Origin of the sequence: Okeania sp. SIO2F5, from assembly GCF_010692685.1 — a bacterium.
GTDB lineage: Bacteria > Cyanobacteriota > Cyanobacteriia > Cyanobacteriales > Microcoleaceae > Okeania > Okeania hirsuta.
This window is the reverse complement of the sequence record NZ_JAAHGU010000043.1, coordinates 1-49,798: the sequence shown is the minus strand read 5'-3', so window position 1 is coordinate 49,798 and position 49,798 is coordinate 1. Positions and strand designations below refer to the sequence as shown.

General features: G+C 35.0%; 36 protein-coding genes and 3 pseudogenes. 16 read left to right on the top strand and 23 right to left on the bottom strand.

What is annotated here, in order from left to right:
- Positions 1–524 (bottom strand): YhjD/YihY/BrkB family envelope integrity protein (locus F6K27_RS15730; RefSeq protein WP_287300889.1); only part of this gene is annotated, 524 nt, incomplete at its 3' end.
- A gap of 1,361 nt (positions 525–1,885) precedes the next feature.
- Between F6K27_RS15730 and F6K27_RS15725 the strand changes: the two genes are divergently transcribed.
- Positions 1,886–2,509 carry a hypothetical protein gene (locus F6K27_RS15725; RefSeq protein WP_287275596.1) on the top strand — a complete coding sequence of 208 codons (624 nt, stop codon included), beginning with the start codon at positions 1,886–1,888 and terminating at the stop codon, positions 2,507–2,509.
- 49 nt (positions 2,510–2,558) lie between these two features.
- Here the strand turns inward: F6K27_RS15725 and thrC are convergent, their stop codons facing one another.
- Complete coding sequence (gene thrC, locus F6K27_RS15720) at positions 2,559–3,650, bottom strand: threonine synthase (protein ID WP_124154770.1); 1,092 nt, start codon at positions 3,648–3,650, stop codon at positions 2,559–2,561.
- A 752-nt stretch (positions 3,651–4,402) separates the two neighbouring features.
- Here thrC and F6K27_RS15715 point away from each other — a divergent pair.
- The 4 genes and pseudogenes from F6K27_RS15715 (at position 4,403) to F6K27_RS15700 (ending at position 7,715) form a co-directional block, all read left to right on the top strand.
- Positions 4,403–4,624 carry a hypothetical protein gene (locus F6K27_RS15715; RefSeq protein ID WP_124145658.1) on the top strand — a complete coding sequence of 74 codons (222 nt, stop codon included), beginning with the start codon at positions 4,403–4,405 and terminating at the stop codon, positions 4,622–4,624.
- A 334-nt stretch (positions 4,625–4,958) separates the two neighbouring features.
- A complete protein-coding gene (locus F6K27_RS15710) occupies positions 4,959–6,014 on the top strand; it encodes a fatty acid desaturase (protein WP_124145657.1) in 1,056 nt (351 codons plus the stop codon).
- Between the two features lie 492 nt (positions 6,015–6,506).
- Positions 6,507–6,701: a hypothetical protein gene (locus F6K27_RS15705; protein ID WP_240039004.1), complete on the top strand. Its 195-nt coding sequence runs from the start codon at positions 6,507–6,509 to the stop codon at positions 6,699–6,701.
- 291 nt (positions 6,702–6,992) lie between these two features.
- Positions 6,993–7,715: pseudogene (locus F6K27_RS15700) on the top strand (ParA family protein).
- A gap of 447 nt (positions 7,716–8,162) precedes the next feature.
- Here the strand turns inward: F6K27_RS15700 and F6K27_RS15695 are convergent.
- From F6K27_RS15695 to F6K27_RS15685, 3 genes are all read right to left on the bottom strand, one after another.
- On the bottom strand, positions 8,163–9,068 hold the full coding sequence (locus F6K27_RS15695) for a PD-(D/E)XK nuclease family protein (protein ID WP_124145656.1): 906 nt from the start codon (positions 9,066–9,068) through the stop codon (positions 8,163–8,165).
- Positions 9,069–9,198: 130 nt separating this feature from the next.
- Positions 9,199–11,202, bottom strand: coding sequence for an ATP-binding protein (locus F6K27_RS15690; RefSeq protein ID WP_287275593.1), 2,004 nt, complete (start codon positions 11,200–11,202; stop codon positions 9,199–9,201).
- A 237-nt stretch (positions 11,203–11,439) separates the two neighbouring features.
- Positions 11,440–12,171, bottom strand: coding sequence for a hypothetical protein (locus tag F6K27_RS15685; protein WP_240039003.1), 732 nt, complete (start codon positions 12,169–12,171; stop codon positions 11,440–11,442).
- Between the two features lie 964 nt (positions 12,172–13,135).
- Between F6K27_RS15685 and F6K27_RS15680 the strand changes: the two genes are divergently transcribed.
- Positions 13,136–14,257 (top strand): ParB N-terminal domain-containing protein, encoded by a 1,122-nt coding sequence (locus F6K27_RS15680; RefSeq protein WP_287275590.1) that lies wholly within the window; start codon positions 13,136–13,138, stop codon positions 14,255–14,257.
- Positions 14,258–15,077: 820 nt separating this feature from the next.
- Here the strand turns inward: F6K27_RS15680 and F6K27_RS15675 are convergent.
- From F6K27_RS15675 to F6K27_RS15665, 3 genes and pseudogenes are all read right to left on the bottom strand, one after another.
- A pseudogene (locus F6K27_RS15675) lies at positions 15,078–15,738 on the bottom strand (IS1 family transposase).
- Between the two features lie 125 nt (positions 15,739–15,863).
- Positions 15,864–16,853 carry a glycosyltransferase family 2 protein gene (locus F6K27_RS15670; RefSeq protein WP_287275588.1) on the bottom strand — a complete coding sequence of 330 codons (990 nt, stop codon included), beginning with the start codon at positions 16,851–16,853 and terminating at the stop codon, positions 15,864–15,866.
- Positions 16,854–16,944: 91 nt separating this feature from the next.
- Positions 16,945–17,877, bottom strand: a complete 933-nt coding sequence (locus F6K27_RS15665; RefSeq protein WP_287275586.1) for a hypothetical protein — start codon at positions 17,875–17,877, stop codon at positions 16,945–16,947.
- A gap of 256 nt (positions 17,878–18,133) precedes the next feature.
- Between F6K27_RS15665 and F6K27_RS15660 the strand changes: the two genes are divergently transcribed.
- Entirely contained in the window at positions 18,134–19,342 is a 1,209-nt protein-coding gene (locus F6K27_RS15660) for a glycosyltransferase family 4 protein (RefSeq protein WP_287275584.1), read from the top strand.
- Complete coding sequence (locus F6K27_RS15655) at positions 19,339–20,955, top strand: hypothetical protein (RefSeq protein WP_287275583.1); 1,617 nt, start codon at positions 19,339–19,341, stop codon at positions 20,953–20,955. The genes F6K27_RS15660 and F6K27_RS15655 overlap by 4 nt, the downstream gene beginning before the upstream one ends.
- A gap of 880 nt (positions 20,956–21,835) precedes the next feature.
- Here the strand turns inward: F6K27_RS15655 and F6K27_RS15650 are convergent.
- Complete coding sequence (locus F6K27_RS15650) at positions 21,836–23,263, bottom strand: pentapeptide repeat-containing protein (protein ID WP_287275582.1); 1,428 nt, start codon at positions 23,261–23,263, stop codon at positions 21,836–21,838.
- A complete protein-coding gene (locus tag F6K27_RS15645; protein WP_287275581.1) occupies positions 23,264–23,419 on the bottom strand; it encodes a hypothetical protein in 156 nt (51 codons plus the stop codon).
- A gap of 614 nt (positions 23,420–24,033) precedes the next feature.
- Between F6K27_RS15645 and F6K27_RS15640 the strand changes: the two genes are divergently transcribed.
- Entirely contained in the window at positions 24,034–24,849 is an 816-nt protein-coding gene (locus F6K27_RS15640) for an ion transporter (RefSeq protein WP_287275579.1), read from the top strand.
- 251 nt (positions 24,850–25,100) lie between these two features.
- On the opposite strand, the gene F6K27_RS15635 is transcribed toward F6K27_RS15640, so the two are convergent.
- The 3 genes from F6K27_RS15635 to hetZ all read right to left on the bottom strand — a co-directional run bounded on the left by F6K27_RS15635 (position 25,101) and on the right by hetZ (position 29,996).
- On the bottom strand, positions 25,101–27,491 hold the full coding sequence (locus F6K27_RS15635; protein ID WP_287275577.1) for a DUF3488 and DUF4129 domain-containing transglutaminase family protein: 2,391 nt from the start codon (positions 27,489–27,491) through the stop codon (positions 25,101–25,103).
- A gap of 287 nt (positions 27,492–27,778) precedes the next feature.
- Entirely contained in the window at positions 27,779–28,837 is a 1,059-nt protein-coding gene (locus F6K27_RS15630; RefSeq protein WP_287275576.1) for a hypothetical protein, read from the bottom strand.
- Entirely contained in the window at positions 28,830–29,996 is a 1,167-nt protein-coding gene (hetZ, locus tag F6K27_RS15625) for a heterocyst differentiation protein HetZ (RefSeq protein WP_287275657.1), read from the bottom strand. The genes F6K27_RS15630 and hetZ overlap by 8 nt, the downstream gene beginning before the upstream one ends.
- Before the next feature lie 96 nt (positions 29,997–30,092).
- Here hetZ and F6K27_RS15620 point away from each other — a divergent pair, with 96 nt between their 5' ends.
- Positions 30,093–30,572, top strand: a complete 480-nt coding sequence (locus tag F6K27_RS15620; protein ID WP_287275574.1) for a hypothetical protein — start codon at positions 30,093–30,095, stop codon at positions 30,570–30,572.
- A gap of 317 nt (positions 30,573–30,889) precedes the next feature.
- Here F6K27_RS15620 and sds read toward each other — a convergent pair whose 3' ends face one another.
- Positions 30,890–31,861, bottom strand: a complete 972-nt coding sequence (sds, locus tag F6K27_RS15615) for a solanesyl diphosphate synthase (protein WP_124147028.1) — start codon at positions 31,859–31,861, stop codon at positions 30,890–30,892.
- 1,133 nt (positions 31,862–32,994) lie between these two features.
- Between sds and F6K27_RS15610 the strand changes: the two genes are divergently transcribed.
- Entirely contained in the window at positions 32,995–33,156 is a 162-nt protein-coding gene (locus F6K27_RS15610) for a hypothetical protein (protein ID WP_287275572.1), read from the top strand.
- A gap of 865 nt (positions 33,157–34,021) precedes the next feature.
- Here the strand turns inward: F6K27_RS15610 and murI are convergent.
- The 5 genes from murI to F6K27_RS15585 form a co-directional block, all read right to left on the bottom strand.
- Complete coding sequence (gene murI, locus F6K27_RS15605) at positions 34,022–34,852, bottom strand: glutamate racemase (protein ID WP_287275570.1); 831 nt, start codon at positions 34,850–34,852, stop codon at positions 34,022–34,024.
- A 339-nt stretch (positions 34,853–35,191) separates the two neighbouring features.
- Positions 35,192–35,761, bottom strand: coding sequence for a peroxiredoxin (locus F6K27_RS15600; protein WP_287275568.1), 570 nt, complete (start codon positions 35,759–35,761; stop codon positions 35,192–35,194).
- Positions 35,762–36,253: 492 nt separating this feature from the next.
- Positions 36,254–36,868, bottom strand: a complete 615-nt coding sequence (locus F6K27_RS15595) for a nucleoside triphosphate pyrophosphatase (protein WP_287275566.1) — start codon at positions 36,866–36,868, stop codon at positions 36,254–36,256.
- Between the two features lie 133 nt (positions 36,869–37,001).
- On the bottom strand, positions 37,002–37,544 hold the full coding sequence (gene psbP / locus F6K27_RS15590; protein WP_287275564.1) for a photosystem II reaction center PsbP: 543 nt from the start codon (positions 37,542–37,544) through the stop codon (positions 37,002–37,004).
- Between the two features lie 1,600 nt (positions 37,545–39,144).
- A complete protein-coding gene (locus F6K27_RS15585) occupies positions 39,145–40,425 on the bottom strand; it encodes an MFS transporter (protein ID WP_287275562.1) in 1,281 nt (426 codons plus the stop codon).
- Positions 40,426–41,073: 648 nt separating this feature from the next.
- Here F6K27_RS15585 and ruvA point away from each other — a divergent pair.
- From ruvA to aroF, 4 genes are all read left to right on the top strand, one after another.
- A complete protein-coding gene (ruvA, locus tag F6K27_RS15580) occupies positions 41,074–41,709 on the top strand; it encodes a Holliday junction branch migration protein RuvA (RefSeq protein WP_287275560.1) in 636 nt (211 codons plus the stop codon).
- 612 nt (positions 41,710–42,321) lie between these two features.
- The gene (gene rpsO, locus F6K27_RS15575) at positions 42,322–42,591 is read left to right on the top strand and encodes a 30S ribosomal protein S15 (protein WP_124144298.1); all 270 of its coding nucleotides are present in this window, start codon (positions 42,322–42,324) and stop codon (positions 42,589–42,591) included.
- Positions 42,592–42,601: 10 nt separating this feature from the next.
- On the top strand, positions 42,602–43,090 hold the full coding sequence (locus F6K27_RS15570; protein WP_124144297.1) for a PAM68 family protein: 489 nt from the start codon (positions 42,602–42,604) through the stop codon (positions 43,088–43,090).
- A 459-nt stretch (positions 43,091–43,549) separates the two neighbouring features.
- A complete protein-coding gene (gene aroF / locus F6K27_RS15565) occupies positions 43,550–44,611 on the top strand; it encodes a 3-deoxy-7-phosphoheptulonate synthase (protein WP_287275558.1) in 1,062 nt (353 codons plus the stop codon).
- 219 nt (positions 44,612–44,830) lie between these two features.
- On the opposite strand, the gene F6K27_RS15560 is transcribed toward aroF, so the two are convergent.
- The 4 genes and pseudogenes from F6K27_RS15560 to F6K27_RS15545 form a co-directional block, all read right to left on the bottom strand.
- Entirely contained in the window at positions 44,831–45,946 is a 1,116-nt protein-coding gene (locus tag F6K27_RS15560) for a hypothetical protein (RefSeq protein ID WP_287275556.1), read from the bottom strand.
- A 338-nt stretch (positions 45,947–46,284) separates the two neighbouring features.
- Complete coding sequence (locus F6K27_RS15555; RefSeq protein ID WP_124144294.1) at positions 46,285–47,415, bottom strand: HetZ-related protein 2; 1,131 nt, start codon at positions 47,413–47,415, stop codon at positions 46,285–46,287.
- A gap of 160 nt (positions 47,416–47,575) precedes the next feature.
- Positions 47,576–47,746, bottom strand: a pseudogene (locus tag F6K27_RS15550) (hypothetical protein); the annotation flags it as partial.
- 253 nt (positions 47,747–47,999) lie between these two features.
- Positions 48,000–48,173: a hypothetical protein gene (locus F6K27_RS15545; protein WP_287284203.1), complete on the bottom strand. Its 174-nt coding sequence runs from the start codon at positions 48,171–48,173 to the stop codon at positions 48,000–48,002.
- 1,161 nt (positions 48,174–49,334) lie between these two features.
- On the opposite strand from F6K27_RS15545, the gene F6K27_RS15540 reads away from it, so the two are divergent.
- Positions 49,335–49,798: leucine-rich repeat domain-containing protein (locus F6K27_RS15540; RefSeq protein ID WP_287300888.1), on the top strand; the 464-nt coding region annotated here is incomplete at its 3' end.

The window sequence follows — 49,798 nt, the reverse complement described above, 5'->3', positions numbered from 1 at the left end:
GCCATAGCAGAAGTCAGTACGCTAGAAAATATCCATATTGAGCCAATAAAACTGAAAGAAAATATTTCTTTGTTGCGGGTTTTCAGAATTTCATCAACAGCACTGCTAATTAAAAATCGCACTTGATTAGGTACTATATCTGTTAGTAAACTACCCATTTGTAATAGAGGCAATCGCAAAGATTCAAATAATCCAATTGCTGCAATTATTGTTAATAATCCGGGAAATAAAGCGAGCATAGCATTATAGGCCATCTCGGCTGATAAACCTGATAATCTGCTTTTGCCAGCACAAATACATACTTGTTTAATGGTATTAAAATTTAGATGAAGAAGGAACTGAAAAAAGCGAATAATTCGCTTCAGTATATGTTTGACGATCCTTTTTAATATCGTCAATATCATGCCATAGCCACGTTTAGCAATTGGAGTTAATAAGTTGAAAAATCGCTGCCTATTGGAGTGGTTTAAAACTTCTCGCAATGTGGCAGAATTAAAGTGACGTAAAAAATGGAGAAAGCTCATAGGGCTTTGAGGCAAAAAAGATTATCTGAGTTACTTTTAGTAGAGAATAATTTGTCAACTAACAAAAACTTAAAAACAACAATTATCAATTTATAAATTTCGGAATATGTACCAAAAAAAATTACTTTATTGAGGGCAAAAATTAAAACTAAATAGCAATATATTATAGAAAAAATTTGCTACAAGAAATAAAAAGGAAAGTTGTACAGAGGCAAAATTTTTCTAATCCAGGTATCAAAAATCTATAATTATATAAGGTATCATAGCAATTTGAACAAGTGATTTTACAAAAATATTTTTAGCAACTATTGATTTCAATGGTATCAGCTACTCCTTTAATGTAATGTAAAAGTAAAAAGTATGTTCCTATATTTATCTCTAGGAGCTTAAAATTAAGATATTTTGCTTAAGAATGATAGTTTGAGTAGAGTAAAGTAAAGTCAATTTATTTGCTTCTAAGGTCGAATATAAATTTGACCTTCGGTTTTTGTTAATTTCAATCACTATTTTGTTTTCCAATACCAATCATCTATGCTTTGAAACAACACACTAATATAGCTATAAGAATTTTCTAGGTCATGCTCCGCAAACAACTAGGATAAAAGCGATTACCTGTAAGATTTTGAAGTTTTAGAGCTGTCCTAAATTATGCTTCAACTGCTATAAATTTTATTTTCATCAGTACTTAGACAGTACAGCTATATATAGCGTATAAGTTGGTTATAATACCAGATATATCCAGTATAATTAGTGCTGTTGTGTAAGTCGTGTTCATATTAGTGGGACTTACACAAAATAGAAGTAGAAAATAGCCTCAAATATAGACAGGAAGAGGCTGTTACGTCAAAAGCCATAAATCCTTAATTACCAAGGGTTCTAGGCATTTTTAGAGCATTGACGTAATTTCCTTATCTAGACTGACACGAGCGCCATTTTTCGACCTAAAAATGTTTCAGTCCCATTAGTTGAACTAAAAGTTATATCATATCCGTTTAATTAGTGATAAAAAACTTTCTTCTTCTTCCCTCCTGACTCCTAACTCCTAACTCCTCCGTTATTATTTATAAGTATTCAACCGGACATGATATTAGTACTTCCCTGTTCCCTTTCAGTATCTACCGTCCTAAACTATACTTCTGTTGCTATAAGTTTAAAATTGGGTGCTAATGTATTTTAATGGTCGTGCATTATCCGGCAATGTTTGTTACGAGGCACGGCAGTGGGAGCCTGATCAATCCCTTGCCTGGTATTCCTTTTTGCTGTATACTTTCATGCTCCCCAGGACTACCTAAAATTGCAAAGGCAACTTTGCTAGGAAACATCACCCGATGAGATGAACATTCTATAATCTAAAATATGATATGACTCAGGACATAACCCCGTGGTTAAATGAAATTAAAGCTCTTCAAGAGAAAATAGTAAAACTTCAAACAGAATTAAATGCAGCTCAGGATAGTGCTTCTAAGTGGTGCCAACTCTATAATACTGAAGCTCAACAACGACGAACTGAAACTCAACTGGCTCAAGAAACTATTCAGACTTTAAAAGCCCAGGCTCAGAAATTACAAGGCTTTCCATCTGTTGAAGGAAGTATAGATGAAAGTGTAACGACTATTGAACAGCAAATCGAAAATTTACAAACTTTGGCTGAACTTAAGGCCAAAATTATTGAAGTTGTCCAAGAACGAGACCGTGCTTTTGCACAAGTCCAAAAATTAAGTGAAGCACTCCAACAAGAGCAAGTCAATCATACAAATACTCGTACAAGTTTAACAAATGCTTTGGCAGATGCAGTAGATATTCTGGCCAAAGCAAAAGCAAACAAACAACAAAAATCGGAAATTACTCCTGATATTCAGCCAACAACAGAAGCCAATATTCAAGCTCAAAATCAAATCCAACTAAAGGAAAGCTTCTCTCCCAATGCTGCTCAGTTGCCGCCCAATGAAAGGCCATTGCCCCGCTTACCCAGTCGTAAAGATTAGAGAGAAAAGCTCAAAAGTAGAACCAAAAATATTTTCCTTTTTCCTTCCTTTAAAACCCCATAACTTCCGCTACTGCCTCTATATTTGGCTCTATTCCCTGCCGAAACTGATTATTGCTATGTTTAATCGCCACATCTGGGTCTTTGAGACCATGACCAGTAAGTACACAAACTACTTTTGCTCCTCTGGGAACTTGGTCTTTGACTTTCAATAAACCCGCAACAGAAGCAGCACTAGCAGGCTCGCAAAAAATTCCTTCATTGGACGCCAATAAACGATAAGCCTCTAATATTTCTTCATCGGTAACCGCTGTAAAACTTCCTTGACTAGCTTGTTGAGCTGCTACAGCTTTTTCCCAACTAGCAGGATTGCCAATTCTAATGGCGCTGGCCACTGTTTCCGGTTGGACTACAGGATGACCTTGAACAATGGGTGCCGCCCCTGCTGCCTGAAAACCCATCATTTGCGGAAGGCGATCGCATTTTCCGATTTGATGGTATTGACAAAATCCCATCCAATATGCTGTGATATTTCCGGCATTTCCCACAGGAATACATAACCAATCTGGGGCATCCCCCAAAGTGTCCACTACCTCAAAAGCTCCTGTTTTTTGGCCTTCTAGGCGATAGGGATTAACTGAGTTAACTAAAGTGACAGGATATTTAGCGGCCACATCTCGGACAATTTCTAAGGCTTGGTCAAAATTTCCCTTGATGGCTAAGACTTCTGCACCATACAATAAGGCTTGGGCTAATTTTCCTAATGCAACATAACCATCTGGGATTATGACAAATGCTCGCATCCCACCTCGTCTAGCATAAGCAGCAGCGGCAGCTGAGGTATTGCCTGTGCTAGCACAGATTACTGCTTTTGCCCCTTCTTCTTTGGCTTTGGATATAGCTAAAGTCATGCCCCTATCTTTGAAACTACCTGTGGGGTTAAGGCCATCATATTTGATAAAGACTTCTACTTGGCCGCCTATTTGATGGGCGATCGTCGGCACAGGTATGAGAGGAGTATTACCTTCTTGCAATGTGATTACAGGAGTTTCTTCTGTCACTGGTAGATAGGATCTATATGCCTCTATCAAACCAGGCCAGCCTTGTAATTTTGACTGAGAAAAGGGCCGTGTTAAGGTCATTTTTAAGTTTTGAATTTTTTACTGTAAAGTTTAGTTTTTTTACCTTAGGCCAAAGCTATAAATAACTTTTTGGTCAATTTTTAGTAAGGTTGACACTCCACTGGATAAATCCGCGTGGATTCGTGATTAGGAGTTTTCTATCGGGATAAATCCGCGATTTTCACATTGCTCGTAACGGCCACATTGCCATTACCGTACCATAGTACGCATACAGCAGCAGCTCACAAGGCGGTGCCAATCGCCACTACCCTCTCCGGTCATTCGACCATTGAGACTACTTTTAAAGTTGTTGGTTGATTCACTCGCTTTGAGGTACAAGGTGCTGACTAACGGCTGGAAACAGAGTGCTGGCTAGCACTGGGCTACCTTTTCGGTTAACCACCCTTTAACTGAAGCGTCCATTAGCTAACGATGCTCTCACCATGGTTCAAAGGTCATTGTGTCTTTATACCTTGATTATCGCATATTTTGACTACGCTTTATTACCCGTCGCGTTGTTTCCATCGAGCCGTTAAACTGGCACTTTTCCCACTTACCGAATTTTTACAATGAAAACTTTATCAAATCTATGGTTAAGAAAGATACTAAACCTTACTAATCTTATTGTATTATCCAAATGTTTAGTGTTGGATATGGTACTCCAACTTTTTAATGCCGGAAGTTAAATAGTTTAATTTGTTGTAACTTATCTTAATATTCCGGTTACAATAGAAAAATAAGTGAAGTAAGTATAAATGGCTAGTAAATTACTGATGTCTAACAGTATATCCAATTTGTCCAGTGCATCTGTTTCTGTAGATACTTCTAAAAGGGTAAATGTTTCAGGGGTATCAAGCAATCAAAACTACACTCAAGAAAAGATGAAATCTTTGTATCAAACAGATCAACAAGTTAAGTTGCTCCATCTTGAGGCAGAAGTAGAAACTTTATTGTTGGAATTGCGGACTATAAAAGAACGAAACTTAGAAAATTAGTCTCAGAGGTTGAAAAATAATTCAATCAATAAAAATCGTGAATAAATAAATGATTGCTCAACTTGATGAATAAAAAATCAGATAGTAGTAGTAACCAAATCAATTAATTGACTTTGATAATGACAAGATTATGATGTAACAAGAAAGGTTTTACTACAGTGTTATTGTGTACAAAATTGACTAAGATTCACTAAGTTCTAGTATGTCTTAAAAATTTCTGTTAACTACTTTCTGTGGTCAAAACTGCCAGCAAAGTATTTGCGCTGGCGTTTTTTTTCGGAATCATAAATCTACTACATAACCACAAAAAAAATACGGAGAACTCAAATAATTTATGACAGTATCAATTGCAGAATCTACTCATGGAAATTCTGAGATTAGAAACGAGCAACTACAACTTAAAGATATTGTAAAAACTCTACCTCGTGAAGTTTTTCTCAAAGATAAATGGAAAACATGGACAATGGTAGCAGTCAATATTTTTATGGTTGTATTAGGTTACTGGGGACTAACAATTACACCTTGGTTTTTATTGCCCCTACTTTGGGTTTTCACTGGCACAGCATTGACTGGTTTTTTTGTTATTGGCCATGACTGCGGTCATCGTTCTTTTGCTAACCGTCGCTGGGTCAACGACCTGGTTGGTCACTTAGTGTTTTTGCCTTTAATTTATCCCTTTCATGGCTGGCGAATAGGCCATAATTATCACCACAAACATACGAATAAAATGGGGGAAGATAATGCTTGGCAACCTTGGTATCCAGAAGATTATGGGAATGCAGGTAGCTTGATGCAGTCAGTGTATCAGTTTATGCGTGGAAGATTTTGGTGGTTAGGATCTGTTGCTCACTGGGCGGTTGTCCATTTTGATTGGAGAAAATTTGAAGCTAAAGATAGGGAAGATGTCAAGTTTTCTGCGTTGGTAGTTTTCGGGTTTAGCGCGATCGCCTTTCCTCTGCTTATCGCTACAGTTGGCCTGTGGGGTCTGGTCAAGTTTTGGTTAATGCCTTGGTTGGTTTACCATTTCTGGATGAGTACATTTACTATTGTTCACCATACAGTACCAGAAATTCCTTTTACTCCTGTAGAAGAGTGGAATGAAGCGGAGGCTCAATTATTTGGTACAGTACATTGTGATTATCCCCGGTGGGTAGAGTTTCTTTGCCATGATATTAATGTGCATATTCCCCATCATGTCTCTACAGGAATTCCTTCATATAATCTCAGGAAAGCACATCAATTTTTGAAGGATCAATGGGGAGATAAACTTTATGAAACTAAGTTTTCTTGGTCTTTAATGAAGGAGATAACAGAGAAATGTCATCTGTATGATAAAACTAAGTTTTACCTAACTTTTAAAGAGTATGATGCTCAGAAAGTTTCCCAGTAATTTTAGTCAGGAAAGCGGTCAGCTATCAGCTATTAGCTATCAGCTTCTCAAGGTTTTTAATAGGGATTCAAACCCCATTAACACATACCACTAATTTTTCATTTATCAATTTTTATATAATCCGGCATTTTGACCGGATTTTTTTTATAGGGTATCTTGATACTCAACGGGAGCAAGATGCTCTTAGAAAAATAACCCCAAGCAGAATAAAATTAATTGATAATACCACTTTTATAAATTGGTATAAAACTGTAAAAATACTGAAAAAAAAGTAATACAACTGAATCAAATTGTCAAGATTGACATCAATTAATCCGTTGGATAGGATCGGATAAATTAATCAAGGAAAAAATTCAAAATTAAGGAATAATCACCTTGAGTTTTAATCCAGACTTATGTCGCAATGAAAGCGAAGTAGAAAGTAAACTAATTGTTAGTTATCTACTGCCAAAATTAGGATACGGTATCGAACATTGACATCAAGAACTAACTTTGGGTAGTATCCGTTTAGACTTTTTATCATTTGCTGTCCAGAAGTTACCTTTTCGTTTAGATGGAGATTCTCCATTGAGTTTAGTTATGGAGGCAAAACATCCGAGAGAAAATTTAGACCGCCATCAACGAAAACTGAGGCATTATTTAACAAGTATAAATGTAAAATATGGGTTGTTAACTAATGCTAAATAAATTAGGATTTATCAAAGAGACAGAAATAAGATTGAGTTAATTTTTAGTTGTTTGGGAATTGAAATTGATGACAAAATAGAAGAAATTAAAAAAATAGTAGGTCGAGACTATTTGCGTCAAAAAGAGAGTTGTAATATACCAGAAACTCCGGTAGAAAAAGCAGGTGTAAGTGAGGCGATCGCTACTCAATCTGAGACAAAAGAAATTGTTAGCAATATTCCCGAAAATCAGGAAAACTTAGTAAACATTGAAACAGAGTCTAATCCAATTAATCAAGGTAGGAGAAATTCTATGAAAGTAATTGCTGTCTATCACAATAAAGGTGGAGTTGGAAAAACGACAACAGTGGTTAATTTAGCTGCCGCTTTGAGTAAAAAAGGTTATCAAGTTATTGTTATTGATTTAGATAGTCAGGCGAATACAACTTTTGCGACAGGTCTAATTAAATTTGATGATGAACAATTTGATGATATCAAAGACTCTTATATTTATCATGTGTTGAGATACGATGAATATTCTAGTATTCCAGAAGTAGCTAGAGCTTCTAGGTTTAATAATCCAGAAGTAGATGTAATTCCTTCTCATATAAATTTAATGGATCTTGAAGGTGAGTTAAACGGTCTGAGAAGTACTCAAACTGCGCTAATAAAAAAACTAAAATTTGTCTAATAAAAATATGATATTGCCCTGATAGATACACCACCTTCTTTGAATTTGTATGCCTTTGTTCCCCTAGTTAGTGCTAACTATTTAATCATTCCTTCAGACTTAAAACCATTTGCTAATCAAGGTTTATCTAATGTTAAAAATTATCTTCAGCGAGATGTTAACCGTTTTAGACAAATGATGAATAAACCAGACATAGAAATATTAGGTGTACTGCCTTGTAAAATTAACCCTAACAATAGATTTGTACAATATACATTACCAAAACAGATTCAAGCAGTTTCTCAACGTTACGAGCTTAATGTTATGGAAACAGTCTGGAGAAAACTTAACTTGGGAAAATCTTAAACAACAAACTAAAAAGGGAATTGGTTTCGGGAAAACAACCTACGAAAAACTCAGAAAAATAGCATATATACCAGAATAGAAAGTAGCGATCGCATTCCCTCACACCAAAAATACCAAGTATCCGTAGGTTGGGTTGAGTGCGACTCGTTGGGTCAAAGAAGCCATGACTGCAACATGACCCTTTAACCAAAAGGTTAAAAACTCATACCCTATGCAGGTTCAATTCCTCCCCTCTCAGCTAGGGAGTGACTTCGCAGCTCAGGTTTAATGGGTTAACAACCATTACTCGAGGGTGCATGGGCTAAAAGCGGATAAGCCTGAAGGACTAAGGACGATACTGCCAGAGAAGTAAGTCTTGGTGAAGAACATGAATCCTGTCAAACGTTTCCTACAGAATGCTGCGCAAACGCTAACACTTCGTTCTACCCAACCTACTTTTGATAACTCCTACCAATCCCTATCAAAAAAACTCTGACACTTTTCCCTCTGAGGACAAATATCGCATAAATACTCATGCTCCGTTGCTGGAGGTGGGTCTGGTTGAGACTCCTCCCACCTTAACCACACCCGCATCTCCTGTAACTTAGCAGGAATTAAACTCTCCACCATATTCTCAAGTTTTTCCCATGAATAATGATACTCTCCAAACTCAGGCAAAACCCAATAAACAACCGCATTAACAGGCACTTTTTTCTTTTGCTTCAGTAGAAAACTATACAAAGCAACCGCCATTAACTGAGACGATACTTCTACAGTTTCATAAGTCTGATAATTAACCACACATAAACGACGATACTCAAAATCAAAAATTAAATTATTAACTTTTCCTGTTAACTTTTGATTCTCACCATCTGGTATTTTAAAAGTATAATCTAGTAGTATTTCCCTTGTAATTAATGTGCGACGAACTACAATACTTTCATGGCAGTAACGCCGATTTTTAACAATAATTTTAGATATATTTAAAATTAGTTTAATTAAGACCTGCCAACTTTGATAGAGTGCTGTTGCTAGACTAGAATCCTTTGTAATTATTGTGTCTAAATAAGGAAAGAAAATCAACTCATAAAATAATTGTTGTATTTGATTAGCGATCACTTCTACCATCAATTCCTCAAACTTCCCCTTAAACAAAGCTTGAATCCTAGATTCTTCTCTAATCATATTAATCAACTGATTAGCTAAGTCGAGAAAAGCACTATCAATTTCCTGGATATAATCTTTTGGCAAAAATATATGGTCGCCCCCAAAACGTTGTTTGAGATAAAATAAACGCGGGCACTCAAAAGCAACTTTAACATTGGTAACACTGAATGGGGGAGACTGTAGTTGAGGTTTATTAGTTATTGGCATTGACAAACTATCCTGATTTTCCAGGTTTTTAAGCAGTTAAGATCACTAAAAAAATTTCAAAAACTATCAGTTTGATCTACTAAATATTGATTTTAATTTATCGTTCCTAACTTTAATTAAATGTTCGTTATTAAATAGGAATAAAACAAACTAGTTTTCGATCTAATTTTGATGTAGGAGTAATATTTTTGATTTTCTGTTCTCCTTCAAGTTCCTCAATAATTGTATAAATTTTTGACTGCTCTATGTTAATAAATTTATTTAGTGTATTTTCAATTATGTTTTTGCGCTCCATAAAACATTCTGTTTTAATTAAATTTACCACAAAATCCTTCACCTCATCTAAATCTGATAAATCTGAATCGCTTTGTTGTTCTTGATTATCTGTTGAGTCAACTACAGATAAATCTCGTAATAGACTACAACTGTTTAAAATCTGTGATTCACAAATTATTTCTTCTAACTCTTTGAGACTAATAATCTTACCTTCAATCATTAATTCATTAGCTAGAGCAGCATTCACCAAACTATGATATGTAGCCAAAAAATATACAGATTTCAGGTTGGGCTGAATATGACAATTTTTCAACCTACCCTTAAAAATTTTTCTATATATTCTATTGCTCATATTTTTGGCATTTCCAACCTCAGCAGCTCTCACTAGATATAAAGTTTGGCATAAACTTTTATCTGCCACTTTCTGGCAAGCATTCATAGTATTATAAAAACTATTCATATTTTTATCTTCTGTCCAAACAACACCGATAATTCCCTCTTTATTTTGTTGTTGATAGCTCAAAGAATGACTAGCATATTTACCGCTTAATAATTTAGTTTTTACCTCTTTACATTCTACAGCAATTAATACTTCTTGTAGCATTCTAATCAATTCTTGTGCTGCAAAATCGGTAATTTTATTAATTTTTTTCTGAGTTTTTTGATATTTATCTTGCCAAATTAATTTAAAAGTTTCTAATTTTGTTTCTGGTGTTAATTTTTGGACATTTCCTGACTCATATAATAATTTGTTTTTGTATCGATCGTATTCCTTACGTCCCAATTCCAATATATTACGAGGCAGAGTTTTACCTCTAGAAAACTTCTGTTCTAATATTTCTGTTGACAAAGGAAATATAGGTGATTTAGGCTTTGGTTTTGCTAGAGAATGCAAAGGGCTCAAACGAGCTGCCAATATTGCTTTTCCCTGTTCTAAAGTAATTGGTTTAAGATGAAAATATCCAGCATTTACTCTAGTTTTATCTGCAGGTTGAATCCATTCATAATTTTGTTTCCATGTACTCGTAATAATACTAATAATTATCAGAAAATTTTGTGGACAATGAGTATGAATACTAGAATTGACATTAAATAATGCTTGTAAATCTAACGAGCCATCCAATAACCGAGGAATATTATCAAGATTATCAAAACATAAAATAATCGGTTGAGATGCAGCCGAAATAATTCCCAAATTCGTCATAATTTTCTGAGCAGAATCTTCAGAATCTATACTACTTTTAATTCCCAAAGATTTTAAATCATCTTCGTCCAAATTGTCCCCCCGTAACCACTCACAAGCAATCGATATGTAATTTGAATTTAACAGATGATAAAAGGCGCTGAAAAAATCATTAGGATTATAAATTCCAGAAGAATAAATACCTTTGAGATTTCTAATAAATACTTTTCTTTCACCAATAATTTTTTGGAATAAACTACTATTTTGTGAATCTAGTAGACCTTTTAACCATAGTAACAACTGAGAATCTGTTTGACCCTCTGGAGTTTTCATCAGAGAGTCTACTGTTTGACGCAAAATATGACGCCAAATGTAATCACTATCAGGCCAAGGATCAATATAAACGAAAAAAGCTTTTGTGTTGAATAATTTTTTGATTCTTCCTAAAAGATAACTTTTACCAGAACCAGAGTCACCAGTCAGTATCAAAGTTCGGGGACGATTTTCCTGGGCAACCTGCTCTAGCACTGTTTCTATATCAGAGATAATATTTTGATGGATAGAATCGACATTCCAGTTAGGATTTTGTTGCTCTTGCCAAAAATTAATAGTATAAAGAGTTACTTGATCGAAAGGATTGGTTTCTCTTTGAATAATCTGATCTATAGATGTCATACTATAAACTGGTAATATTTTTTGGACTGGTTAGAGAATTACGATAGCAGATATAGGAAAATTGGTGTTGCTGAAGCGCGTGTATGATATTAATCTTAATGATTTAGGAGTCAGGAGTCAGGAGGGAAGAAAGAGTAGTAGAAGGAGAAGGTTTTTTGTTCACGCTCTTATCCATTAGCGTAGCTCCCCCGGAGGGGACACAGGATATTATACCTCAAATCACCAACACCGGAAAATTTAGTAGGGAATTATAAAAAACAAACTTCCACCAATATCTTGAGGTATACCTGCTTCAAATTGTTCTGGAGTGTAGGAGCTTACTTCTTGTAAGGAGCTTAATTCTATCTGGTCACTTTTTTCTAGACGGTAAAGTGCTAGATCTAGTTCTTCTCTAGATAAAGGAGGTTGTAATTTGTGTCGCAGATGAAAAATGGGTAGATAGTTATTTGTGCCTAGATTTTGGTCTAAATCTCGAATCACAGCTAAAATCTCAGAGTCAGTGGGTTGATCAGGCATCTTGGAAAACTGCTGTTTTTCTTGTTTAGGGAAGTAAAGCGAACAGTTAGTACGCATTAAATCAAGATAGTCGCTTAACATTTTTAAGGATATCTCTTTTGCAGTGCTGCGAGAAGAATATTCTTGGCACAAAAATTGCTTTCCTTTTTCTGTCAACCAAACATCTTTGATTTTTTGATCTATAACTTTAATCAAACCTTGCTGTAGTAAGTCTGTGATAACAGCTTTCCTATAGCTAGTATCAAGACCAGTCTCCGCTGGAGAAATAGCAGCTTTAGCAGTTGCTTTGAGCACTTTCAATTCTTCGGTGGTAAGTAAGTTAACAGCTTTTTTATTATTTAGGAGTGATTTTCCTTGAGGTGCTATATTAATTTTTGTAACTTCTCCAGTAAATTTTACCAACCCTCGATCGCAAAGTCTGGAGCAAATTTCATTTTTCTCAGAGACCTTCATTTCAGACTCTAGTTGAATTTTAGTAAAAGATACTTGATAATTTTTATAGCTCAGTAATTTTAATAGAAATTTTAAATCCTTAACATCCATGCGATCGTCTGTTCCTCACTTGCAAAAATCAACCAATTAATATTATTATTAATCAGATAGGTACACCTTGACTATTTTTTGCAAAAAAGTTAAAAAATAACTACAGATATTTGGATGGAGTAATGCGATCGCTCCCTGATATGGCCATAAAATCTACTGCCATAAGCTAATTTAATTCAGAGTAATTGAAGCAGAGCGCCATTCCTACAATCCTAACTGGGTAATACCTAGTCAAAATTGTAGTCTTAAAGTGATAACTGCAACAAAAGGTAGTATAGCAAGGAACGAGTTGGTCAGGACTTATGTTAATGATGAACCGTAAGACAGAGAAATACTTTTCCCATGCGTCTGTCGCACCCCGCGGGGTCACACCGCTTTTCCCTGCTATAAGTGTTAACTGAGTTCATAGCAAAAAATCAATTGCTACTAAGATGATAAATTATTTGTCTTCCATAGTCAATGAAAGTATGCTAAAGTAACTTTGTGAAAGTAAAATCTGGGTAAGAAAAAAAATAAACTAAGGCATAGCAAAAACCAACAAGTTCAAAAAGTAATGTTGGAGATCGTACTTACTTATAGCTGTATGAATTTCTAGCCTGAGAATTAATTATAATTTCCCAGATTATGCAATAATCATAAGTCCTGTTTGGCAGCACTAAGCAGTTTGCTCACCTCCCGACACTTAATCCTATTTTATCAAACTGTGATGAAATTATGGTTTTTCCAATAGCTGTAATAGCTGGAAATCTTGAATTTATCATCAAAAGTGATAAATGAGGAGCCACAAAAAAAATGTAACCGGGAGAATGCTATCTAGGCAGTATTAGCCCAAAACCTTTATTTGATTTTAGGAACCAAGGAAAGTTGAAAGCAAATGGTTTCATCAACGAAGCGAAAAAATCGACAAGAAGATTTACCAGTACAACCAGTAAGTTTGGAATTGACTCCCATATCCCAAATCACTGTACCAGACTCTCAGGTAAGAGATATTCCTGCTGAAAGACATGAAGCTCTAGTTAAGAGTCTTTCTGAACAAGGCAGTAACTTAATCCCATTAATTGTGAGATTGACAGATCATGACGATTCCGAGCAGCAATACGAAATAGTTCGTGGTGCTGATTGGTATCAAGTTGCAAAAGAAGCTGAAATCAAGGAACTATGGGCCTGGATTTATGAAATGACAGATGAACAAGCAAAGATAGCTGTGGCAGAGATAGAGCAGTTAACTCAACCACCTGTTGTAGAAACACCAGACTTTGAGCATCTAATGCAACAACTTGAGGTATCATTCGATAAAAAAGTAGATTCTCTCACAAAAAAAATCGATCAATCTATCAAGAAAAATGAGGAGGTACTCAAAAAACAAGTAAAATCTTTGCAGGTTCGAGGGACGGATGTTGTTCAAATTGAACAGCTCAAAAATTTGATTACAAATCTAGAAAATTCAGTTAACGATAAGGTAGAAAAATTGGCAAGAAAAATCACAAGCTCAACAACAAATAAAACAACCTCTAATTCTTTATCAGGAGTGAATGTGGACTTATTATCAAAACAACTTGACGATCTCGATAAACAAATAGAGAAAAAACTGGAAGGAATTGTCAAAACAATTAATCAGTTCTCCCAGTTAGTTCAAGATATTGAAGATGACTTAAAAACTCAAGTATCTGCGGTTCGGCGTCAATTACAAACAATACCAGAAGCCACTTCTAGCGAAGAAGTTGCAACTAAAGCTGAGACACCGCGTAAGACAACAACCAAGAGTAAACCAAGTTCTACATCATCAAGGTCTAAGTCGAGTACAACAAAAACTACTGCTAGAAAGACTAAAGCTCAAGCTGCTGCAGAGCCAGAAGTTCCCATTGATGATTATGATACCAAATCACTCAGACAACTGAAGAAAATTGCCCAAGAGCGGAAACTTCGTGGCTATGCGCGTATGAAACGTCCTGAAATTCTCAAAGCTCTCCGAGAAGCTGACGCTGCTGCTAGTTAGGATGAGTGTAATCCGAGTATCAGTAGTGTAACATAGCGCAGGCAGTTAGCCTGCGTCAAAAATTCAGTCAAAAGTTGCTCATCACAATAGGCACTGCCTCCTAATATAATTGTTAAATTTACGGAGAGTTTCAATCACCGTTTTGAACATCTGTTAAAGAGACCAAGAGTAACTTTTGACTATATTGCTATGACTAATAAGGAAGAAGGAAAAATCTTATGTTGCCTGAGTTTTAAGCTTTTGATCTTTCCTAAGCTTTCCTTCGACTGCTATAAATTTATATTTATCTTTTGTGTGGCGGGTTTACAGCGCTTTTCATTTAAGTAGACCACAGTAAGGACGTTCTGGAACGTCCCTAAAGGATTTTGATTGTGACGATGTGGTTGATCAATATGAAAACCGCTGTAATATAGAATCCGGTTATATAATATATGCTTATAATTCTATAATTAGTTCAATCTCCCCTACTCCCCTACTCCCCACCCCCAAATATATGATAAGTATTCAACCGGATTTGATATAACAGGACTTGGGCAAAAAAAATGGCCTGTATCATTGCCAAGCCAATATTGAGTAATCATCATCTTGTAGGAAAATTGATTGAGTGGCGATCGCTAAAAAGGCGTTGGTAAATTCAAAGATAAATCAGGCAGGAACAGTTACATCTCCAAACTTGAGATAATAGAGTTGTCGCTAAATAAAGGGAAAAAATCACTCTAACCTAGACAGAGCAATAATTCCCAGCATTTTTGCCATCCAATAGCTACAATCCTTACAAAACAAGGTTTTTGGGATTTTTTTAAGTTATAAAGCGACAACTCTAATGAATTAAAAGTCTGATGGAATGCTTCAGCATCTCTACAGAGCAAGGAGTAGCACAATGTTTTCTGGTGCAGTCGAGCGGGGGTAGTGCCGTAAACGAGTATTTTCTCCTTCCACCCTCCTCATTTAGGTCTTACTGATAATTTGGTCTTGCTCAGGAATAAAGACTTTATCAACAGGATTCCCATCACTGACCCAGAAATAGCATTGCCAACAAGCGTTAGCAATCGCTTGCCAGAGCCAAATAAAAGTTTCAGAACTACGGTTTCCGATGACCCAACCGACAATCCCTGGCCGAAAGTGGTCTATCACTGTCCAAATCCAAACTTGATTTTTTTTTGAGACAAAAGTTTGTAACTCATCCAATTCTCCAACTTCTGGGATTACTTCTGAGTCATAAATATCAGGTAAAAGTTTTCCTACCTGTCTGACCCAATTAATAATTGTGCCATGGGCAACCCCAGTAACTCAGCTAATCCCCTGGAACCCCATACCATTGACATAAATTTCTCTTCATAAAGCTTTGGTATCCAGGCTATATCCAGGTTTGTTATAGACTTCTATAAACTGGCGACCACATCTAACAATAGATAATTTTGCTTGTCTCCTCGATGACCATTTTTGCGGATATGTTTACTAGCACACTCTGGGCATTGCATAGGCTAACTTTAGCTCCAGCACTATCTACATATTCCATTTGGCCCTACCCATCCTATGAGTAGATTGCTCAGTTCATCTTTCCATTTACCAACGCCACTAAAAAATTCTACCAGTTATTTCCAACTTAAGTAGTTGCTTTTCTAACTCGGTCTGCATAGTCTTGAGGACGAAATTTCCTAAAACTTTGCAAAGCAAATTGTCGTAAATTTAGGGGTAGGTAAGATAATACTAAAGCAAATCTAGTCTTGAATGAAGTTCCTAGCATTTGGCTTGATTCTTGTAATAACTCTCTCCCTTTAACACTTTCACCCTTTTCAATTAATCTAATTCCTAGATTCTGTTTCGTATCTGCTAACTTAAATAAACGTGAATTTTCCAACTTCTGATCATCAAATTTATAACTATTAATACAGAAAGTTTTAGCAGATAAAAAGTGAATATCTTGTTTTAAACTGGTTTGACGGTTATGAAAACGATATTCCATGAGATATTCTGGAATAAAATATCCAACTTTTCCGATTACTGCTAATCTGACCAGCAAATCAAAGTCTTCACATCCATCTGCTTCAGGCCGCATATAATCAACTTCTTGTAGGCAAGAACGACGAAACAAAGTTGAACCCACCTGCAAACTTTGGTATTGAAATGTTTCTTTAAGCAAGTTAGGGATAATTCCTTGCTCCAACTTATCCTTTCCCCACTTAGCCGCATTCTCTCTCGTGGCATCTTCCTCCCGTTCACTTTTTTCATTAATAACCCAATGACTTGTACAGACAAAATCTACATTTTGCATCTCATCTAATACTGCCACAGTTTTCTCTAAAAATTCTGGAGTCAAGGCATCATCATCATCAAATTTGATAAAATAATCTCCTGTAGCAGCATCAAAACCAGAACGCATATTTTTACTACGTCCAATATTTTGAGGATGCTGAATATAGTGAATTCTAGAGTCATTCCACTGACTAACTACTTCAGCAGTATTATCTTTTGAGCCATCATCAGTTATGATTAATTCAAAATCATCATAAGTTTGGTTCAAAACACTATTTACTGCATAAGGCAGCAAATTAGCTCGGTTATAAGTGGGAATACAAACGCTAACTTTTGTCATAATAAATTATATATTTGATGAAATAATTTTAATAGATAATTAACCTGGTCTTGAATGATAACTAATGGTAATTTTTTTGACTGATTGTTACTTAATTCATTAAAGATTCTGTGCCGGGAATATGACCAAATATTCGCTCTGAATATTCAAATATTTCCCGATTAAAAAACTTCTTGTATTGAGGATTATCGACTACTTTTCGCCATCGGTTTAAGACATCCATTGATGTTGCTTTGCCATCAAATTCTTTTCCTTCAAATGAACTACCTCCACCAAAACTCGTTACCATATCAATTCCTGCATCAGAAAATTCCATTTGGAGTTTATCCGCAATATTTCGCCGATATTCAACATCAGCAAACCATTGATTATAATTGACACAAACTTTGTTGTGCTTGAGATAATTTGTTTCTCCTAAATATTCTTTTGCATAATCTAGCCACAAATCAATCATGGTTTTATTCGGAGAATTTACTGATAAAAAATATGCCACCTTAGAAGATATCTTTAGTCTACTTGCAAGCAGATTAAAAGGGTCTCTAATAATAAGTATATCGTACCTAGTAGCACTTTTTCCTAAGTATATATCGTGGTTACGTTCAAATTTATCATTTGCTATCTGCTCCAGGGGAAAATATTCATAGCTGTAAATCAAACAATCTCTTTTAATAAAATTTCCTTTAGCTTGTTGGCGGTTATGTTCTATTGCCCATTTATGTTCTGGAAATTTATCTCGTAGATTTTCATACTTGTACCGATAGGGGTTTTGATTAGCTAATACATTATTAATAAATCCTACATCACCATTCTGTTGACTTTTAACCCAGTTAATAATGGCATGATTCCCACTGCGTTTCATACCTGCCACTCGAATTTCCTTTTGATTAACTATTTCTGAAAGTTTGTGTTGCTGGGTAATAATTCTGATAACATCTTCCAGATTATGTGCTACAAAACGCTTACCTTTCTTCAAGGCTAGATTTGGTTTTTTTAATGCCTTAACTATATTTGACTTTTCCACCATAAAATCTATTTGTAAAATTAAAATATTTAAAATCTAACTAAAATTAATAATATAGTAATTCCCAAAAAGTGGCAGGTACAAAATTCCTTGGTTTTAGGGAGTAGGGAGTAGGGAGTCGTAATTCTCGTTCCGTAGGAATCGATAAAGAAGAAAAACAACTGTACCTCATTAGCTTGGGAAACGCTATATAATATTGCCATTAAATATAATAAATTACCTGTATATAAAGAAAAATCTAGGGGAACTTACAAACTTTATGCAAATCTTAATGCTTTCCTCCACCTTTCCTTATCCTCCCAGTCGAGGTGGTACGCAAGTTAGAACTTTTAATCTACTCAAATATTTGAGTCAAAAACATTCTGTTACTTTATTAACACAACTGTCTCCAGATGTCAATGATTCAGAAATAGATTCATTGCGATCTTATGTAGAAGAGTTGGCCGTATTTCCGCGCCCCCAAGAACCAACAAAAGGAACATTAGTAAAACTAAGACGTTTTAGTAATTTTCTGATTGAAGGTACTCCACCAAGTGTTCTTTCAATATATTCGCCAACAATGCAAAATTGGGTGGATGAGTTTGTGGCAGCAGGTAAATGTGAGGCCATTACTTGCGAACATTGTGTGAATGAAATTTATATTCGCCCTCAATGGCAACAACAACTAAAAACTCTAGTTAATGTCCATAGTTCGGTTTATGGTACTTGTAAGCAACAGTTAGAAACTGGTACAGCAGAAAAACCATTGCGAGATAGACTGAATCTTCCCTTACTGCTTCGTTATGAAAAACGCTACTGCTCAAAATTTTCCTGTATAGTCGCAACAACTGAGGAAGATGGGAAACAACTGCAAGAGTTTAACCCCAATAGTCAAATATCAGTTATTCCTAATGGGGTAGATTTTACTCAGTTTCCCTATCGAAGTAACGACCCAGGGGGACATCAATTAATTTTTGTGGGAGCTATGGATAATTTTCCTAATATTGATGCAGTTCGCTTTCTGACTTTGGAAATATTACCTAAGGTACAAGAGCGTTATCCTGATACAACTTTAGCTCTGGTAGGGGCGAGACCAGTACCAGAAGTGCAGGAACTTTCAACTCGCCCAGGAGTAAAAGTTACAGGTCGCGTACCTTCAATGGCAGAATATTTACATCAAGCGACTGTTTGTGTGATTCCGATGCGTACTGGTTTTGGAATTAAAAATAAAACTTTAGAAGCAATGGCAGCAGGTACGCCTGTTGTGGCCAGTGACCGTGGTTTAGAAGGTCTAGCAGTTGATGGTGCAAATACACCACTAAAAGCATTAAGAGCAAATCAAGTAGCAGAGTATGTAGAGGCCATTAGTCGCTTATTTGAGGATGGGCAGTTGAGACAAACGTTGTCAGAAAATGGGCGATCGCTGATAGAAACGGAGTATACTTGGGAAGTTCAAGGTCAGCGCTATGAGCAGGTATTGCTAGGATGATGAAAAGGAAGATTCAAGGTTCCAAAGTCAGTTACAATCAAGCTAAGTTTCCCAAAGTTGCTAAAACAGCTCAGAAATCTTATTATCCTAGAAGTAAGAAAACTCTACAAATTAGCCGGATAACTTCTGCCCCTAAATCTAGGCATCAGAGGAAATTATCTAAATCTCAAAAGTTTTCTTTAAAATCCTTACCTTGGAAAAAATGGATTGTTGAATGGGCAGGGGTAAGTTTATTATTTGGTGGCTCTGGTGTCATGGCAATGGGGGCATGGATTAGTGTAAAGTTAATTTCCGATCCGAATGCTATAGTCTGGTTTAATCAATCATTACCACAGTGGACTCAATTTTATATATCCGGGAATAAATCTTTGCAAACTCTTGAACAAATTAAAGGTAGTATCAAAGAGGGAGGATTTAGTACCGGAGAAACTTTTTCTCTTCCTAGTACAACAACAGATTCTGGTTTAGATGTATTGGTGCCAGTAATGAAGCAAATTGATTCAAGAGCTTCTTTGCCCTGTGAAACTCCTTGTCGGGAATTAGTAGAGTTGCGAGTCTATCAATCAATTTTATCTGTTAACCAAAGAGAAGGCAGTAAACCATATTTTCGATTAGTTAATACTTTACCACTCCAAGGTCCTGCTGAATCTTTTGTAATTTCATCTACTATTGAGTCTACCTCTGCTCCTCAAGGCTCAAATCAACCTTTACCTGTAACAACAGTACGTCGTTTTCAAGGCAAAGTTCCTGCTGCCGGAGTTTGGTTTACTGTCAGTGGTCAAAGATTACAAAATAATAAAGCTATTCCTTATGGGCAAATTGTCAATTACAACCCCAAAAAAAATTACTTGAGTTCAATGTTGGAATGGAAAAGTGCTGCTGGTCAAGCTCCCATCTGGCAGGAAATGACGGGAGGAGGAGATCCAGAGTTGGTGGTTGAGCAAACTGTGGGATTAGATCCTGATTTTGATATTTATTGGATTCAGCCACGAAAGTTTATACTTAATCCGATTGAGTTAGAGAAAATTTCTCTTGACGAAATTCCTATTGCAGATAGCTATTATAAAGATACCTTGAGATTAGCTCGTAATGGTTTATGGTCTGGTGCTTTTGCTTTAATTCAACCTTTGCGAAAGAATTTAATGGATGAATCTCAATGGCCTGAAAAAGCACAAGCTCAATTTGATTTAATTAAATTTCATGCCAAGATTACAGAAGCTCAGGCGATCGCTTCTTGGGCAAGTCCAAGTCAAAAAGTTTTGGCTGGTTTAATTGATGGTCGTTGGCAAGAAAGTCTAAGTGTGTTTGAAAATAATTTGAGCAGCACTTATGAGATTGGTAAATTACTGCAAAATGATACTGGTCGTCTGCGCAACCGAGTTGATGCTGCTTTAAGGGTAAATCAAGCTGAAACTAATGCTATTGCTTGGGGTGCTTTAATTGTGGCAAGTCAAAAGGGGCGAAGAAGGGCAACGTCGTGGTTAAACAGGCAACCTCAGACTAGCAAGGAGGCAAAGGAAAAGATTGGGAAGTTATTGGATCAACTAGATGCTGCTTTTGCTAAGAAGGAGACTATACAACAGCAGAGAATTCAGCGAGGAGGGTTGTTATGAAGTCAGAAGTCATTTCAGTTATCAGTTATCAGTACCTCATGGAATAGGGAGGCTACGAAAATACTGAAGTTGATTTTCTCTTGGTCGATTGGATATGGCGCAGGTTTCTGAGCCATCCCACCCTACGGGAAGCTGCGCTAACGGCCGCTTTTTCATCCCCTTAAAAGGGGAAGCTATTTACCTTACTTTTTGGTCAGGAGTCAGGAGAAGAGAAAAAAGTATATAGATACATTTTTGGTAGTAGTGTATTGTAATTATTTTGGTTATGGAGCATGAGAGTGGGAGCATCTTGCTCCCTTAAAGGTGTTGAGCATTTCCATCTATCTGAAGTCTAAAGTTAAACTTGCAGTACGGAATAAATTTGTCAATTTGAGAGGAGCGAGAATGTCCTAATAATAATGGCGACTGCTGTAATATTTCTATCAGGACTTAAGCAAAAGCACTACATATAGTAGATAAAAACTATAGCACTATGGTATATGTAGTGTTTTTGTTGGAAAAATGCGTAAGTTCTGTCTATAATATTTCTCATATCAAGTCCGCTCGGGTTCGGTATAAAAAAATTTTCCAACTGATGCGCCATTGCCACATCTTTCTTTATCTACCCATCTCTTCAAACTTCCCACCCTCTTTATCTAATTACACGGGGTTGCACATTATGGAATGATGCTGCCAAAAATTGGCTCGGACTTTGACTAAAAAAACCATTAACTAATCATTTTAGTAATTCCCCAATTCCAAATTCAGGCATCCAAAATCTAGAATCATTCGTCACTGTGCAACGCCAATTACACTGATGTACCGGATTTGATACATTACTATGAAGGGCGACCAAACTTTTTAGTTGGGTTTCCTTTGTCAACCCAACCTACTATTTATATTATTCGTGGGTTGAACCGTCTGGCATTATTGCGCCTTTTAGGTTAGCTTTTTCCAATAATTCTCCACCTAGTTTAGCATCAGTTAAATTTGCACCAGATAAATCAGTAGAATATGTTATAACTGCTCGTAAGTCTGCTGAAATTAAGTTAGCTCCTCTGAGTTTTGCACTATTAAGATTTGCATTACGAAGGTCAGCTTTTGTTAACTCTGTTGCATTTAGTTTAGCTTCTCGCAAATTTGCATCTCTTAAACTTGCTCCACTCAAATTTGCATATCTTAAATCAGTTTTATCTAATATTGCTCCGTCTAGATTTGCTTCTCTTAAATCTGCTCCACTCAAATTGACTCCCCTTAAATCAGTGCCTGATAAATTTACTCCTCTTAATGAAACATTAGGAGCAAGAAAATAAACACCCAATTTAGTATAATTAAACCCTTCAGGAAAAACAGTTGCTTCACTACAAAGTGCTTGGTTAATTTTTACCATTTGTACCTTTGCTCCTTTAAGGTTTGCGTTTAACAAATTAGCTTTACTTAAATCAGCTTGACTCAAATTTACATTCGTAAAATCTGTATTCCTTAAAAATAAGCCACTAAAATTTGCTTTTGTGAGATTTGCACCACTGAAGTTGCTTTTGTTTGGTGTTTTAGCTTGGCTAAAATTAATTCCACTCAAGTTAGATTTAGTAAAATTTACCAAACATAAATAAGTTTGACTAAGATTCACATTTCTAAACTTTACCTGTTCTAGATTTGTAGAAACCATTCTTGCTTTACTTAAATCAGTATTAATCAACTTAGCTTGACTGAGATTCGCTGAACTTAAATCAGCTTCACAGAGGTTAGTATTAATCAACTTAGCTTCACTTAGGTTTGCCGAATTTAACTTACTTTTAGATAAGTCAGTACCTCGAAATTTTGCACCTGTTAAATTAACTGATTGAAAACTTGCTCCACTCAAATTTGCACCATTAAAATTAGCATTACTCAAATTTAATTTTGAATCATCAAAAGACTTCCCACTCAAATCAACACCAGACAAATTAATCCCAGTAAAATCTCGTTCTCCCTCACTATATCTACGCAAAAATTCCTCAGCACTAACCACAAGTTCTTGACTTTCTTCTTCCTCCTCATCTTCATCTACCATCATCGAAATATCCTGAAATTCCATTTCATTCTCATCAATAACTCCAGGCAAATATCCCTCTTCTTCTTCCTCCTCATCTTCATCTACCATCATCGAAATATCCTGAAATTCCATTTCATTCTCATCAATAACTCCAGGCAAATATTCCACCTCATCCAAACTTTTCACACTTGCTGCAAATCTGCGATTAATTTCTGCTTCCTCCAAAACTTCAGCATTATCAAAACGGTTAATTAATCCTTGAATAATTTTTATATCCGTCGTCCGAATACCCACTTATCGTTCCAGACTTTCCTCGCCAGAAGCTAAAAAATTATGACTCCCCACAAAAGCAAACTTCTCATCACACACCAGAAAATTTTCGTGAGTTCCTAACAACTTCAACCGAAATAGACCAGGATAACTTTCTTCTAATTCTTGTAAATCTACCAAAGCATTATATTTCCAACCTTTGCCAATATTCGAGCGATCGCCTAAATATCCCCAACCAATATCTATCTGAAAATTGTGGTTTAAACAATCCTTGAATTTCTTCAGTAAATGTCGATCAATACTATTACATTTTAACCAAGGAAAAACAATAATTAATCGTGCTTGAACTGTTTCTAATGCTTCGATTAATACACCATAAATATCAGTACAGTCAAATACTAATTTATTTTGATATTATTCAGTTTTTTGCCAACTATCCGGAGATTGATCTTGAGTTTCCGTAGTCGATTTTATGGGATTATTTAAAGCTAATAATTCATCTAAACGTAGAGTTAAAGCAACAAAATTTTCCTGTAAATTTTCGATATCTTGTGCTTCCGGTCGATGATTAAAATTTTCTATTTGCTCGTCTAAAGTATGTTTTAACTTAACAACATATTTTTTGAGAGTAACTTGTTATTTTTCCAGTTGTGAAACCTTGGCAACTAGAGCAGATAAATTTGATTCTAGGTCAGACATAATTAACTTGTAGAGACATTGGCAGATTCATTGTAAAACATTATAATGACAATTTAGTTTGATAGTTACTGCTCTCAAGCAGAAGATGAGAAATTATGTTACTTGAACTCACAAAAAAAAATCTAGCATTTTATTTGGAAGATATTGAAACTCCTATCGGTAAAGCTATTAACTTTATTCTGCTATTTTTGATTTTATTTTCTTCAGCTATTTTTGTTGCCGAGACTTATCCAATTCCAGAGAATATTTTTATTATACTAGAACTAATCAATGATGCTATTTTAGTGTTTTTTGCCGTTGAATATTTACTGAGATTTTGGTGTGCAGATCAAAAAATCAAGTTTGTTTTTAGTTTTTTTTCTATTATTGATTTACTGGCAATTTTACCTATTTTTCCAGGTTTTTTAGAACTGAGTTTTATTAGAATTATCAGATGGTTCCGAATTCTAAAATTAATTCGATTTCTCAAATTCAAAATTTATATTTTTCAGATTAGTACAGAAGATGGAGTGATTTTTGCCAGAATATTATTTACTTTATTTACAATTATTTTTATCTTTTCTGGCTTGATTTATCAAGTAGAGCACCGCGTAAATCCTGAATCATTTAAGAATTTTTTAGATGCTGTATATTTTTCAGTTGTTACAATGACAACTGTTGGATTTGGCGATCTAATTCCTACTTCAGAAAGTGGTCGTTTATTAACCGTTTTAATGATATTAACAGGTATTAGTTTAATTCCTTCTCAACTGGGGGATTTAATTAAACAACTGATAAAAACAACTAAAAATATAGAAAAATCATGCAGTGGTTGTGGTTTTTCTATCCACGATATAGATGCCAAATTCTGTAAAATATGTGGTACAGAGTTAGGCATTTATCAAATAAATAATGTCAATGAAAAAAAATAATAGGGTCGATACATTGAAGAAGACAGAAGGCATTCACCCTATTCCCCAGGGTCAATTTATGATCACTAGAGAAAAATTGATAGGGAGATGAGGAGATTCTTATTCACAAGCAAAACCTTGTAGAGACCTTCCATGGAAAGTCCCTACTGTGGTCTACCCAAATAAAAACTGCTGTAAGTCTTAACCTGCTCATTCCTTCCTATATACATGAGCGAGCGTAGTTTTTTAGTAATCACCCTCTTCTTATTCCTTTAATTTAACCTACGCCTAATACTTCGCTTTAAACTTCGGAGTAAATTTTTTAATCTAGTTAAATTAACTTCTTTACTACCATAACGCCATCCCACATAAGCTTGAGAAATTTCTTCAATTATTTCTACTTCATTTATAGAATGATATTCCTTAATAGCTTGAGTATATTCAAAAGGTGTCTGAAAATGATGTTTAACTAATCCCTTACTCGCCATCAAACTCAACATTTGTTGATATATACTCTCCACTGGAGATAACTTAGCTAACCACCGACCATAACGCCATCCTCGCCAAAATATATACAATAACCAACCCAAGAAAGCCAAAGAAGTAGCTAAAATTAAACCAGTAAATATGCCTTGCAAACCTTTAGAAAACAGAGCAAAAAACCAGCTAATAATTGCCAATACCCAACGGAATATTCCACCAATAAATCTCTCTAAAAAACCAGTTACAGGAGAAGGTAACCAACCAGCTACCCACTGCCAAAAAGTCATTAATGCACTAAAAGTTTGATTTTTTTCAATAGAAGGAGGAGTTAAAGGCATTCCCGGAATAGGATTAAAAGCAAACCATCCATACCCAGGGAAATATACCTCTGTCATCATATAAGCATCTGTATTTTTAACCACATATAAGCCAGTAAAAGGATTAAATTCTCCTGGAGAATAACCCGCTACTAATCTTGCCGGGATGCCAATAGAACGTAACATTATTGTCAATACAGTAGAAAAATGGTCGCCATAACCGCCGATAATTTTTTCCCCTTCCGGGCTATTTTGATAACCAAATAAAAATGCTGATACTAAATCTTCACCTTCAACAAAAAATGGAGGTTCTTTTTGCAGTTTATAGTTAGGATTTTGTTTGAGATATTGGGATAAATAAAGTGCCTTTTCATAAGGTGAAGTAATGGGATTACTTGATTGAGCAACTTTATTTTTGTTCGCTAATATCTCCTCTGTTTTTTGTCTTACCTTTTCCGCAATTTCTGGAGGAATTTGTAAATAATACTTGCTGATACTTTCTGGATAATTTGTACCTGCTTGATTTAAAATAGTACGGTCTCGATAAGGAACATCAGAAATTACTGTGTACGTTAAACCTTCCCTAAGTTCAAGAGGAGAACGCAAATTACCATCAGGATCTATGGCAATTTTTTCAGTGGGAAAATATACTTCCCTTGCTTGATATAAAGCCGGAATTAAATTCGGCAACTGAGAAACAATTGTGTAGCTTTGAATTACTTCTCTAGTTTCATTTTCAAACCTATTCCTCGGCCAATTAACATAAAATTGGTAAGACCAACGAGGGCGATTTAAAGTAAAAGAATTATCATTCCGAGAAATTTCCCAACCTTCACCTGTATACTTATCAAAAGCTAAAACTCGCCAAAAACCTTCAGCTTGCGACCTCACCCGCATCACAACTTGAGGAACTAATTGTCCGCGTAAATTTTGATTAATTTTAGTATTAAATCCATAGTAATAAGTATTATCTAAAGTTCCTGGACCTGATTCTTGATTAGTTCCACTTCCTCCACCAGAATCATCTCCATCCCCTCTACCTTGACTAATATAACCAGGATTTGTAATAGTTCGCCCATCAAAATTTTCTACATCAAAATTAATTGGGGCACTAACAGGAAAAGTTCGTACTTGATAACCAGGTAATCTAGGTAAAAGAGCAAAAATTCCTAGACCTAATCCAATAATTACTAATAATAATATTGTTAATCGCTTGGGAGATAAAGTAGCATTTAATAAAGATATTTTCTTCTGCTTTTTCTTAACTTCTGATGTTTTACCTATAATTCTGGACTCTAAACCTAACCTAGACCTATAATCTAAAATCAGGCAAGGAATAGCGATCGCTATAAACAACAGCAACACTGGGCCATAAGTTAAAGTTTGACTGATAGTACCTGCGACCCCTAACAAAATTAGCCCGATAGTCATCGAATAACCCAAGTCTTTCCGTCTAGGCAAGTCAAAGCTATGTAAGACCTGAAGTTGAATCAAGAATTCCCCCAATACCAGTCGCGTATCACTCAACTCAGTAACTAACCTACCCAAAAAATCAGCTAACGCCAATAACATTCCGATCGCCAAACAAAATTTAGCTGGTATGTTTCGTTTGTAGCGGTTATACCAACTCCAAATTGCCCCTATAATACTTAATGGAGCGGCCCAAGCAGTTAAAGGAAGTTCGTCTGTTGCTACCCCGGCGGCTACATCTACAGCAATAATGCCTACTATAACTAACGCCTGTACCATGACTCGCAATAGAATAGAATTTTCAGGAACAGGTTTAGGTGCTGCTTCTATCTGTCGCCATAGAGGTCCTAATAGAGGAAGGTTTCGCACTTCCCAACCAAAAAAATTAGACATAAATTTTGGTAGATGCTTTTCAATAATTAATAATTAATAATTAATAATTACCTTTTCTTTAAAAGGAGAAGATTGACGAACAGGAAAACTTTTATTTATTATCCCCTTAAAAGGGGAAGCTTGATACCCAAATTTTCGGTCATAAATTAAATTGTAAAACTTTGAAAGCATAGGCACGTTATATCATTTCACTAAAGTCAGAAGTCAAAAGTTATGACTTACAAGAAAATTTATAAGTCAAAAGTCAGAAGTGATATTAATGGAACTTAAAACCTCTACTCTACAGTCTAAACTGTTCCCTGTTCCCTGTTCCCTGTTCCCTCTTGAAGTCTAACAACAAATTTTAAAGATTGCTCCCAGTTGAGGAATTTAATAATTAGCTGATATGTTTGATCTGGTTGTGGGTCAAATAGCTCTACATATAGAGTACCTGCATCTAAACGTTGAGCAGTCGCTTCAACTCCTCTTCCTTGAAGTTGTAAACTTGCCGCTTCAGGTAGTTGACCTTTAATCCTCAAACACGCAGAAGAAGGATCTTCAGGAATATAATATTCAGCTTCGATGGTAAGATACCCTAGAGCGGTTTGCCATTCTCTTTTTGTTACCGACTGATTTAAATGACAAGTCAAACTTAAAGATGAGATAATTTCTTGGGCAGCGAGCAAAGACAACAACATCTGTTGTTTTTGAGTTGCAGTGTTATAAGCAGTAATATGATTGGAAATCAATTCTCCATCACGGGTTCCACCTACAAGCACTAAACCAGCTAGGTCATTTAAAGATTGAGATTGATTTGGGAACAAACGATCCACTGCTCTAACCAATTTACTGCCGGGGAGTAAATCAGATGGTACTAAATCCTGACAAGATTGTAAAAGTTGAGCAAAGACGGTCTCCGTTAAGGGTATATTTAACTTGCCCCACTTAATATTGTTCATCTGTGATGCCCACAAATTAATATGGGAAAACCAGTTATTTACCTCTACGTCTGGATATTCAGCATCGTAGTTTACCAGATTATTTTCCCAAGGAAATCGTGGGGGTTTAGCTTCAATCTTGGCTTTAAGTCGTTTTTGTAATACAGTCTCGAAACGATTATACACGGTTGGTACTTCTCCGGGTGTAAGTGGCTGACTTTCGTAATCGTAGGGGTAGTCAATTTCTTCAGAATCAAGTGGGTCTAATTCTTCCCACTCTAACTCCTGCACCCTGACTTCTTTTTTTCCATTCTCAATCTTGTTTTGATTTTGCCCTACATTTGATATTTCCTTAGAATTTGGCCCTAATAACCAGTCAAAGAAATTATCCTCGAAAGTTTCCACCTGTTTATTCGTTTCGTTATTCATCAGTTGATGCACTCGCTCCGGAATTTGAATGATTTCGTAATTCCCAGGCAAGTTCGAGTAACTTGTGCCACTTCTTCTTCACCTGGTTTACTTTACGACCTAAAGTCTTCGCGATCGCCTCGTCAGAAAGACCTTTATGCTTCAAATCTAGCAAACTTTTCTGTTCTGCGTCAATTTGGTCATGTAGAGCTGTCCATTCTGTGGGGGTTAAGCCTAAATTATGCTCTAAGTCTGCTTCTAACCATTGATGAACTAATTCCCACCTATGTCCCATGGCAAATTTGAGCAAATGATACTTAAAGCGTTGCTGCAAATAATCCCTTTGTCTGGGAGTAAGATTTAAAATAGATTCTATTTCCCCAGTTGATAAGTCTTGTAAACGCAGTGCAAAGTAGTCTGCACAGTCTTGCTGCTGACGTTCCTCCAGATAGGCCATAAGTTCTTCTATTACCACCTGGCGCAGAGAACCTATATCATCATCTGTATCCTGTCGTGCGGCCATTGCTTCTCGCACTTGTTGGATAGATCCATCATTCCATGTCTTATCTGAGTCGCTAGTTGTTCCCTCTGCTGCTTGGTCAATATCTACAGATGTTTCCTTTGGTTGTTGATGGGAAAATGTTTGAGCACGCAGAATGATTAATTGTTGACTACGACCACCAGACAAAGGTATGCGTCTTTTGCCATAACGCTCTGTAAAGGCCATATACTCTGCTAGTTCTAATAATGTATGGGGAGTGTACATTATTGGCAGCTCAGTTTCTCGTCTAAAAGCATTTAAAGCTTCCAGATAAAATTGTTGTAAAAAGTCTTCGATTAGATTTAATCTTGCCTGATAACTTGATTGTATTTGAGGAGGAGTGATATACCTATAAACAATTGCACTTAGACTACTATGTAAATGTATTCTTCCTTCTCTAGAACCAAGCTTGTAGTAATGTAGGCATTGTCTCAGACGATGTTGAGCTAGGTTCTTTGCCCATTTACTTATTTCCCCGGAAGCTTGAATTCTTTTGCTTTCTATGCAAATTCTTTCTACTTCTTGTTTAATACGCTCTGCTACTGATTGGCAATTTTGCCTTGATGCACGAGTAGATTGCTGAAATTCATCTAGCAAGAGCTTTAAATTTTCTTCGCTAACTTGGCAGATTTCCACCATCATTGTATTAATAAATTAACCACTAATAATTTTTTTCTATTCATTACACATACACCCTGATTTCATACAATTTCTGAAAAGACTAAATAATAAATTATGGACTTAGATCAACAAATCCAAACACTCATTAAAAATTCACCTCAAAATGGCAATACAGCAGAAGTTGTTGAAGCAATTACACCTGCCTTGAAACTTTTAGCTCAACAATTACAACATTTAGAGTATTATATTTTGCAAACTGACGCGCAAAATTGGGTTTTGACTACTCTTGGTCATCGTAATAAATCTGAATTAGAAAAACGTGTTATTTACGCTTTTCCTACTCAAAAAGATGCTTCATCTTCTATTGTAGAGGATAATGTAGTTGCTAAACCTGTTCCAGTTGTTTACATACTTTTCCAAATGATCGCAATTGAACCTTTAGATAGCCTTGTATTTTTTGAGCATCCTGGGAATTTAACAACAGCTACAGAAGTTAAAAGAGAGGATGTCCAAAAGCTGATAAGTATATATCTCCAACAGTATCAGGCATCCTCTCATTCCCACTCTAGCAAAATTCCTCCAGATATTGCTTAAGATGTTGAGATATTCTCACAATTAAGGGAACAGGGAACAGGGAACAGGGAACAGTGGCAAAAGTTTTTCTCTGTCTCAGGTTCATCATCAACATAAGTACTAACCAACTCGTTCCTTGCTATATTAATTAATAATTTAACTACCTCAAATAAACAGAGAAAATCGAATTTAGCATACCAAAGTTAAACTCATCTGAAGACAGATTAGATTGCTATAAAAAGATTAATAGGTCTAAATCAATGAATTGCCTTTATTAAGTTTTATCCTACTGCTAGTATTAATTAACTCCTAGCTAAATTATTAAAAGATACTAAAAGCTAATACAGCCGACTTAAAACATAGTCAGTAAGATTAATCAGAGCTTGACGAGAATCACAATCTGGCAAAGATTGTAAATGTTCAACACCCATTTTCGCGTATTTAGTAGCTAATTCCTGAGATTTTTCAATACCGTGACTATCTTTAATTAATTGGATTGCCTCTTCTAAATCACCATCTTGGGCTAATTCTCTTTCGATTAGTTTTTCTAAAGTTGGCTTTTCTGCTAAGGCATATAATGTAGGTGCTGTCAAGTGGCCACTTTTCAGATCTGAACAAGCAGGTTTTCCTAGAGATTCTGTTACACTGGTAAAATCTAGTATGTCATCTACTATCTGAAATGCCAAACCTACATATCGGCCATAGTAGTACATATCCTGAGCTAGTTCTGGTGAAACACCACTAAGAGTTGCTGCAGCTTTAGAACTATTAGCAATTAAAGAAGCTGTTTTATAGTAACTCTTTTCTAAGTAAGCATCTATGGATAAGTCAGTATCAAATTTATGTAGTCCTTGCTGAATTTCTCCTTCTGCAAGATCCATAATTACTTCTGAAAGTAGTTTAACTACTTCTAGATTATCTAAATTGGCCAAATACCAAGATGATTGAGCAAAAAGAAAATCTCCGGCCAGTACTGCAACACGATTGGTAAATAAACTATGAACGGTGGGGACACCTCGGCGAATTTCTGATTCGTCTACTACATCATCGTGAACTAAGCTTGCAGTGTGGATCATTTCTGTGATTTCTGCTAAACGACGATGTTTAGGACTAATTTCCTGATTTGGCATGGTAGTCCGTGAAATTAAAAAGACGATAGCTGGTCTCACTCGCTTTCCCTGTACGCGGAATAGATGTTCTGCTGCTGCGTACAGGATTGGGTGACGAGCACCTACCAATTGTTTTAAGTTATCTGTTAGCAGTTTTAGGTCTGCTTCTACTGGTGAAAATAGGAGAGTTGAAGTGGTCATGGATTAGCCAATAAAGCTACAAGTTAACAAAATTTTACATATTATATTCTTATTCTAAGTCAACCATCCTTAATATAGGTAAAGTTGAAATTTTTAAAATTGTTTTTTGTTTTTGTATAAAAAAACTCGGTTTCTACAGTAGATTGTATCTAATTGTTAAGTAACTCTCAAAATACTATATACAAATAGTACTGACTGTGTTAGTTTAATAGTAACAACTTTAATAATTCAAGTACTCAAAATTGTTAACTATAATAGGTTAATCGTGAGTAATCCTGTAAGGAACTAGACTTATTATAGATTTATCTCTCAATTTACCTAATTATCAAGATTGGCTAGGAATAGTAGAGAATAATTTTTCACTATTAAAGGTTGACTCAATCTAATATAACTATTTAGAGTAAAAAGAGATAATAGTTACATTTTGAATTAAAAAAGTAAATAGACCAAAAATTCCTCAATAGTTAAAAGTTACCTATTGGTGAAGAGAATAGTCAAAAACTTCTGAGCTGGAATACATATAATTTAGTCTTCATCATATTTGATCCAAATTAACCTGAAAGTTTTTACCATGCAGGTTATATCAATTAAGCTATCAGGTACTCTATCTAACTAATTAATGATAATTGAAGATAACTTAATAGCTGCATAGTTTGTCTGAGATATATTTACCAATGACTGAAGTGCATAAATTGAGTTAACTTAAGGGTCTAAAAATCTATGTGTTATTAGTTACTAAAACATAGCTCCAGCCTAAAATTTTAGATCGATAGATGATTTAATTAAGTAATATAATTGCGATCAACTGATAGTATTCCAGCTTACCAATCGTACTCATTAATTATCAACAACTTCAAATCTGAATAACCTCTTCTCTAAAAGTACATCAAGGTAACTTAAAAAAAAGTTCAAATATGTGAACTGAAAAATCAAAATATCTGCATGAATACAAAGAGTTCAAGACTTTGTCTATAAATTTATTTTGCTCTGAAAATAAATTAAATGATAATTGTTTTTCTTAGTCTTGATTTCAATTAATTACTAAGTAAAGAATACTCAGTTAATCTTTAATTCCTTAGCTTTTGAGCTAGGAAATACTTACATCTAAATACTACTCGCCATCTCATAAAACCATGAACTACAATCACATTCCTGTAATTATTCCCATTCTAGCAACTGGTTATGTATTTACTGTATATTTACTATTAACATTAGCCCAAAGAGGTGCAAAAATCACAAAAAATAAATCTTGGCAACAAGGTATTGCTAACTCAAGAACTAATTTGCATTCATAAAAAAAATAAAAAACAGCAGATAATTGATAGTTTATATATAAACTATCAATTATCTGCTATTAAGATTAATTTGAGTACTAAACATTATAGTAGTCGAAGAAAAGTTAGGAAAGATAAAAACCTTAAAACTCAGACAACGCAAGATTTTTTCTTTTTGCTTCTTGCTTCTGCTACCAAATAACTAATAAAATATTTGACATTTGTGCAAATTTGGTAATGCCAAATTCATATAAAGTTACATAGAATAATATTTTAATTAGAGTTGACTATAGATCGAGACAGACAAGTTAATAAATTTCATAATTCTGTGCAGCCTTACATAAAATTGGTATAAGTTTAGAAATAATTTTTAACTCACCATAGAATTGTATTTCTATAAAAATCTAAAATTTTCTCTCAGACATTTTTCTAGATAAATTTTATATAAGTTTTAAGTAAGTTTATAATTATTCAACAGTATAGCAACTGTCAGAGGGGTTAGCATAGAGAAAAGTATAAAATTATTAGACCACCTCATAGAGGGGATATAACTGCCGCACTTGCTCCGCCAACGCTATGTTTCTCCTTTATGTCCTAAGCACTTTGACGACTGCTATAGATCTAAAACATTAATAAAAATTCTACTGTTTCCTATTCTCTATAACCCTAAAATATTTCACAATTCAGATATAAGACTGCCATAATCTATCTATAAAGCTTACGAGAAGTTATCAAACTAGATTGGCACTTTCATTGAATCACAAAAACTCTGTAAAACTTTTGTTCCAACGCATCTTACACCACAACTAGCATATAAAAGAGTATTTTGCGTAAGTCCTGATTCTATTAAGCATTTAATTTTCTGTTTATATCCCCAACATAAATTCTATGCCATAGAAATAGGTTTGTCTAGAACTGTAGATAAAGAAACTGATTGTACAATTGGTTTATAACCAAGCCATTGTAATGATAATTCAGCAAATTTTTGAGGAGAACCGCTAACTACGAATTTTGTTGGTTTTGCTTTCTCATAATTTTGTAAATTCATCATTTCTAGCTTTTTAGCAGCTACTTTCACTAGAGATACAGCAGGATCTACAAAATTAATATTTCTAGGTAGAAATGAGCGTAATATTGGTTCTAAATAGGGATAGTGAGTACAACCATAAACCAGTGTGTCAATTTTTTGCTGTATTAATGGCATCAAATATTCTTCTGCTATCTGATATGTATAAGGGTTATGTAGTTGATTTTGCTCTATTAAAGGTACGAAATAGGGACAGCTTACTTGCCACACTTTAGCAGAAGCATTTGCCTCTAGAATAGCAGTACGATAGGCATTACTAGCAGCAGTTGCAGGGGTAGCAATGACACCTATTCTTGTCCCTAATTCTACTGCAGAATTTGCCCCTGGTACAATCAATCCTAGAATTGGAATATCAAATTTGGATTTAATTTTTTCTAAAGCAAGAGCTGAACTGGTATTACAAGCCATCAACACCATTTTAACTCCACTTTTGATTAACCACTCTATAATTTCATCTACAAACTGTACAATTTCTTTGCTAGTTCTTGTACCATAAGGTAATCTTGCTGTATCTCCAAAGTAAAGAATAGATTCACTAGGTAACTGTCTATATAGCTCTCTCAAAACAGTTATACCTCCTATTCCACTATCAAAAATACCTATTCTTTTTTGTCTAGTTTCAACTATCATTCTTGAGAGTATGGAAATACAATTCAAATCAAATAAATATTACTATAATGTATCAGTTGAAAATCTAATTTTTTTTATTTTAGTTTTAATAGAGAAGAATTTCATAATTATTTATCAACTGAAGTAAAAAAAACGGTAATTGCCGAATATATTTTGGTTATCGTTACTTACTTAAGAGGGGTTAAAACTATATATAGCAATGTAATGTAAAAATATCCTTGTAGTGCCAAAAATTTATTGTTTAGGTTAAGTTTTAGACGCTACAGTTCAAAAATCACATTTAATTGCTACATATAGTATTATTATTGCCAGTTCCAGCTTCATCTATAGATAGCTGAACTAACCAACAAACTCTAATCGAGCTGGTTTTTCTGCTGGTGCTTCTGTACCCTTGAGATAGGCTAATACCGTATCTGCGTCAGATGTCTCGAATGGATCGTCACCATAGTTGTCGCTAAAACCTTCTTCAACAAATATCTTTTCGATTTTAGAGTCATTGACAACCATTGCATAGCGCCAGGAGCGCATACCAAAACCAATATTGGACTTATCTACTAACATTCCCATTTTACGAGAGAATTCTCCATTGCCATCTGGTAATAGGAATACATTTTTGGCATTTTGCTGTTTACCCCATTGGAACATTACGAAAGCATCGTTTACTGATAGACAAATAATTTCGTCTATTCCTTGTGCTTTGAATTCATCGTATAGTTCTTCATATCGAGGTAAGTGAGTAGATGAGCAAGTTGGTGTGAAAGCTCCAGGCAATGCAAATAATACTACACGCTTGCCACCAAAAATTTCTTGGGTAGTTTTGTCTTGCCAACGAAAAGGGTTAGGTCCTTCAACAGATTCATCACGGACACGGGTTTTGAATACTACATCAGGAACACGCTCAATAACCATAACTTAACCTCAGAATGATTTAGTAACTTAGCAATTCAATCTATATCAGCTTTTACTGCTGTAAATCAGAATAATTCTTATTTAAGAATTTGTCAACGGCATTAAAGAAAAAATTTTATTTTTGAGGTTTGCTTGTGAATGTGTTGCAAAATTATAGCTCTACGTCCCAGGGAATAGGCAACAGCTCATCTGGCAACAGGCAACAGGTCTTAGAGGTAATTTGTAAACTTAACTAAAACCCTGATGTTACCTAACTTTCAGGAATTTAAGTTTTATTAACCTATAACTCCTAAAACCCTTATATTGCAAGGATTCAGTCTCTTAATATTTACTTTTTAAAGGGAAAAAAGAAATAATATTTCCTTATATTCAATTCCGTAACGGTTTTAACCAGAGATAATTATCAGTTAATGAATATTCCTAACATTAATAGCTAATAGCTGACGGCTGAATGCTTACATTATTAGATTAAAAAATCGGATATTTTATAACCTACCAAAAGTTGCTAACTTGATACCCTAAACTATTTAGCATAACTCTCAATAATGGTAGACTTAAACCAATTACATTAGTATGACAACCTTCTATTTTTTCAATAAATAAACCACCTTTACCTTCTATGGCAAAACAACCAGCACATTTTAAAGGTTCCCCAGTCGCAACATAAGCTTCTATTTCCCGGTCGTTAACCAGAGCAAAATGAACTTTTGTCATTCTACAAAGTACGATAGTTTGATTTTTAACTAGATCGATTAAAGCATGACCTGTGTACAATTGACCAACTTGACCGCGCATTTTTTGCCATCTAGCGATCGCTTCTTTATTATCAGCTGGTTTACCATAGATTTCGTCATCAATAACTAATACTGAATCACATCCTAAAATTAAATTTGATTGTGTTTCAGATAAGTTTTCTTTCATTAGAGACTTAGCTATTGTTTCTGCTTTAGCTTGTGCTAATGTTTCTACCAATTTTCGAGGTTCTATTAATTTAACTTTTGATTCATCAAAGTTACTAGGCATAACTATAGGATGAATACCAATAGTTTCTAACAAGCGAAGTCTTGCTGATGATGATGAAGCTAATATGAAGGTTGGAGTTTTCATATTTTCAAGCAAGTAAACAAATATTCCATAAAACATTGATAATTTGTCAGGACTATAGCCTATATTTAATGATATTTTTTAAGATAGGAAAACTTAAAAATTTGCTAGTCCTGACTAATATAAAAATTTCTCACTAATATATAGAGAAAGAGTTAATTACTTGCTCAAACTTATCATGCACTTTTTGCCAACGTGCTTCAGTAGTTGAAATATTGATAGTAAAAAGTTTACCTCGACTAACTCCTACACTTGCTAAGTTATGACGATCTCTTCCATCAGCTAATTTAACAGCATACTCCAGTTGATAATATGTTTTAGCTTTATATTCTCGTGCTTCTGCACTTACTAATTCTGCTTCCCTACCAGAGTCTGCTGGTGCAATGGCATTTTTGCTCAGTTTATATCCTACTTCAGTCGGAGTACCCAAGTCAGCCAAAGTTTGGTCTCCGACTACAGGACTAATAACGACACTAACATTCTCAGTGGCCTCAACTAGGTCATGGAATACGACATCCGGGCCATCAGATACTTTAACTTCAAGCCAACCATTAGGATAAAGGAATTCATAACCATCAGTTGTATCCACGAAGCTTTGTAGTCCACCGCCAATAGAAACACAACCTGTTACTACCAGAGCGATCGCTACTAAAAATAAGGCCACAATTTTTTTTAACATTTTCTCTTCTTTGATATTCTAAATAGTGAGAGTAGGGTTGAATTCAACTTTTCAGTCCCAACGCTCAAGTAAATTTATTGTCTCATTAAATCTTGATTAATTTAATAAATTTGTGAATTTAATCAACTTCAATAATTAATTTTTGCCAATCAGGAGCCAAAATAATTTACAGTTAAGGTATTTGTTTTGCACTGAGTAATATTTAGATATTGTAGATATTGAAATTGAGTTTAGTGTGATGTTTTGAGCGAGAAATAATTCTGAGTTATGAGTTTAATTCTGAACGACTGGCGAATTTAGCTGGCAATTCCGGTAAAAGTATAATTAATTTTAATACCCTACAAAATATGATAATTTAGTCGTCTTTAATTGATGGCGGTTCTGAATCTCTCATCAACTAATTCTTTATCCTAGCTACTGAAATATTTCTGTCATTCATTACTTTCTCTATAACCAAATTTTCACTCATCAATCTAAGGTCAATATACTGCAAAATACCAACAGTAATTTCCACAGTTATTATCATTGATAACCAAAAGATTTTTACCACAATTTGTGTTCGTTCTAATACCCATACTCCTAATAGTAGTCCGATTAGATATTCAATAACTCAACAGCAAGTATTAATAACTGAATAATTCTTTATCCTAGCTACTGAAATATTTCTGTCATTCATTACTTTCTCTATAACCAAATTTTCACTCATAAATCTGGGGTCAATATACTGCAAAATACTAAAAGTAATTCCCACACTTATTGCCATTCCTGACTAAAAAAAATTTTACCACAATTTATATTGAATCTAATACTCATCCTGCTAATGGAATTTCGATTAAATATTCTATAGCTTCACAAAGAATATTAATTGTTAAAATTTATGCTACTTTATCAAAACCAGCTAACATTTTATATCATGTCTGTTTGAATAACTACAATAAAAAATTTAGGGAGTAGGGAGTAGGGAACAAGGGGAAATTTGTTTGCTCCGTATTCTGACCGAAAAAATATTCGCAAGCATTCAGAAGTCAGCTAGCTTCATAAGGTCGGAACTGCGGACTTCAGCTATCAGCTATGAGTTATTAAGTCATTATCTTGGAAGAAGGAATTAGTATTCAAGAAGTTACATAAGAATGAAATAGTCCTTTCAGTTAACCTTGGTAATTATTTGATTCTTTCTTTCAAAAGCTGATAGCTGAATGCTTACAAATATTCTTGCACTGAATAATTCTTGATTCTGACTGCTGAAGTATTTATACCATTAATTACTTTCTGCATTAGCCAAATTTTTACTCATAAATATGGGGTAAATATACTGCAAAATACCAACAGTAATTTACACACTTATTGCCATTGCTAACCAAAATATTTTCACTACAACTTGTGTTTTATCTAATACTCATCCTCCTAATATAGTTTTGACTAAAGACCAACAGCAATTCCTACAGTTATTACCATTGCTAACCAAAATATTTTCACCACAATTTGTGTTAGCTCTCATATCAAAACTCTTAATAGCAGTGCGATTAAATATTTAATAACTCAACAGTGAATATTAATAACTGAATAATTATTGATTCTGATTACTGAAATATTTCTACCATTAATTACTTTCTGTATTAGCCAAATTTTCACTAATCAATTTGCAGTCAAGATACTGCAAAATACCAACAGCAATTCCTACAGTTATTACCATTGATAACCAAAATATTTTTATCACAATTTCTGCTCTATCTAATACCAATCCTCCTAATAGCGGTCCGATTAAATATCCTATTGCCCAACACTGAGCATTAATTGCCAAATAAATACCACGCAAAGATTCTGGTGCTAAATCTGCTACTAAAGCTGAGGCAGAAGGAGTATAAGAAATAATTGCAATAGCAAATAAACTTAAAGCTAAAGTAGTCAATAAAATATTACCTATTTCTATTATTCCAGCAATACCGATGACGAGAAATCCTAACCCCCATAATATTGCTGAAATTATTAATGCTTGAGGATGGCTAAAATTTCGTAATTTTCTCGCAACTGGTAATTGAAATATAACAGTCAAAGCAGTGTGTACTGTAAATATATAACTGATAATTAGTGGTGAAAAATTGCCGGAAACAAAATTGTTTAAATATAAAGGTATTGTGCTGTGTATTTGAGAAATGTAGAAAGTAAAAAAAACATTCACCATCACAAAAATAATTAGATTCCGATCGCTAATAGCTAATAGCCAGCCATTAGTATTTTTTTTCCTCTCTGTTTCAATTTTTAGCTTTAATTTAACTGGTTTATAAGTTTCTTTAACCGCTAAATATATAACTCCTGCAAAAATAAAAAATGAAATAGAATCAACTATAAATAATGCTCTATAAGCACCTGTAGAATTCACAACTATTCCACCAGAAATAATTCCCAACTGCAAACCCAAATTATCTGCTAATCTCGTAACAGCATAAGCCTCTTTGCGTTCCGTTGCTACTGCTAAATCTGCCACAATTGCCTCCATTGCCGGCCAATATAACCCTGTACCTAATCCTAATAATAAGTTACCGATCGCTACAATATAAAAATTATTAGCTATTGCCATTACTATTGAAGCTAGTGCCGAAATAATTAATGATAATAATAGAGTTATCCGACGACCAAAAAATTGAGAGTCACTGAAAGAACCTCCAAGAAAACGAGCAATTATGCCAGAAATTTGAGCGCTGCTTAAGGCAATACCAACTGAAGTTGTAGATAAGCCAACTTGATTTACAAAAAAGATTGGTGCATAAAATAATGTAAAACCTGTACCAGTTTGAGATAATAATCTACCCATTGCCAGAATTAAAATTTGTCGGTCTAAGTTGGGAAATAATTGGGATAGATGCAATTTTGGCAATGACATGAAAATTATCCGATTTTTTAGAATAATAAGATACAGTTTAATCTTAATCTCTTTTCTGTATTATCAAAAGCTCTAAAAAATTAAGCATTTCCTGCGGAATGCTGCGCAAACAGCTATTGATCAGAGGAGGAGGTAAAAGCAATTGAAAAATTGAGAGAGAATTAAAGGTTAGTGGCAAGGTACGCTCCTTCAACTTTATACCATTTCTCTGTAACAATGCGCTTAATAATTGTTGCTCGGACCTTATTACACTCACTATTCCCATCTTTAATATGAAGTACAACTTTATGGAGAAATGGTATTAGAAGGAATTATCGATTATTTGCACTCAGTTCTGACTGCTAAGAGCTAAATGATTACCTAAAAATTAATATCTAATTAAGTCAAAACTTTTGTAAGTTCAATGATGTTTCGGCAGTTGTTAATATGTAATTTTGTAGTAAGCATTCAACCGTCAACTATTACTTTGAGTTTTAGATAAAAGCTTTACTAATTGAGTCAGAATTTATACTTGCTATAAAAGCTGGCTGAAACAGTCTATATTCATTAAAACCCCCTCATGAGAGCTGACAGCTCACAGCTAATAGCTGTTTGCGCAGCATTCCGCAGGAAATGCTTACATTTTGTAATAACTTTAAATGAATTTTTATGATTAATTATCTGAAAGGGAAAGTGGCTGATGTTCAAAAAGGTAGTGGTATTCGTGTGACTCTAATTTTAGAAGTTAATCAAGTAGGTTATGAGCTACAAATTCTGCCAAGGCTAACTCAAAATTTACAGCAAGGAGAAGAAATAAAAGTTTTTACTCACCAACAAATACGAGAAGACCAAATGTTATTGTACGGTTTTGGTACTTCTGCAGAAAGAGATTTATTTCGCCAGTTAGTAAGTGTGAGTGGTATTGGGACACAATTAGCGATCGCTTTGTTAAATACTTTAGAATTACCAGATTTAGTCCAAGCTATTGTTGGGGCAAATACTCGTGTCTTAGCCAAAACTCCAGGAGTAGGCCCGAAAACTGCAGAACGTATTGCTTTAGAATTAAAAAATAAATTGGCCGAGTGGCGACATGATGCTGGCTTAACTACATCAGTACCTGTGGGAGTTTTGCCCGCTATTCAAGAGGAAGTAGAAATGACTTTGTTAGCTTTGGGATATACAGGTCAAGAGGTAATACAGGCATTGCAAGCTGTTAGTCAAGATGCTAAAATGTCCAAAAATACAAATGCAGAAGATTGGATTAGGGAAGCTATTAGTTGGTTGAGTCGATTTACTCAGCTTTGAAAAAGTTACAGTTCAACAATTTGGTAGTGGTGCTAATGGTAGAGAGTGTGTGGGGACTAACCCCTAACCCCTTCCAGGAAGGGAGTGTGGGGGAGTGTGGGAAGAAATTAAAAAATATGTATCTTTAACCATTATGGGAGTAGGACAACCTATTTTTTGATCACGGTGGGACTATTAAACCAAATTTTAAAAAAATATTAAATGAACATACTAAATAGCTCAGCAGAAATAAATGTAATACTACTGCATCCAAGGGGAGAAAAGTTTGCAGAGCATATCTAGTAAAGTAATGAGGATGGCTTCGTTGTTTCTCCTCGCAATGACGAAATTTTACACTTAATTAAACCCACCCAGCTAGTAAGAGATTCAGACTCACTGATAATTGAAATTTTATCTTCTTCTATTAGACATCTGGCGATCATCAAAAATCAAATCAATTATCGCGCAAAAATCATCAATTCTTTCCCCCTACTCTGTAGGGACGTTGCAACAACGTCCCTACCTACTGCCCTACTCCATCTTTTCCGGAGATGTCTATTGTCCAGAACAGAGATATGATGATATAGTTAATGATTGTAGTAATTTTGAGAAAGATCAGTAGAAGTTAAATATATGGCTCTAAAGCAACAACGTAAACAAGAAATTATTGGTGAATACCAAACCCATGAAACGGATACAGGTTCAGCAGATGTCCAAGTAGCCATGCTGACTGAAAAAATTAGCAAATTAAGCGCTCATTTAAAAAGTAATAAGCAAGATTATTCATCCCAAAGAGGTCTATTAAAAATGATTGGTAAACGTAAGCGCTTACTATCATATATCCAGAAACAAAGTCAAGAACGTTATAAAACATTAATTACTCGCCTTGGTATTAGAGGTTAGAAGCTGACTTATGTCCTCAGAACCATCACGTCAACCTTTACCTTTTGAACCTGCTAAAAATCGTAAAAAGCAAGGTAAGAAATTATCTCCCTCACCCAAAACAAAAACAGTAGATGAGCAAAAGTCTTCTAATGTAAAAAATCAGCCGAAAAACATTAGTAATCAAAAACGCCAACAACTCAAAGAAGACAGTTCTATCCCAGAAGTAGTTAGTCGGCGGATGATAAGTCGTATGGTGTTATTCTCTGGTACACCTCTAATATTGTCTTTATTAACCTTTGTTATTAGCTACTTTATCATTTCAAATGATATTTTAGTACTACCAAACCAAGCAGTTTTGCTAGTTAGTATGGGCTTTTTTGGTTTAAGTGTTATTGGTTTGAGTTATGGTCTTTTTTCTGCTTCTTGGGATGAAGATAGAAAAGGTAGTTTGTTTGGTTGGCAAGAACTAAAAACTAACTTTCAACGAGTTAAAGAAGCTAGGAAAGAAGCTAAATAAAAAAGCTAATTTCTATCTATGATTAATAGTTATAGAGTCAGCATTTCCGTTTGTCATGCTGCGCAAACAACTATTAACATTCAGCATTTCCGTTTGTCATGCTGCGCAAACAGCTTTTGAAAGAATTAAGCAACGACTAAGGTTCACTGATGACTAATTTCATTAATGACTTTTCATTCTTCTTCAAGATTAATTCTTCCTGCCAAAATAATGAGTTAATAACTCATAGCTGATAGCTGAATGCTGAATGCTTAGGTTATAGAGATGAGAAAACCTCGTCTCTAGTAAATTTTAACCTTCCTAAAAAAATTATAGATTGAGACCTGAAAATATCATCTCCACAGAGGAAGCTGGAAATTATATCGGATTTATTAAGAAACAAGTAAAAGTCAAGTTTGACAAGCTATTGTCAAAATAACCGTAGTTTAACTCACATCTAACTTAATTGCAAAAGAAAAAATGATTATAGTAACAAAAGTTGGTTCTCCAGAAGCTGAAATAGACCGTCTTTGTAATGACCTTAAAACTAATTGGGGTCTGACACCAGAAAAAATTGTTGGACGCTATAAAGTTGTTATAGGTTTAGTAGGAGATACTGCAGACCTCGACCCATTACAACTACAAGAACTAAGTCCTTGGATCGAACAGGTAATGCGAGTAGAACGTCCTTATAAGCGAGCCAGTTTAGAATATCGCCATGGAGAAGCAAGTGAAGTAGTAGTATCTACTCCTGATGGACCTGTAACTTTCGGTATTCATCACCCCTTAGTTGTAGTTGCAGGTCCTTGTTCCGTAGAAAATGAGGAGATGATTATAGAAACAGCCCAACGGGTCAAAGCTGCGGGTGCTAGGTTTTTGCGCGGAGGAGCTTATAAACCTCGTACCTCTCCTTACTCTTTTCAGGGACATGGTGAAAGTGCTTTAGGTCTATTAGCTGCAGCTAAAGAAAAAACTGGCCTGGGTATCATCACAGAAGTAATGGATGCTGCTGACTTACCAAAATTGATTGAAGTTGCTGATGTGCTACAAGTAGGTGCCCGTAATATGCAAAACTTCTCTCTGTTGAAAAAGGTAGGTGCCCAAGACAAACCTGTACTTTTAAAGCGGGGAATGGCTGCAACTATTGAAGACTGGTTAATGGCTGCAGAGTATATTTTAGCTGCTGGAAATCCAAATGTAATTCTCTGTGAGCGGGGTATTCGTACATTTGACCGTCAGTATGCTCGTAATACCTTGGACCTCTCAGCAATACCAGTTTTGCGATCGCTGACTCATTTACCAATTATGATTGACCCTAGTCATGGTACTGGTCGGGCTGAATATGTACCGGCAATGGCAATGGCTGCTATTGCAGCAGGGACAGATTCTCTGATGATTGAAGTCCATCCAGACCCAGCAAAAGCTCTATCTGACGGCCCTCAATCTCTGACACCTGAAAAATTCGATCGGTTAATGCAGGAAATGTCAATAATTGGCAAAACAGTGAATCGGTGGCCACAAGCAGAGCCTGTTCTAGTATAGAAGAAGGAGTCAGGAGTCAGGAGTCAGGAGAGAATTATGGCTGCCGTGATTGAGTAAATAATCAAGCAAATATTTGTGCTTAATTGCTTACTCAGGATTTGATGAACGAAAAAAGTAATTTAAATGAAGCTGATAACTGACTGCTGTTTGCGCAGCATTCCGTAGGAAATGCTTACAACAAATTTCTCCCTACTCCCTACTCCCTACTCCCTGTCTTATCTATAAATTTTGATTATTTTGTTGAGAAATAATACATTCAACTTGATGCTCAACATTATTCAGTAACTTCTGCAAAGTTAACAAGCTATTTAGTTGAAATGGAGCTAGATGTTGACGACAATAAATTTGATTGATTTTAATTTGTAATTGTTTGCCTAATTTCAATGTATCTTGACTCAATAAGTAGAGCTTTTGCTGCTGATAAAATTTTAAAGCAGCTCCTCTTAATACCTGTAGTGTTGCTTCTTTCCCATAAGCTCCTGGCATCACTCTCAAACGTAATAGTAAATGATTATTTTGATAAATTCTTTCAATCTCTACTTGTCGAGGTTTTTTAATGGGAATTGAACTCATTTTTGTCAGAATTTTAAGTTCGTTAATAACACCTTCAATTTTTTCTCGTTCTAGGTTTTCAACTACAAATTTGAGAACTCCATCTTGACTCCAAAGAATTTTTCCTTGTGATTCTTGTTGCTCAAAATAAAGTCTACCAATTCCTGACTCTAAAACACTTACCATTAATTCTCTTAATAACTTTTTAGGCTCTAAATTAGCTATAGCTTCTAAACAGATAGATTGTTGAGATTTAGGTAGTAATAATTCTAAAATATCACATAAATGATTTTGTGAGAAATTTTGAGCTTGAGGTTGAAGTTTTTGCTGTTGTGAATCCTGAGTTTTTTTAGTGAAAATTTCTTGATTTGTTGTCTTCTTTTGCTCAGAAAGTTGCTGATTTTCTTCTTTTTTAGTAGATTGATGATTATCAATTTGTTTATGATTATTCTTTGGTAATTTAGGTTGAGAAGAACTAGAAATTACAGATTTTTGATGACCAATATAGTTTAAATAAGATGATAATATTGACCTCTGAAACTCAGAAGAAATTTCTTCCATTACCAGCGAACAATTTAAGTAAGATAATAATCGGCGAGCATAATTTGTAGCAGAAGAATCTTTAATGTCAACGACACCAAGTCTGACTCTGCTCCCCTCTATAGATAGAGGTAAAATTTGATAGTGTAGACAGGCTTCAAATGGTAATATATTATCAATTAGAGCAAATACATGGGGATGATCCATTTGCTTTTCCCCATTATTTTTGTTGTATGCGGGCATTATTGAGTTGTTGGTTTGAAACTAATAGAAATCATCTATTTAACGACCGGGATTACAATAGGCAACAACCGTCTTCACTAGAGCTATTGAAGCTGAGTTAATAGAAAAATGGTAAAATCCAGCAGTTACCATATATATTGGTGTAGTTTTAGCATGTGCAAAAGATTTCTAAAAAAATTACACTAAATGCGCCAATTACATAGTCCAAGTATCTCAAAACTTAAATATTTGATACGCTACTTATTAACACTATATTATCCTAAAAATTTACAGACTCAATTAATATTTGAATAATCTTGGTTAAATTATCCTAGCTACAATCTTAGTCTTGATGGGGGCTAAGAACTATTTCGTAAGGATTGAGCAGATAAGTATAGTTTAGTCCATTCACTAACAACTTGGTTAATTCTCAAGTTTAAGTGTTTAGCAATTTCCTCTAAACTGGTACCTGATTTTAAGCCTTCAATTAAATGACGTTGTTGAGGATTAAGATTTTGCCAATATTCTTGCCATTGATGAGAAGTCAAACCTAAGCCATGCTCATTCAGAGAAATTTCTAACCAACTAGCTACTAATTCTGGTTGTTGTTTAACCGCAAAAACACGAATTGCATGATAACTGACTTTTTCTCGTAACCTATATACTTGTCTGATAGGCATATCTAAAGCTTGAGCAATTTCCTCTTGAGTATTGCCTCGAAGATAAAGCTTTAACCATTCTGCTGCCTTGGAATCAACTTTTTCCACCAAATATTTCTCAAATTCCTCCTGGACTTTAGAGCGAAGTAAATGTTGTTGCTCCATTTCTTCAGTATCTTGATACCCTGAAGTCACTACAGCATCCAACAAACTCACTCGGTCTTCCGTATCACCAGGACTAATATCTTCTGAGATTAATTTAACCCATTCTTTTACAGGTACTTGAGTTAGGCCACCTCTTTGAGTTCGACGTAGATAATTAACAAATCTATATACCAGTAATGGCTGATTGCGAATCGGTCTAATACAATATTCTTCTACACTGGCTAATAATAGAGAGTTGCGGAGATTAGGATTTTTTGTACATTCACTGATTTTGGCCATTTGTTGCTGTAGGTAGCGATCGCTATTGAGCATCTCTTGGATCACTTCCTGTAGGACATCTATTACACTTCGTTGGCGATCGCGACTGGTATTTACCCATGCTCGTATTTTTTGTCGCAGCATCACTAGGCCACTCAAGCGTTGCAGTAAGTTTCGATAAGCTCGCTCTGGCGGAATGTCCAAATATCTTTGTTTTAGAATTCGATAAAGAAACTCTCTCCCTTTAGATGCCATTGCCCTTTGAGTAGGAGTCAGCTCGTCTAAGCGACTAGGATTATTCCCCAATAGCCAGCAAATAATACTTTTGTGGACATCTGAGCTATGGTTTGGGTAGTCTTCCTGAAGTTTGGTTTTCCACTCTTGTTCCAGTGCTTGGGCCAAAGTCATGAGATTTTTAATTCTATATATTTAATTCTAGCTTTTGCCAGAATCTACCTCTGCCAGATTCTATTCAAAAGCTATATTTTCAGTCATTCTATCAATATTTCTGACTACTGATTTAATATGCAGTTTGACATCCTCCCCGGCCTAAAAGGTACAGGGATTCCTACCTAGCCGAAGCTCCTTGGTGGGTTGACATTTCACAGGATCCTGCTAACTTGACGCTAGTCTTACGCTTGCCTCCAAATCTGTTTAATGTCTCCGAATGCCCTCCGGCGACTAATATATTTGTCGCTGCGTTGGTATCACGATCGTGTTTTGCGCCACAGTTGATACACTTTGATTGAAAAAAAAACTAAAAAGTCGTCCAAGAAGGGGGAGGCTTCAAACCCAATTTTTTGGTGAAGTTCTCTCCCGTTAAATCGGAGATTATAAGCTGATTACCTAACTAGGTTTGATACCAAATCCTTACTTTAGACTGGTTCTTATTTTGTTGCTAGCTGCACCAGGTGTAACTATTGAGCAATTAAAGGAATATGTTGAACATCAATCGACACCTATTTAATTTCCTCTCGGCAATTCCCCTGCCATTAAATCGGAGATGATAACGGGAGACCCCTTGCCGAGTCTAGTATAGTCAAAAAAGTGTTTGGATAAGAGTGGAGCGATCGCTCATCTGCTATTATCGTCCTTTTTTCTCCCTCATACCACAAATTTGTCAATCTATCAAACTGCCGAAAAGTTAGAAGAGAAAAATTTGTCATTTCTAGTTGAGGAAAACAAGACTATTTGTCTCTGAAAGAACGAAATAATCAGTATTTGCAGCGTTAAAATTCTCTTCAGCAATATTTACCCTCGGATTTTTGTACGATTTATAGTATCACACAACGGAGGAAAAAGGCTAAAAATCTTGAAACTTCGTTAGCTGTATCAGAAAAATTTTCTCCTTTTTTGTCATAAAATCCTGACAAAGTTAAAAATATTCAAAGGAAAATACTAAAAATTATAAGTAAAAGTTAAGTTTTCAACTGATTTTGAGATATAGAAGCTTTTGAAGGGATCGCTTTATTAAGACGTAAGCATTCAGCGGTCAGCAGTCAGCTATCAGTTATGAGTTATTAAGTCATTATCTTGGAAGAAGGAATTATAGCGCTGTGCGCAGGCAACAGGCAACAGCGGTGCGACCCCGCGACGACGCCAGTCGCAAGCGGTCGGACCCCGCGACGACGCCAGTCGCAAGGGAATGCCGACCAAGAGAGGGAATGCGCACCAAGAGAGGCAAGAGCTCATCTGGGGGAATAAATTGCTGATAATATAAGGCTTTTAGCTATTTGGCCTCTCCTGCAATTTGTAAATATACCAGCGCTCATTGCTATAGCTGAATGCTAATAGCTGAATGCTTACCAAAAGACATGGTTGATTAATGGATAATGGATAATTACCTTTCCCTTTTAGGGAGAGGATTGAGCAATATGGATAATTATTGCTCTACTGACTAACTTTCAAAGCCTTTATCTGTAAATATTTGAGGATTTTTAGAGTGAAAAAAGGTGCAAGGTTTTCGGTCTAAAAGGCTAAAAAAGTTAGAATTCTGAGTAGATAAGGATAGAAAAATCAAGGGATATTTCTTCCTCCTAACTCCTCTAAATTCTGATAAATTATGAATTCTGTTTGCGGAGCATTCCGTAGGAAATTCTAAATTATGAATTCTATCTAACTCCTCTAAATTCTGATAAATTATGAATTCTATCTAACTCTTCTAAATTCTGATAAATTCTAAATTCTGAATTCTAAATTCTGAATTCTATTCTCCTGTCTCCTACCCTCACCTATAAGACTTCCATAAGCAAACCCTAAATAGTTATGGAAAATCAATATTTATATTTGTAGGTATTATTGTGAGCGTAAAAATATTTTATGAAATTATGACTTCTCCTAAAATAAATAAGCAGAATCAGATACCACAAAGTTTTCAAGAAAGAATACAAGTAGCTAAGGACAAAAAAATTAAGAATTTAGATTTAAGTAATGATGCTTTTGGCAACAGTGATAAAAAATTAACTGAAATTCTTAATAAAGTTTTGGAATTAGAACTACTAGAAGTATTAAATTTAAGTAGTAATAAATTAACAAAATTACCGGATTCAATCACTAAACTCACTAACTTAACTATCCTTGATTTAAGTCGTAATCAATTAACGACATTACCGGATTCAATCACTAAACTCACCAACTTAACTACGCTTTATTTAAGTCGTAATCCCCTAGAAACTCCACCAATAGAAATTGCTGAAAAAGGGATAGAAGCAATTAGAGAATATTTCCGACAAATAAAAGAAGCAGGAACAGATTATCTCTATGAAGCCAAATTACTAATTATTGGAGAAGG

Coding starts and splice junctions, on each gene's coding strand:
- F6K27_RS15725 (WP_287275596.1), top strand. CDS start 1,886: ATGACTCAGGACATAACCCCGTGGTTAAATGAAATTAAAGCTCTTCAA.
- thrC (WP_124154770.1), bottom strand. CDS start 3,650: ATGACCTTAACACGGCCCTTTTCTCAGTCAAAATTACAAGGCTGGCCT.
- F6K27_RS15715 (WP_124145658.1), top strand. CDS start 4,403: ATGTCTAACAGTATATCCAATTTGTCCAGTGCATCTGTTTCTGTAGAT.
- F6K27_RS15710 (WP_124145657.1), top strand. CDS start 4,959: ATGACAGTATCAATTGCAGAATCTACTCATGGAAATTCTGAGATTAGA.
- F6K27_RS15695 (WP_124145656.1), bottom strand. CDS start 9,068: ATGCCAATAACTAATAAACCTCAACTACAGTCTCCCCCATTCAGTGTT.
- F6K27_RS15690 (WP_287275593.1), bottom strand. CDS start 11,202: ATGACATCTATAGATCAGATTATTCAAAGAGAAACCAATCCTTTCGAT.
- F6K27_RS15685 (WP_240039003.1), bottom strand. CDS start 12,171: ATGAAGGTCTCTGAGAAAAATGAAATTTGCTCCAGACTTTGCGATCGA.
- F6K27_RS15680 (WP_287275590.1), top strand. CDS start 13,136: ATGGTTTCATCAACGAAGCGAAAAAATCGACAAGAAGATTTACCAGTA.
- F6K27_RS15670 (WP_287275588.1), bottom strand. CDS start 16,853: ATGACAAAAGTTAGCGTTTGTATTCCCACTTATAACCGAGCTAATTTG.
- F6K27_RS15665 (WP_287275586.1), bottom strand. CDS start 17,877: ATGGTGGAAAAGTCAAATATAGTTAAGGCATTAAAAAAACCAAATCTA.
- F6K27_RS15660 (WP_287275584.1), top strand. CDS start 18,134: ATGCAAATCTTAATGCTTTCCTCCACCTTTCCTTATCCTCCCAGTCGA.
- F6K27_RS15655 (WP_287275583.1), top strand. CDS start 19,339: ATGATGAAAAGGAAGATTCAAGGTTCCAAAGTCAGTTACAATCAAGCT.
- F6K27_RS15640 (WP_287275579.1), top strand. CDS start 24,034: ATGTTACTTGAACTCACAAAAAAAAATCTAGCATTTTATTTGGAAGAT.
- F6K27_RS15635 (WP_287275577.1), bottom strand. CDS start 27,491: ATGTCTAATTTTTTTGGTTGGGAAGTGCGAAACCTTCCTCTATTAGGA.
- F6K27_RS15630 (WP_287275576.1), bottom strand. CDS start 28,837: ATGAATAACGAAACGAATAAACAGGTGGAAACTTTCGAGGATAATTTC.
- hetZ (WP_287275657.1), bottom strand. CDS start 29,996: ATGGTGGAAATCTGCCAAGTTAGCGAAGAAAATTTAAAGCTCTTGCTA.
- F6K27_RS15620 (WP_287275574.1), top strand. CDS start 30,093: ATGGACTTAGATCAACAAATCCAAACACTCATTAAAAATTCACCTCAA.
- sds (WP_124147028.1), bottom strand. CDS start 31,861: ATGACCACTTCAACTCTCCTATTTTCACCAGTAGAAGCAGACCTAAAA.
- F6K27_RS15610 (WP_287275572.1), top strand. CDS start 32,995: ATGAACTACAATCACATTCCTGTAATTATTCCCATTCTAGCAACTGGT.
- murI (WP_287275570.1), bottom strand. CDS start 34,852: ATGATAGTTGAAACTAGACAAAAAAGAATAGGTATTTTTGATAGTGGA.
- F6K27_RS15600 (WP_287275568.1), bottom strand. CDS start 35,761: ATGGTTATTGAGCGTGTTCCTGATGTAGTATTCAAAACCCGTGTCCGT.
- F6K27_RS15595 (WP_287275566.1), bottom strand. CDS start 36,868: ATGAAAACTCCAACCTTCATATTAGCTTCATCATCATCAGCAAGACTT.
- psbP (WP_287275564.1), bottom strand. CDS start 37,544: ATGTTAAAAAAAATTGTGGCCTTATTTTTAGTAGCGATCGCTCTGGTA.
- F6K27_RS15585 (WP_287275562.1), bottom strand. CDS start 40,425: ATGTCATTGCCAAAATTGCATCTATCCCAATTATTTCCCAACTTAGAC.
- ruvA (WP_287275560.1), top strand. CDS start 41,074: ATGATTAATTATCTGAAAGGGAAAGTGGCTGATGTTCAAAAAGGTAGT.
- rpsO (WP_124144298.1), top strand. CDS start 42,322: ATGGCTCTAAAGCAACAACGTAAACAAGAAATTATTGGTGAATACCAA.
- F6K27_RS15570 (WP_124144297.1), top strand. CDS start 42,602: ATGTCCTCAGAACCATCACGTCAACCTTTACCTTTTGAACCTGCTAAA.
- aroF (WP_287275558.1), top strand. CDS start 43,550: ATGATTATAGTAACAAAAGTTGGTTCTCCAGAAGCTGAAATAGACCGT.
- F6K27_RS15560 (WP_287275556.1), bottom strand. CDS start 45,946: ATGCCCGCATACAACAAAAATAATGGGGAAAAGCAAATGGATCATCCC.
- F6K27_RS15555 (WP_124144294.1), bottom strand. CDS start 47,415: ATGACTTTGGCCCAAGCACTGGAACAAGAGTGGAAAACCAAACTTCAG.
- F6K27_RS15545 (WP_287284203.1), bottom strand. CDS start 48,173: ATGACAAATTTTTCTCTTCTAACTTTTCGGCAGTTTGATAGATTGACA.